The sequence below is a fragment of the Variovorax paradoxus EPS genome (assembly GCF_000184745.1).
GTDB lineage: Bacteria > Pseudomonadota > Gammaproteobacteria > Burkholderiales > Burkholderiaceae_C > Variovorax > Variovorax paradoxus_C.
In genome coordinates, this window is the sequence record NC_014931.1 from 4,222,627 (window position 1) to 4,280,297 (window position 57,671).

Below are 57,671 nucleotides of genomic sequence, written 5' to 3' on the forward strand. Positions count from 1 at the left end.
ATCGACATGGGCCCTTCATGCGAATACGTCACGTCTTTCAATGTGACCAGTACCTCGCTGAAAGCAGCGCGAAACCACGCTTCCATTCCGGACAGGAAATCCCCTGCCCCTTGCCATTTGGCATCGATCATCGGAATTCCTCGTTCGTTGCGCCAGAAGGCCGCGATCTCGGTACACGGAGGCAGTGCCGTGCGGCTGCGATACGTACAACGCGTCACGTTCAGCGAGCGCGAAAGCCCTGGCCCGATCGATCCGGCGAGCTGGCCGAGGCGGGACGCCAGATGATCCACCACATCCGCGATGACCGCGGGCTCATTGCTTCTCGCGACGAACGACACCAGCCAAACGATGCTCGCGTCCGAAGTGAGATGGGCCCATTCGCATCGTTGGGCGTTGTTGCCGAGCCATGCATCGTCATGGACTTCGCATGCGGGGAACAACGGAGCGCGCAGCAGCAGGAAATCGCCGAGCACTTCAAGCAATACAGGCTGAAGAATCGCCGGGGCGGGCGCCAGCGGCAGATCGACGGTGGCACAGTGAACGAGCGTGTTCCACACGGTGTCGAAGCGAAAAAGGCAACTCCCCTCCAACGCGGTCGTGCTTACCGGACCCGCTTCGCGCAGGGCTCGGCCCAACGAAAGACTGGTGCTCTCGCGGGCGTCGCAAGTGAGCCATTCCTCTTGCCGGTCGAACACAGACTTGCGTCCTGTCATCTTCACCCGCCGCAACAATGGATTGTCGGACAAGGCCGCATCGACTTTGCCGCGGATGCGAACAACGCCCAGTCGCGGCATGTGCAGGTCGTCGCGGTGGTGGGAAAGGGTAGTCGAGGCATCGCAAGCGAGCATGTCGGCGATCAGATCTGGCGGAGCCGGCAGTTGCAATGCGTCGTCCTTGGGCACCCCCTCCGGGTAGAAAGACACGACTGGCGCGGCCGCTGAAGCCGACGTGCCATCTGAGTCGTCCAAATCGTCAAGGTTGAGTTCGCCGAGTTTGTCGATCTCATCGCTCCGGCGTCCCAGATCCATTCGCATGTCGCTGCGGACCTTGGCCAGGATCACGCGATTGACTTGCGGCGCGTCCAAGGTGCCGTCCAAAAAAGGAAACTCCACCGTCAGACGCGGCCGGCCCTGCGTCGTCCAGTGCTCTTGCCTGCTGATTGCCAGTCGACGGCTGATCAGGCTGCCGAACCGGTCCACACGTCCGATCCGCTGCTCGAGGTCACCGGAGGTCCATGCGACTCCGTAGTGAATCACGTCGTCGCAGAACAAATGAAGATCGACGCCTTCTTTGAGTACGTCGGTGCATACCAGCACGTTGGGATGCACCGGAAACTTGAATTGGGGAACCGCATTTTGGTCGTCTAGCCGACCGGAACGACCGAACACGGGCTGCATCCGGTCGAAGGCACTGTTCGCGCGCTCATGGATCTGTTCCCACCCGGCCGAACTTCCGCCGCGCAGGCATTTGTCGATGATGGTGTCGAAGTGCAGCATCCAGTCGCGAAACTTGGCTCGCCAATTGCTCGCATAGTCGGTGAGTTGCTCGGGGAAAGCACCCTGCCCGAGGCCAGCGCCCGCGCCGAGCATCCACAGCAACTTTTGGGGCAACGTCCAGGCGCGGCCGTCAACTCCGAGGCTGCTCACATGGCGGTTCAGCACATACAGGTCGACGAGCAGATCGGTTTGTCGCATCGACTGCAGCAGGCAGCGCTGTAGTGTGGCGAGCTTCCAGAACGCCGGGCTGCCTGACTCTGGGCGATGCACCAGCCAATGCAGCAACTGGCCCGGGCCCGTGAGTGATGCATGAGTCTCGCCGAGGCAGACCTCGACAAGTTCATCCCACGCTTCGTCGGCGGCATCCCAAGCCTCGGCATCCGCCGCATTCAATTGCTCTTCGCGCGCCTGCAGGAAGGCTCCCAATGGGTTGCGCGTGAGGCGCCTGTCACGCAGGCGTGCCTGGAAGGAGTGCAGCTTGCCTCGTACCTCGCCCTTCAGGTAGCGCAGCGCGCGGAAATATTCGAGTTCATTTGCCTTTCCCGGTGTGTCGCCGGATTCATTTCCAGAGGGCTCGTCGGGCTGCGAGTCGTTCTCCGCGTCCTCGCTTGAATCGGCAGCCGAGTTCCAAAACCGTCCATCCACCCAATGCGGCTGGCGAAGCACCAGGGCCGAGCCCGGTGCGGCCAGCCAGTCATGCCAGATAGAGAGACGCCGATCGACTTCCTGCTGGAATTCAGTGCGCAGAAGATCCAATAGTTCGTCGACGGTGTCCAGCCGCCGAACGAATATGAGACTCTTGTGGCAGCTCGCATCGCGCAGACTATTCTCGAACACGCGCCGGGCCACATCGATCAGCTTGGCGTGCGGCAGCGAGTACCTTCGGGCCGTGGTTGGGTCGGAACGCCGATCCAGTAGCGAGGCGGCTTCATTGAACGACGTCGTGAGCGCGTCGATGGTTGCGCGGTCGATGCTCGGTTGCGCGTCTCTGGGCAGGCGATCAGTACCCCTCTCGAATTCGCCTTGATCGAGCTCCTCTGCGCCTGTCCCTGCCTTGATCATGGCTTTGGCTTTGGCTTTGGCGGCACGCTGCCTGTGCGATCGCACCGATGTCGCCAGGGATTCGAACGACGAGCACTCGCCTTGCGAAAAACGGTTGTTGTGTCCGTCAAGCGCCTGCACAAGTCGCTTTTGCACGAGCGCCATGGTGAGTGCCGTGAACGGGTCTTTTGTTCCTGAAATTTTCAAACGCTGATAGCGGCGGTATTGACTCTTCAGATAAGTATTGCCGTCGCCGTCCTGGTACGTCCGCACGCGCCGCACCGTGAACTCCCGCATGATGTCCACCACGTCCTGATAGGCAGTTGCTCCGGGCTTCATGCGCGCCGCAATCTGCGGAGAGCGCCCTTGGGGGGCGCATCTCGCGCAATGAGGAGCCTGGTTTTCGACGGAGGGCGGATCGCCCAGGTAAGCGTCAAGACTTCGCAAGTCGCCCGGACCGCTGTGAAGCGGGGTCGCACTGAGGAAAAGCCAGCGCCGGGCATGCGGGCGAAACACCTGCCGGATGTGACGGTTCTGGAGGTTGCCTATGTGACGCAGATACTGCGCCTCGTCGAACACCGCCAGCGAGATGCCACGCGCGCACAAGAGATGCCCCACCTGCGTCGCGTACCGGTCACTGAGCGCATGGATCAGCTCTTCGCGGGCCGCGAGAAGCACCGTGCCCGGCGTCAGTGCGTGTTGCAGTGCCTGCCTGTCTTTGGTTGAGGGCTCCGCGCTCAGCGGAATCAACGCCGCCGCATAGGTCGCGAAAACGGCGTTCAGGTCGATCTCGCCGTTGCGAGGCAACACCCCGAAGGAGAGCGGCCGGCTGAACGATGAATATCTCAACAAATGAATTCGGCGCTCGTTCAACTGCAGGGTATGCGCAAAATCGCTGAGTCTTTCGTGCATTGCAACGCGGCTCACGGGCAGCCCCGTGACGGCGCTGCGCAGGCGGTTGTCCACGAGCTTGTAGCAACTGCGAAGGAACGCATCCCATTCCCCCAGCCACTGCCTTTGCAGTGTTTGGCCGGGACAGACAATGACAACCTGAGCGTTCGGGTCTTCTAGCAACTGCAGGGCGATAACCGCCATCGCCTGCCGGGTTTTGCCCATGCCGACTTCGTCGGCCAGGTAGGCGAAGCCCTTGCTGCGCAGCAGGTGCCATAGTGCCGCCACGCCTTCGCTTTGCGCGCGTGATTGCTGCGTGCCCTCGACGTCGACGTGTTCGCCGCCGTCGAAGTTGATGAAGCTGCGGATCTGGCCGGCCGTCAGTTCTTTAGGTATCAGGTTTTCAGGCATCGCCCACCTGCAGTTCGCGACGGAACCATTCGATCAGCATCTGGCTGCGTTCGGTTGGCTGGCTCTTGGAGAAAACCCGTTGAAACAGTTCGGAGTGACTCGATCGCTCGAGCACCTCTGCTTCCAACGTTCGCACTTGCCCGGCGACCTGCGTGCGGAGTGCTTCGTATGCGGGTGGTGGCGCGTGGCGACGCAGCGAATCGAGAGTGGCCAGCAATTCGGCAAGCTGCACGTAGCGGGCAATCGTCGACTCGTCGTCCGGTGCTTCCTGGAGCACTACGGCACGGTGCAGTACCCCCAAGCCAAAAGGTAGTGTCGGATCGCAAGGGTCGAGTTCCGAGTGCTTCTGGAAGTAGCGGCGCAGCTGGAACGTGCCTTGGAAGAATGCGAACAGGTCGATCGAGCGCGCCGCCGACTCGTCATTGTCCGCTTCGTCGTCCTCGGCGCCTTCGCCACCTCGTGCGCGCTTGCTTGCCTTGCCTGGATCTTCGTTTGGGCGGAGGCTGCGCAGGAACTTGAGCACGTCATTCAGCTTGGGCTTGGGCCTGTAGCCCAGCACATCCTCGGGCGCATCGACCTGCAATACCAGGCCGGTGAACGTGAACGTGCGGCCGTCGGCAGTTGCGTAGGCCAAATCAAAGTTCGTGACCAGGCGCGCAGGAGGCGCTGGAAAATCGAAGCACTGCAAAGACGCCTTTCGAATATCCACTGGCGATGAATGCTCGGCGATCGACAGCGATGCACCTCGCAAATGCGCGTCCGCATGGATACGCACGCGGATCTTCAGGCGCGTTGCTCCCCAGTCGCAGACCGCCTCCGCTTCGAACGGGGGCAGCGGTGGCGCTTGTTCGCCGTCCGGGTCGCCGGGTTCCAAGGGTGGGGCCATGTCTTCCGGCGGCAACTCCTGGAACAATGAGCGCCAAGGCGATGCGCCGGTGACTGCGTATCGCAACACGGCCTCGACGTTCGACAGTTGCCCTGCGCCATGCATCCAGGCGGCCTGCGTGAAGTTGGCCGATCCAATGCACAGCACATGCTCGCGAGCGCGGCTCAGCAACACGCCCTTTGCATGCGAGGTGCGACCGCTGTCGCTTGAAAATCGTCCGTACTCGCAGCGATCGATGGGCGCGTCCGCGAGGCGGTGAAAACGCCCTTCCGACGACGGTGCCGGCACCAGCATGCACGTCTTCACGCCCAGCGCCGCCACGAGGTCTTCGACGCCCGACCAGAACGGTGACACGACGGCCGCATGCTCCCATCGACGGTTGCCCATCAGTGCAGGCAGGAGTGCCGTTGGCGGCGCGTCTGGCCGCGCGAGTCCCGGCGGCCACGCGAGGTGCAGTGTTGGCGACGTCGGACTTGCGGGCGCGAGCGATGCCGGGTCGAGAAGTCCGCGTAGCGCACCGTCCAGCACTTCGACGACCGATCCTTCCGCGTGTGCACCGCTGGCTTCGGCCATCGACAATCGCTGGCGTGCCTGATCGGCGAGCCATTCGATCATCGGCCGAAGCGAATCGCTGTGCTGCTGTGTCACAGCGGTCACGCCCACGACCTCACGTTGCAGTGCCCAGCCGGACAAGGACAGGTTGCCGCTGCCGACGGACATCCAGATGCCGTTCTTGCCAGAGCCCGACTTCAGGCGACCGCCAAGCAGCGTGATCTTAGGATGAAAACGTCCCCGCTCCAGCCCGACCGGCAGCAACCCGTAACGCAGTTCGCCCTTGGGTTGCGGCTCTGCTGAGCGGTCGCACGCTACGACGACGCGCACGCTCGCCAACGCGTCGTTCAGATCCGCGCGCAGAAGTTTGCTGCCTTTCAGGTCTTCGACCGCGATGCCACCGAGCAACGGCAACACATTCGCCTCGAAGAAGGTGGACACAAAAGTGAAAGTCGTGAACACGGCCCATTCGGGCTTCTCGTCTACGAACTGGTCCAGCATGTGCTCCAGCGCGTGCCGCATCACGGGCGCGCTCTTGTCGTCTTGCGTCATCAAGGCTTGCCGAAGAGTTGCGGGTACATGACTGCGACCGTGGGGAGGTAGTAGCCGTTGGTCCACGACGAATCGCTGGCGAGATGTTTCTCAACTGCATCGAAGGAGCGCTCTTCCCCGAGGGCCGAGACGATCTTTCGCTGCTCAGTCGACAACAGTGGATCGGATCCGCGCTCTGCCATGAGTGCTTGATGGTGGCGAATCAGGCCCTCGACAAAGTCCTCAGGCTCGCAGGCGAGGCGGTCCGCCAGCATCGCCATCTGCTGCCAGCGACCACCAGGGGCAGGGCCGGCCAGCTTACTGAACTCCACCGCAATTCGCCGATGCGCGCTCCGATGCTTCGCAAGGTGGTTGGCAGCTTGCGCCACCGTCCGGCCGCCCAGGCTTCGTGCCAGGTCGAAGCCGTCCTGGACGATTTCGAGGAATCGCTCGCATCGCTCGACATTTTCGAGGGCGGGATGCAGTCTGGTGGCCGGATCGTCGAGGCGGGCCAGGCGGATCTTCAGTTGCTGGACATAGAGCTTCGTGCTGCGTTGGTCCGCCTTGGTGTTGGTCCGGATCTCGGCGCAGTGACGAGCCAACGCCTCTTGGGCGGGGTCGCCCAGCAAACTGCGTCGTATCTCGGAGGTAACCATTGGCGAAGCGAAGAATGCCCGCAAGGCTTTGTGGATTTCGGGCGCACCGTCCAGCAGCGTCTGCGGCTCGAAGCCGCTTTGCGGGAGATCAAGCACACGTTCGATCGCGCAGCGCAACCTCTGGGTTGCTTCGGTCTGCCAGACCTTGGTGATGATGTTCGTGACGGGTTCGCTCAGCTCCCAGTTGGCATCCAGCAGGCCGGCGCGACGGCAGGTGCCGCTGTAGTACTGGTAGAGGCCATTCACTACGGTGCCAGCGTCGCTGCAGCGAACCCGAAAGGGCGGCGGCTGGGACAGCGCCCTTTTGCCGAAGCACTGGCCGTCGCGGGTCAGAGGATCCCAAAGGTAATACTCGACCAATCCTTCCATGAGACGGAAATACGGCCTGAACTTGCGTGTTGCCAGCATGGTCTGGAACGGCCCATTGGCAAGCCAATGGATCAGCAGGACGGCTTTGATACCGCTGAGCTGGGTTACGCCCGACGCAAGGTGGGGAACCAGTTCCCTGCCTACGGCACTCCAGATAGGCAGCAGCCCCATCGGGTCCCGCATCGAGGACACCCGAACGAGCGCTGCATCATGGGCCGTGAAGAACGGGAGGTCTGTGACCGGACTTTCCGCAACGGGTCGGTTGAGGTTCATGGGGGCGGCGCGCGCGCCGTTCGATGGCGCGAAATCAGGCCGCCGTAGCTTCGCCCGCCGGCGTCTCTTGCCCGATGAAGATGTTCCTGGCCGTGTTGCCAACAATGTTGGTGGCAACCGAATCGAAAGTCGCGCCCACGACGCCGCCGAGAACGGGCACCATCTTGCCCAAGTTGATGATGCCAGTGGTGCCAAACTTCGTCAGCAGACGGAATCCGACAGCCTGGTTGATCTTCGTGATCGTGGCGCCGCTGATCTTGTTGATGGCGCTCAATGCAACCTTCTTGCCCACCGCGATGCCGATGTCTTTGAGCACCTCCTTGGCCGAATCGCCGGTCAGGGTGGCGAACACCATGGTCTTGACTCTATCGTCAGATATGTCGTACCCGCCGAGGTGGGCGATGGCCGCAATCATCCGGATTTGCACGTAAAGCACGCTGGCGATGTTGGCTGGAATGGCAATGGGCAAGGTGATGAGTCCGCCAAGTCCGGTCAGGAATCCCGAGGTTCCAGCTTTGGCGTTTTGCCAGCGAATGAGCGAATTGGCCTGCTCGATAGGCGTTCCGCCTTGCTTGGCATAGTCGTTGGCGAGTTCTTTTGCCGAATCCAGGCCGGGTATGCCGTTCACGGCTTTTTCGTAGCCCCATTCCAGAACTTCCATGATCTTCTCTTGCGTCAATGAGCTCGCCATTTTTTCTTCCTGTGTTTACCAATCGAAGAGCGCAACGTGAAATCGGCCACAAATCCAACGCGTCAGTAAATGTAACTCGCGCTATCGCGATGGACCGTCAGCGTGAGCTGTATATGTGCGAAATCTCACGATCAGCGCGCCTCGCCACTTCGTCCATCATTGCTGTACTTGACCAGCTAGTTCAGATCCACGCCGTTCTTCCGCCAACTCTCGTCGCTCGGGACAAATCTGTAGCGCCGGACAGGTGCCGATGGGACACATCCTTGGGCGTCCATGCAATGAAGCCACCACCTAGCCCAATTCAAGCCGCCGGCGTACGGCCGAAAAGACGGAACGACTCGACAACACGGCCAAGCAGAATGCGGCCATAAGGTCCTCGACAAAGATCCCTCTGAGGCGCCTGCAGTCAAGGCTGCGGGTCGCATCTAGACATGAAGGAAACGGCAGGCGCCGCAGTCCCTCTTCATACGGAACCGCGCTTACCGAAGACCGGAGACAGGCTCACGGAGAGCCAGTCTTCAAGGTCGCACAGTGCCTCCTTCGAGAGCGAATCAGGATAGCGGGCCGCCTGCAGACGCATCTCGATGTCGGGCGCGTCCACCCAATAAGCCATGTTGAGTGAAGACGGGCCTACCGCGTACCCGAGGTGGTTGCGAATCCGAGTCCGTAGCGACTCGCTGCTGCCGATGTACAGCGTGCTGCTCTCGCCTCGTATGTCGTTCAATCGAGCGTATCGAAACTTCGCTGTCTTGCCGTCGCGCGCCTTCGAAAACGACTCGACCAACGCTTTCCGCTCGGCCTGAGTTGCCGTCGTATCGAAGACGTAGATCCAGCGCCTGCTGAGCTTGGTCCAATGCCGGAGCCGATCAGCAATCGCCGCCGGTTCAGCCCCAAGCTCAATTCCGCCGGTGCGAAACTTGATCGCGTGCACCTCCAGGGGCTTGACGCCTGTCAGCGCGACTGCTCGACGTGTCAGGGAGTCGTGTGTCTGTTGCGCGAGGTTTTTGAAGGGCATCAAGGCTCCAATCCGGGAGTATCAGGTCATTGTCGCGTCACTGAGTTCACAACCAAGTCCTCCGATGCCTTCGCTGCCACACCTTCTGCGTCTCCCGCCGCTGATCGTCTTTGCGTCGCTTCTTTACTGTCATTGCCTCCCTGGCTAGAAGCTTACGTTGAGGTTGAAGCCCAATGTGACCTTGGCCGTGCGATAGCCCTCGGGCTTGCGAATGGGAGCACCAACGAAAAAATCGTAGCTCAGCCTGCTCCACTGGCCTCGCACGCCGACGACGGCGCCTGCCAAACTGCGACCGAGAAGGTCGACCGTGGAGCGGCCACCGACATGGCCGTAGTCCATGCCTGCATACAGCTCCGCCCCGCTCTGCCCCATCGCCCAACCGATGTCGTTGCGGATCAGCATGCCGCGTTCGCCCAACAGGCTGGTCTCGCCATCGAAGCCACGCACCGTGTAGCGTCCGCCGATGGCGAAGCGGTCCTGTGGCGTGAGTGGCGTGCGGTTCCATTGAGCGCGGATCAGGCCGGAGTAGCGCAGCTTCTGCTCGCCGAGCTTGAACGGCGCGTTGAGGGTGACATCGGCCGTGTACAGCTTCAGGCGCGAGGTGCCCTCGCCGAACTCTTCTTCCGGCGCGACGCGCGAGCCGAAGCCGCCGGTGCCACGCTTGTAGGCCAGCGTGCCTTCGAGCGTCGCTTCGCCGATGAACTCCTTGTGGTTCAGGCTGAATTCCCAGCCGCCGACCACGCGGTGCTGCACCTCGACCTCGGTGTCGTCCACGAAGTTGCGCGACTCGCGACGCCAGCCCTTGACGGCCACCGTGGTCTTGCGGCTCTGGTCGCGGTAGAGCAGGCGCGAGAGCTTGACCTCGGCGTTGTTGGTCTTGCCGGCATAGACGATGTCGCCGTTCAGGCCGGCGACGCTCTGGTGGTACTGGCTGTTGGAGGCGGTGAAGCCGAGCATCCAGTAGCCGAACGGCAGCGAGTAGTGCGCCGTCTGGCCTTCGGTGCCATAGCTCGGCTCGGACAGGAAGTGGCTGTTGACGCTGTGGTTGGCGCTGACGTAGAACAGGTCGTTCAGGCCGAAAGGGTTGTCGAGCGAGACGGTGGCGCCAGCTTGGTTGCGGCCTGTGGCCTTGGTGCCGCTGTCGTCGAGGCTCAGCGTGACGCGCCATTTCTTGGACTGGACGTACTTGACGACCAGATCGCTGTCGCCGGGTTTTGCACCGACCGCAGTCGATGGCTCGATCTGGATGTCGGCTTCGGCTGTCGGAGCGCGCTTCAGGTTCTCGAGGCCTTGCTCGATATCGCGCAGGTTCAGTAGATCGCCAACACGCGCAGGAATTGCGGTGGTCAGCAAGGCGGAATTACCGAGCAGCGTGGACGAAGAGTCGGGCGTCAGGCGGATCGCGGCGATGCGGCCCGGGATCAGCGAAAGGGTCAGCGTGCCGGTCGAGAGATCCTGCGGCGCAGTCAGCACCCGCGTGGTGACGAACCCGCGCGCGATGGCCGCCTGCTGAGCGCGCGCGAGCACCACGTTGACGCCTGCGGTTCCGAGGCATCGACCCAGCGGTGAATCGTTGCCCTCGGGGCCGGAGAGATCAGCAACAGCCCACTGGAAGGCCTCGGCCTGCTCGCCAACCAGCAATACGCGGTCGATCCGAAAGCACGGCGACTCGGATTCAGGGATGCGCTGGGTAGGCGCAGGCAGCGCGGCTTGCAGGCGCTGATCAACCGTGCGCTCGTTCTGCTCGCGCAGGGCGCGTTCGCGTTCCTGCTGGCGTTGCTGTTCGACGAAGGGTTGGGGAGTGCTGGGAACCTGGGCCTGCGCCCACAACGGACCGCCCAACAGCACACCGGCCAACATGGCACGCGAGTTCGTTCTCAAGTTCTCTCCCTCAAATATCTTTGTTGTCTGCATCGTCGGCACTGACGCTCTGCAGCATTGGTCACTGGCGTGAAAAGTGCAGCGACCGCCTCGTCAGAACCGACCGGTGTCCTTGGGGTTGTGCACGATCTGGATCAGCACGTCAGGGGTGTAGGACTTGGTGCGGGAGATCTCGGCAATCTCGCCGCCGGCCGCGCCAGCAAAGACCAGCACGCCTTGACCCTTGTAAGCGAGGTAGTGACGCCATCGGTCCGTCCCGTTGTACGTGGGGATCCACGCCTTGCCAGTGTTGTTCACCGTTTCGGCATTCGGCTTGCCCATGATCTTGAGGGCCTCGGCGTAGGACATGCCGGTACGAAGCTGGGCAATCGCCGTGCCGGGCACGGGTTGGCCGACGATGGTGCGCTCTTCGTCCTCTTCTGCTGTTACCAATGCGCGGCGAGTGGGTTCGTACAGAGGCGCGGTTCTGCAGCCGGCCAATGTGGCGCAGACCAATGCAGCGGCGAAAATTGCTCGACATTTCATTTACTTAACCTCCCATCGGTTGCGTTACGGCAATCAAGTTCAGCACCAGCCAGCATCTTTCTTTGAAGAATCTGATTGCTGCGTTTTTGGATTTCACGAATTTGCCGCTTCCGCCTCGTGTTTTCTTTTGGCCTTTGTAAAGTCCCAGACCTCCGCCAATCCCAAAAGCACCCCAAAGAAAAGACCTGAAATAGCCCAAATAAAAAAACAAACCCATGCAGAAGAAGCGGAAAATCCGCGAAGAGCCGAAACCACGCCGAGCAGAATAAGACAGACCACCCCCATCTGCAAAGCCATTGAAAACGTGAAGAAGAGGAAGATTTTGGTGCGTCGATAAGGAATGTCTACCCCGACATCGAGAAGCTTCGGTTCGATCCACAGCGGAATAGAGCCGAGAACAAATGGAGCCAAACTGTAGTCAGATTTTTTCAAAGCTTATCTTCTCAGCATTTTCCAGAAACGTTGTTGCAATTAATTGGCGTATTCCACCAAGAGCGTTCATTGGTCAAGGCATCAGACGCTGCGCCTGTACCGATCCTGGTCGCTCTTCCCGCAACCTGCGAACCTGCAAACCAAGTTAAGAAATTCGCAGTTGTGGTCGGCACCCATTGATTTGCAAGTCCCAAATAAGCGTTAGCAGAAAGCTTAACGCCCCCTCCAACAGACCCACCGACCCCGGACCAAAACAAGCTCGAAGGAGTCATCGTGTCGTTGTGAAGTACGAACTCAAATCCGGCCCCCATCCCGAAGCCAACTCCGGCGGTGCCAAGCCACTTTCCGGCCGCAACACTCGCCACTCCGCCCGTCAAAGGGATAGTCTGAGCGGTTACACCGGCTCCCATCAAAACAGGCACGCCGTAAGCTGCCACCAGCGGCGCCCCCACGATTAGCCCGACCGCGCCCACCGCATTGCGTCCTTGCTCAGCCTGCGCCTGGTTGGTCGGATTGTTGGGATTCCAGTTCGCACCGTAGACCAGGCAAGTCGTACTGGCGCACGGGAAATACTGCGGATTGTCGGAGCTATTGGTTGGTCCATAGGTCATCCCCGTCGTATCGAAGACGTAAGGTGACCTTGCTCCGCCCGTGCCCTGGACAATGAAATTCATCAGTTCCCGGGTGGGGGCGCCGGGCGGGGTTTCCTGGAGGGCATACCCGTTTGCGACAACCCTCAGGCCCGGGTCATAGACCATGTCCCCGGCCACCGTCCGGGTCGGCGACTGCGAACTGTAGGCTTGCCCGGTCGCTGAATCATAGGACTGCCAACTGCCCGAGGGAGTGGCCACGTTGCCGGACGCGTCACGCACACCGGACCATCGAAGGGCTTGCGCGATTTCCTCCGCGCTGTACTTGCCGCCGGACTGGGCTGCAAGCATATGTGCGTTCACCGTATCGCTGGGATGCAAGATGCGGTTGTTTGCATCGGTGTTGTAGGCGCTCGCAGCGCCCGCGGCTCCTCCAGCAAGCGCGCCGATCACGGAAGCGAACCCGGCGCCCAGCGTGCTTGCCGCTCCTCTGGCAGCCGATGGACTCAGTCCCGCGCCTATCAGGCTATCCAGCATGCTGTTTTGCAGGTCGTTGAGCGATTGCGCTCCGGCAGCAACGGCGCCCGCGCCTGCAGCACCGCCCGCGCCACCCGCCAACCCACCAACGACAAGATGGGCTGCAACGCGGTAGACACCGCTTTCACCCCACTTTGTCGCCTCCGCCACCATCGCATCGCGCTCGGGCGAGGGCCCCATGGCATTGGCTTGACGCATCAGCGTTCGATACTGCTCCTCGGCGTAGTCTCCAACGGCGCGCGAAGCCTGCGATCCGAACTGCGACGTGATCAGAACCTGCGCCTGAATGTCGCGCATAGCGCGCTGACGATTGGTCATCTGCAGCGCGTTGGTGCCGTCCACGCCGGTCCGAATCGCCGTATTGCCCGCAATGCCCGAGATGCCGCTGCGGGTCGTGCTGGACCGGTCGACGTCGCTGTCGCCGATGCCGGCGCCCCCGCCGCCTGACGTGCTGATGTTGAAGCTATAGCCGCTGCCCTTGAAAGTATCCCGGTTCACGAGATCGGTCATCGTCAGGCTGGCGGTGTTGAAACTGTTCTTCCCTTCGTCCACGGCCGCATCCTTGCTGCTGATGGCGGCGCCGATGAGCGTCGTATTGCCCCGAACGCTGACACCAAAGCCCCCGTCGCCCGCAAAGAAACCGCTTTGTTGGGTCGCGCTGGCAAAGTCGCCATCGCCGCGCATGTTGTTTGCACTCACGCTGACGCTGCCTCCGTAGCACGCGTAGATGCAGAAGCTCCCGCTGAAGCCACCGCCGCTGTTTTCGCTATGGTAGGTGCTGGTGTCCTGCAGGGTCTCGATGCGCAGATTGCCACCTACATTCGCTTCGACGCGCTTGCCCGAGACAATGGCCCCTCGCACAGTGGTATCCCCACCGCTCTGGATGCTCACCTGCTGCCCAGCCTTGACGGTGGTGTTCGTCCACGCGCCGTCGGTTCCGCTGTCGCGTCCGCTCTGGCTGGCCGCCGCGACTTCGAGCGTGATGCCATTGGTCTCGCCGAAGGCCACGCCTACACCGATGCTCGCGTTGCTGCTGCGGCTGGTAGAGCTCTCCTTCTTGGTATTTGCGGCCGCTTCCAACGTGACGTTGTTGTCCGCCGCGAGGCTGACGTTCTTCCCGGCGTCGATCTGGCTGCCTCGCACGAGAATGTTGGAGTCTCGCCCACCACCGGTGGCGACGATGGAGACGTTGCCGCCGGCCTGCACGCGTGAGCGCGCCGATGTGTCGCTGCTCTCTTTGCGTGAGGATTCGCTTGAGCTGCTGCCGATGGTCAGCGTTGCACCCATCTTGACTGCTCCAGTGCCGTCCGGGCTTTGGGTCGCGGCCTGCTGTGCAATGTCTTGGTAGGCCGAAAAACCGCTCAGTCCGATGCTTGCTGCGCCCAGAGCCTTCATGCGGTCGTCCTTGGTATTGCCCATGGCTTCTGCCGTGTCCTCCATGCCCCGCAGCATGTCAATCAGCGGCGCCTTGAAGCCCAGCGTGATCCCGCTTTGTGAGAAGCTGTGCGTACTCTCGCTGCGGCTGCTTTCGCGCGCTTCCACGATCTGCACATCGCGCGCCTGTATGTCGATGTTGCCATCGGGGGCCGTCACATCGCTGCCCACCTGGCTGTAGCGGTTGCCGGCGGTGATGGTGACATTGCCCGAGATGGCGCCCACGGTGCTGCCCACGGCGGTGCTTTCGTCGTGCTTGCTGGTGCTTCGCATGTCCTGGCGACCCCAGGTCCAGCCTGATCCTCCATCGAAGATGCCGCTATTGGACTCCTCGCGGACGTACTGGCTGTCCCGGGACTGCGTCGCCGCCTCGATGGTGATGTTGTTGCCGGCCTGTAGTTCGGTTCCCTTGTCACTCACCACATTCGAGCCGCGAATGCGGATGTCGTTGCCGGCATCCAGCACCACGGTCTTGCCGCCCAAGCTGCTGCCGATGACGTCGGTCGAACCGAAGGTGCCCTGATCCTTGCGGCTTTCGCTTCCTCCGAAACCATGGTCACTTGTTTGAAGACCCGCGTTCAGTGCCGTACCGGATCGGCCCTCGACAATATTGATGTCGCGCTTAGCGATCACCTCCAACGCTCCATCCGTGCTGTCGATGGTGGCGGCACGTGCGTTGACATCCCGCTGGGCTCGCAACCGGATGTCGCCGCTGGCCTCGACGCGGGTGCCGACTTCCTGCGTGCTGGCCTCGGCGCGGTAGTTGCCCACATCCCGAACGGTGGCGTCCTGCCTGGCGGTCGTGACGGTGCCCAGGTTGATGTCGCGGCCCGCGCCGATCTCGGTCGTGCCTTCCTTGCCGCTGTTGGCGACGAGGGCACCGATCAGGTTGACGTCACGCCCAGCCGAAGCCACCAGCACGCCCTTGGAGCCGGTCACGTAGAGGCCGGCCACCCGGTCGACGATGGTGGCGCCGCGCAGGCTCACGGCCCCGGGGGTGAGGTCCAGGGCCAGCCCACTGCTGCTGGTCGTGGTGCGCACGTTGATGTCGCGCCCGGCCTCGATCTTGAGCTGGCTGGCCGCGTCGATCGTTCCGCCGATGTTGTTCAGATCGGTCCGGGCCTTGAGGTCGAGGCTGCTGCCGGAGATGCGGCCGTTCAGGTTCTGAATGTTCTCCGCGGTGATGCTGACGGTCCTGCGCCCGGCGACTGTGCCGCTGTTCACCAGGTCGCCATCGAGCTTAAGGTTGACCTCCTTGCCGGCCAGCAAGGCGCCCGAGCCGTCGACGTCGCCGTTTTTTACGCGCGCATAGACCTGCGGCACGAGCACGCGTTGAGTGCTGCCGTCCGGCAGCGTGACGGTCTGCTCCACCAACCAGACGATGTCGCTGGTCAATTGCGCCATCTGTGCTGGCGTGAGCGCGATCCCCGGGCGCAGTGCGTATTGGCGCGCAAAAGTGAGGCCCGCATCCATCAGCGCCGCGTACTGCTTGTCGTCGCTGTCGTAGCCGTCCAGGTAGCGGTAGCCCGTCAGTTGCGCCACCTGCTCGCGGATCAGGCGCTGCTCGTAGAAGCCGTCGCCCAAGCGCTTGAGCGTGTTGTTCGGGTCCTGCCCCAGGTTGTTCAGCAGGTAATCGCTGCTGAGCCAGTTGCGCTGGTTCGCAAAGCGCGGATCGGTCTCGATCAGGTAGTGGCTCGAAGCCTCCGCATGCGTGCGGAACAGGCTGGCCGAGGGGACGGTCAGGCTCGGCAAGGTGGCGCGCACGACCTGTGTGGAACCCGAACTCGCGGCCAGATGCACCTCGAAGATCGGATGGACGATGGGGCCCGTCGCGCCGCCGGAGACCGTACCTGACGCGTTCACCGGCGTGCCGGTCTCGCCGGCCACGCCCGTGGGCCCGCTGGCATTAACGTCACTCGGACCGGTGACGCCCTGGTTGGTGTGGCCCGGGGTCAGGGTGCCAGTGGATCCGCCGCTGCCCGCCACCGAGACTTTGCCCTCCTGCCGTGCCGCCGCCAGGGTCACGGTGATGGGCACGCTGGTGTTGTAGGGAGATATCTGCTCGCCGTTACCCAGACCCGCCTGGAACAGCTGCACTCCGGTGCGCGTCTGCGCCCCGGAGACCTCGACGTTCTTGTTCGTGATCGTCCCGGCGGTGACGGTCAACGCCCCCCCGGCCAGGATTTGGCTCATGTCGTTGGTGCCGCTGCCCACGGCGATGTTCATCTTGCCGCCGGCGATGATGCGGGCGGGCGACGACGTCTGCAGCACCGGGGTGGTGGTCGATTCGGTATAGGCCCAGGCGTAGTAGGAGCGCGCATAGTTGGCGTAGACGTCCCGGATGAAGGCCTCGGTCGAGGCGTCGAGGCGCTTGTGAGCCTCAAGGTAAGCCGCCAGTTGGGCGTCGTTTGTCGGCAAGTCGGTCGCCGGGGGCGTCACGCCGAAGGCAGCCCAGATCGGATCGGTGCGGGAGTACCAGGCACCAGGCTCCGTGAAATCCTCGCTGAAGTCGATGTTGATCTGGCGCGTGCCATGCAGATCGCTGCTGTTGCGCGGCGGATTCGCGTAGTAAGTGCCGTAGCGGGACAGCGGATAGCTGGCCGAGGGCACCAGGATCCCCGAGAACTGACCGGAGACGGGTCCCGCGGCGTAGCTAACGAAGCTGGGCCACAGATACCCCATCAGGTGCTCGAAGTCGACCGAGGGCCCCTGAACCGTCACGAAGACCAGTTGGCTCGGGTCATAGCGCGTCGAACTGCCAGGCAGCGCATATTCGGTGTGCTGCTTGCCATCGGAGGTGGTCTGGGTTGTCCAGGTCACGCCGCCGTTCGTGTTGTTCAGGACATTCGCCTTGATGTCCATGTCCTGCACGGCCTCGATGGTCGCAGCGTGGTTGTTCAATACGCTGGCGGCCCCGCTGGCCTTGCCGTCGACCAACTTGCCGCCGACGTAGAGATTTCCGGCACTGAGGATCAGAGCGCCGTCGCGGTTGTTGATAGTCCCAGCGCCGATGTCGAGGTGCTCGCGCGCGGCGATGGTGCCGGCCGATGCGACGCCATTGACCGTTTCGGCGCCGTTGTTCAGCGTGCCGGCACCGATCGCGACCCAGTCGCCATAGATGCGGCCGGTGCCCAGGTTGTCCAGTGTGGTGGCGTTGATGCGGGTGGTGCCGCCGTCGATCACGCCGCGATTGGTCAGCGTGCCGCTGGCATTCAGCGTGGTGGTTTTGCCTTGGATGTCGCCCGTGGCTTTGTTGTTGATGTCCCTCGCGGAGAGCGTCAGATCGTTGCCCGCGGCCAGCTTGCCGCTGTTGGTGATGTCACCCGTCGTCGAAATCGTCAGGTTGCGGTTCGCGACGGTCTCGCTGCCTACGGCGAAGGCGATGTCCCGGGTGACCATCAGCGTCATGTCCTGGAGCGACAGCAGCTTGCCGTCCCAGCTGACCGAGCCTGCATCGAGGACAACGTTCTCTCCGCCGACCAGGGTGCCGCCGGTGTTGAGCACCGACAGGGTCTTGGCCACAGCGGGGTCCTTGACGGTGAGCACCTTGCCGGCGGACACGAGGCCGGCGCTGTTGTCGATGGTCCCGTTGCTACTCAGCGTGGTGTTCTGGTCGGCGCGGATCGCGCCGGATTTGTTGAGGATGGACTGCGCGGCGATGTCGACGTTCTGGCCCTCGATGCCTTGTTCGGCCTCCCGGGTGTCGCTGTTGACGAGGCTCGCGGCACTGAGCGTCGTAGTGGCCGCTGAGCGGATCAGGCCCTTGGTATTGGTCAACGTTCCCGCGTTGACGCCGAGGTTGCCCACCGCCAGTGTCTCGCCGCCGGTGTTGTCGTAGGCAGCGCCATGGGTGTCGAGCGTGACGGTGGACTGCCCGAGCACCTGGCCGCCGCCCGTGTTCGTGAAGGCTCGGGTGCTGGCGTCCAGCGCGTTCTTCGCACCGATGAAGCCGGCCTTGTTGTCCAGCTCGCCCACATTCTTGAGCGTGAGCGTGTCGGCGCTGGTGATGCCGCCCTGCTTGGTGGTGTAGCTGGCCGCGTTGGTGTTGGTGAGCTTCTTGCCATCAGTGTCGATGGTCATCGCGCCGCCGGACTGGATGAGGCCGGCGTCGTTGTTCAGGGCGCCGGACTTCACATCCACGGTGCTGTTGGCCGCCAGCGTGCCGCCTTGGTTGTTGTCCAAGGCATTCTTTTGGGTGTCCACGCTCAGGCTGCCGCCGAAGACCTTACCGCCCGTGTTGACCAGGCCTGCGTTGACCAGCACGACCTTTGCACCGGCTTGCAACGTGCCCTGGGCATTAGTCGTCGTGCCGGTGGTAGTAACGCTCAGGTGGCCCTTCACCGCAGCGACGGTGCCCAGGCTGTTGTCCAGTGTCCCGGCCTTGAGCGTGGTGTTGCCGTTGGCGGCCAAAGTGCCGCCATCGTTGGTGGCGGCATCGCGGACATCGACCGTCAAATCGCCACTGGCAGTCAGGTTGCCTAGCTTGTCGTTGTTCAGGCCAAGGGCCTTGACGGTGGCGCTGCCGCCCGCGCCGATCACACCCTTGCTGCTGTTGTCCAGTTGGCCTTTGACATCGATGTCGAGGTTGGAAGTTTCCGCGGCGCGGACCGTGCCGCCCTGGTTGAGCAAGCTGCCCGCCGCGATATTCGTGTTGCCATTGCTGGCGAGGGTGCCAGCGGTGTTGTCGATGGCGCCCACGACCGTGATGCGCGTGGCATCGGCACCGGTTTGAACGATCTGACCGCCCCGGTTGCCGAGGGCGCCGGCATCGAGGGTGATGCGGTCGGCACTGACCCTGGCCTTTGCGCCGTCCTGGCCGAAGGCGCCCGACATGGCGACGGTCAGCGTCTTGTTGGTGGTGACCTGGCCGTCGATGGCGTTGTAGCTGCCGCCCGCGATTCCCAGCGTGCCGGCACCTGCATGCTCGATCCTGCCGCCCGTGTTGGTGATGACCGCGCCACGCAGGCTCAGGTCCTGGCCGTTGCTGGCGATGCGACCGCCGTCGTTGTTCAGCGTGCCGCTGGTGGCGATGGTGGAAGCGCCGGTGCCGGTCTGCACGATCTCGCCGCCGTTGGTGTTGGCGATGTTCGAGGCGTTCAGGTCCAGCAGACCGGCGTTGAGCGTGCCCGCATCGTTGACCAGGGTCTGGTCGCTTTGGCCGTCGGCGGTCACACTCAAAGTGCCGGGGGTGATGACCTTGGCTTTGCTGCCGGTGACCACATTGCCTTGGGTCGCAGTGATCGCGATGTTGGCTGCGTTGGTCTCGCTGGCCGACAGATCGACGCTCGCGCCTTGCAGCGCGACATTGCCGGCAGCGATGTTGTAGCCGCTGGCGACGAGCGTACCGGAGGTCGTTACGCGCAGATTGCCCGCGGCACCCAGCTTGCCGTCGTTCTGCACACCGGCACCGAGCACACCGGCGCTGCTGCTTTGCAGGCTTGCAGCCGTTATCGTGGTGTTGCGGCCTGCCGTGACGCTGCCGTCGTTTGTCATCGCACCGCCGACCGCTACGCCGAGGTCGTCCGCACCGCGCAAGCTGCCGCCGTTGGTGAGTTCGCCCGCCTGAACATTCAAGTCCGTGGCCGCGCCGATGGCGCCGCCGCTGCCGTTGACCAGTTGATTGGTCACCATGAGCTGTGCGCCGGCCTGTGCGGACTGGATGCTGCCCTTGGTGTTGTCCAGCGAGCCCCCATTGAGCGTCAGGCCCTGGTTGGAGACCAGAGTGCCACTGGTGTTGTTCGTCGCACCTGCCACCTTCGCGGTCAGCGCGCCCATCGCGGAAATCGTTCCGCGCGTGTTGTCGGCCTTGCCACCGACCGCGAGGCTGGCATCGCCCGCGCTCGAGAGCGTGCCGTCTGTGTTGACCAGGTCACCGCTGCTTGCGATGTTCAATGTGCCCGCGTTGAGCTTGCCGCCCGTGTTGTCGAAACTGCCGACATTGGCGCTGAAGCCATTGGAGATATTCAGCGTGCCACCACGGTTGTCGAAGGTGGGCTGGTTGACCGTGATGCTGGCGAGACTCAGGGTCCCGCCGTTGTTGCTGATGTTCGCGCTCTGCAGCGTGATCGGGCCGCCCGCGTAGATGCGGCCCCCGTCGTTGAGGATCGTGCCCGCTGCAGTGAGGGTGCCCGGGGAGGGGGGGACATACGGTGCAGGTGTGATGGTGCCGCCGGAACCGGTGCCGCTTCCTGCCGCAGGTGTGCCCGGTGTGGCGATGCCGCCGCCGGTGCCCGTACCGCTCGTGCCGCCGCCGGGCTGCGATGGTGTTTCCGGCACCGGCTCCAACCCGATCACGCCACCACCCGTGTTGCTCAAGGCCGGTGCGGAAATGGCGAGTGCCGCGCTGCTGGTCTGGCGGATCGTGCCGCCGTTGCGGTTGTCGATGTTGCCTGCCGTGCTCGCCAGTTCGACGCGTGCCCCTTCGAGCGTGCCGCCCGCACCGTTGAAAGAATTGCCCAGCGTTTCTTGCGTCGCAATCTTCAGGTTGCCGCCGGTGCTGATGCGGCCGCTGTTCGCAAGGTTCGACGCCGCGAGGTTCGCGTCGGCCATGGCCTGGATCGTTCCGATGTTCTCGAGACGACCCGCGCTGGTCACCACGAGTTGTCCGGCACCCGCAAGTGCAGGCGTGCCAGGCGCGGCCTGGATCGTGCCGGCGTTGCGCACGCCAAGGCCGGCCTCCGTACCGACGAGCACGATCTTGCCCGCGTACATGCCACCGAGTGCGGCCACGTCCAGGGCGAAGGTGGGCGCGGCGCCAGTGCCTGCCGTCGGGCTGATCTGGCTGTGATCCGCCGAGACCTGGTTGGCCCCGGTAACCACCTTCAGCTCGCTCGCCCAGATCCCCGCATTGGCTTCCACGGCCCGCGCGAGGATCGCCGCATAGTCGGTCTTGCTCGCATCGAGCCCCGCACCGTTGATGGTGACGGTGCCGCCGCGCACGAGGAAACTGTCCAGGCCGCCAAAGGCATTGAGCTGCGGCGTGCCCGTGGTCAGCGTGGCACGGCTCGCGTTGATGAAGCCCGCGCCGTCCACGTTGATGCCGGCCGGGTTTGCGATGATGATTTCCGCGCGCTGCCCCGCAACTTCCATGTAGCCGCGAAGCTGGCTCACGTTGCCGCCGTTGACTTCGTTCAAGATGATGCGCGCCGGCCCGGTCGCCAGGAACGGGTTGCCTTGCACGATGCCACCGAGTTGCGTCTGCACATTGGTGCGGCTGTTGTTGAAAATCGCGCCGTTGGGTCCGACGTTGAGCTGGTTGTAGATGTTCCGTGAGACGCCCGCCGCGGACGGGCTCTGGATATTGATCAGCGGCACGCCATTGGGGGCAACAAGCACGGTCGGACGCAAGTTGCCGGGGACGTTGGGAGCGCCAACGATCTGGGCCTGCCCCGGCAATGCAGCCAACAGGCCAAAGAGCGCCACCACAGCAGCTGACGCTGCACCGCTGGAGCCACCCGTCGCCTTGGATTTCCCTTTACCGGTGCTGGTGGCCGTCTCTTGAACCACCATCCGCATGCCTCTCGCGGCATTGAAAACGATGCGGTGCAAATGGCGGTTCATGTTTTGACGCTCCCTGAGGTTTGGCTGCTCGCGCCGGTCTTTGTGACAAGATGCTTCAGCGAGGCGCGCGATTATGCGGGGCGACCGATTGAGGCGCGCGGCATTTCTTCACGGATTCCGACAGCGCGTAGAGCCTCTTTCTCGGGTGTAAGTCGTACGAATTACATTGATCCAGGCCAAGTGGATTCCCGTACGACAGATCAGCTCAACAACGACCACAAGCGCACGCCGCGCTTCTAGACTGAAATGAGCCCCTCTGTTCGCCATGTGACGGCGGGGCGCCGCGCAGCACCTTGCGCGTGCTGACGCGAGAGACGCTCCCCGCCTTCAACCCTTCTTTTTATCTCGCATCCCGCGAGCCACAGTGCATGATTCAGGCATGAGATTCCATGCTCTCGCACTGCCTGTTTTTTCAGCGCCACCGACGGCACCGCCTTCGGTTGGCTGACGGGCGCAGCCTGCCAGAGCTGTCTGATTCGTCCGCCCCACATCCAGCGCTGCGCGCACCGCGCGCGCCATGCATTCACAGGAGGACGTTTTTTTTCATGCGCCGAACCTCACCATGATGCGGCCTGACACGCCGCGTGGGCCGCTCTTGCCCTCTTCCGCAGCAACCTCGCGCTGGTACTTCGTGCGCCTCGTGTGCAGCTCGTTGAGGGGGATGTACTTCAGGCGGCGGCCGTTGATTTCGTATTCGGCTGTTGCACTGGTGGCCCGGCCTTCGAGCACCGCCTCGATGGCTTCAAGGGCGCGCCGCGCGTGGGAGCGGACATCGCCTGCGGCACCAAACGATGGCGCGACGGTCAGGCGCCCGGTGGCGACCGTGTAGACCTCTTCCGCATTGGTGACCCGCGCCCGCCAGTCGTAGGAGCCAAGCGCATCGCCCTGCGTGGTCTGCGCGGAGACAACCACGCGAAACGCCTTGCTGTCAGCGGTCGCGTGGATCTCGTAGCGATGCATCGCGTTGAGCAGTTCGTAGCTCAACGCCCAACCGGCCGAGGCCGGATAGTCCGCAAGCGTGCGCGTCCATTTGACGGTGTCGCCGGGAATGATAGAGATGGGTTCGGTATTGGAAGTGTCGATAGCCACGGCCAAGCCTTTGGTCAGTGTTGACCGGACTATCGAAAGGGGATGCTGACATCGACAAGGCGAAGGATGTCACCTCACATGAGACGGCTGCTCAAACAGCTACAGTCGGCCGGAAGCCGACGCTCTCCGTTGCCTTCAGATGCCCAATGCGTCCAATGAATTCGCGCCTCGAGAAAATTGCCCCGGAAACATGGCCACCACGACAGATGTCCCAGATGAAGATGTGCCGCGACCGCCGTTAGAAACAGCCTTCGATTTCACGCTTCATCCCCTGCGCCCGCTTCCCCGCTTTGGGCAGAGACAGGTAGTGGAGTTGTCGACCGCGGTGTCATTCGATCCAAACACCATCGTCATGGCGGCTACCGGGCACGGCCTGAATCACGCCCTCCAGCGCATGGACTACGAGAGCTATCTGGCGGCACAGGCATGGGTGCGCTCGCTGACGCGCGGCACGACCATGCAGCGGGGAACCCGCGAATCGCTCGCAAAGCTTCTTCCACCACCCGAAGACCTCAACCGTCTGCCCACAGACGAAGAGATGGTGACGCTTCCAAATTCCATGACGGGATACTGGCGGATACTGTTTCGAACCATGCGCAGAGGCAGTGGGCCAACGTGGCGCGGGCTACTGGTTCGCCTGGCCTGGCGAGACCGGCAGCTCCACGTGGCGAAGCGGCTGGGCGGCAAGGAGCAATCAGCGCTGCGCGCAGAACTGTTCAACTCCGGCATTCGCTACTGGGCCTCGTCCGGCCTCTTCGGCGGCTCATTTCGTCCGGTACTGGTTCTCGACGCGACTTTGCAGCACTTGGCTTGGGCGGACGCACACCTCGGCCGCTCCCAGGATGCCGAGCTGCGCTCGGACCTCATCGTTGGCCTCGTCCGCCCGGGCAAAGTCCCAATGCGACATTGGTTCGACCGCATCCTCAGGCTCACGGGAGCAAAAAACTTGGCGGGCTTGTGTGACTTGCTTGCCGAACGAGCCGACAAAAGCAGTCAACGCGCCTTTACCCATCTGGAGCTCAAGCAGTGGGCAACCAGCCAGAAGCTCATTCCAGCAGGTGCGGCGCAACAAATGCTCGCCGCCTGCGCACCCGAGGTCGATTTTGAACGCGCACGCACGCAGCTATGGACAGCAAGATTGCTGACATTTTTCGTCAGCTTTGTGCAGGGTTTCTCGATTGAGCCCGTCACGCAAACTGTCGCGCAAGAGGCCATCCATAAAAGGCTTGCCCTCTTGCGCGACGAGTGCCTTGCGGCCGATGCAACGAGGTCGGCTTAGTCCTTAGCTTCGGCTTGATCGACCTGGTCGCCTTGGTAGCGCTCGTTATTCGGGTTCAGTTGGTTCGAGCGGTTGTCGTTGGCATCGTCATATGCGTCGTTGTTGGGGTTCATCGAGTCAGAGCGGTCATCGTTCGGGGTGCGTCCCATGTGTATCTCCAATGCTGGTTTTTCCCGGGGCATCACATCAGCAGTCAAGCCCGGTTGCCGCGAAATGCGACGTGAGAAGTTTCCAGCGAGACACCGCTCCACGAGGTTCCTTTTTTTGAATAAAGCCACCGAACGGCCATCGGAAACTCCCGGCAGACACAGGTCAACCGTACACCGGCGTTGGGGACGCGCTCGCCAGCCGTAGGGAGACGGGCACATAGCTCGTAGTGGTCTGGGCGGAGACAGTGACGCGAAATGCTTTTCCGTCAGCGGTCGCTTCTGCAAAATGCAGAAGGTGACGCGTGGCATTCTGTCCAGAATATTCGCCGCAACGGGTGGCCTTCAGGCAACAAGTTGGCAGTGCTGACGGCATCTCCCGCCCTTGCCTTATCGGTCACCTACTATTGGCCGACCTGTCCTCTATCTAAGGAAGGACAGACGCCTATTTGTTTGCTGTACACCCGATCACTTCTCAGGCGCTTTAATGATTCGATGCACAATCGATCGGCGCGCTTTGTCATAGGGGCAGGCCGCGAACAGCTATTGAATCGCCCCGGCTTTCATGGAGGCCGATTGGTTTAAGTCAAGCCGCCATCTTGGCGGTCTGACTGGCGAGTTGCCGGTAATAGTTTGCCTCAGCTTCTGCAGGCGGGATGTAGCCGATGGGTTCGAGCAGGCGATGGTGGTTGAACCAGGCCACCCACTCGAGCGTCGCGAACTCCACCGCCTCCTTGGTCTTCCACGGTGCTCGGCGATGGATCAACTCGGCCTTATAGAGGCCGTTGATCGTCTCGGCCAGGGCGTTGTCATAGGAGTCGCCTTTGCTTCCCACTGATGGCTCGATGCCAGCCTCTGCAAGCCGTTCGGTGTATCGGATGCTGACGTATTGCGACCCGCGATCGGAGTGACAAATCAAGCTGCCGTCGCGTTCGGGTTGACGGTCGTACAGCGCTTGCTCCAAAGCATCGAGCACGAAGTCCGTGCGCATCGAGTTGCTGACCCGCCAGCCCACGATGCGTCGGGCGAACACATCGATCACGAAGGCGACGTACAGCCAGCCCTGCCATGTCGACACGTACGTGAAATCCGAGACCCATAGCTGGTTCGGGCGCTGTGCTCGGAACTGCCGGTTGACACGATCCAGCGGGCATGGTGCTCTGGCATCGCTGATCGTGGTCTTCACCACCTTGCCGCGCATTACGCCTCTCAGCCCCAGGCGCCGCATCAGACGCTCGACTGTGCAGCGGGCCACAGCCGTGCCTTCGCGTGCCAGTTGCCTCCAGACCTTGTCGGCGCCATAGACCTGCATGTTGGCCTGCCAGACGCGCTGTATCGCCGGCATGAGGACATCGTCGCGGTGTGCTCTGGCGCAGCGCTTGTGCGGCTCACGCAGCAGCGCCGCGTGCCGCCGGTAGCCCGACGGGGCGACCTGCAAGACCTTGCAGATCGGCTCGACCCCGAAGGTGCCGCGATGCTTGTCGATGAAATCCCTCAGGACTTCAGCCGGCGGTCGAGCTCCGCCTGGGCGAAAAACGCGCTCGCCAGCTTCAGGATCTCGTTGGCTCGGCGCAGCTCCTTGACCTCGCGTTCGAGCTCCTTCATCCGCTGGGCCTCGCTGGTCGTCACGCCTTCTCGAACGCCGTTGTCGACCTCGTCGCGCTTGACCCATTCGTTCAGCGTCTGCGGCACACAGCCGATCTTCGGTGCGATCGACTCGACTGCCGCCCACAGCGACGGGTACTCCCCGCGGTGCTCCTGCACCATCCTCACCGCGCGCTCACGCACCTCGGGTGAAAACTTGTTCGACTTCTTCATGGCTCAATCCTCTCAGAGTGTTGAGCCTCCACAAAAGCCGGGGCGATTCACAGCGCCGGCTGAGATGTGGGGGGAGAATCAGAAATCAGGTCATCATGATTGATGAGATTGACCTGCCCTTGAGAGCTCTCTAGACAGAGTCAATTGCAAATCAATAACATTAATAACCTAAATCCCTGACCCTGAGTCTCTCGGCATCAAGGAAATGCCGATGTCGGCGCCAACGGCAAAAGAAGCAATTCCGTGCGAGTGACGAGGTACAGAGTAATGCGCCCAGTCGAGCCAAAGGCTTGACTGGGCCCCCAATAGATGGAAGCAGGAGCTTTCGTCCTAGGGCGTCCAATGAACGACTAATCACCTAGGTTGAGCCAGATTCACTGAACTTGTAATTCAGTTCACCTAACTTGTGCCCCTTACTTCCGCTCGCAGGTCGTCTCTGTTCGGTCCTCTTGCGAATACTTAATGATTCAAGCTCAAGGGACGGGCAGCCATGGTCGCCTCGACGAAAGCATCGATTTCGTGCGATACCCAGTAGACACGGCGACCGATCCGGATGGGCTGGGGCATCAGCGGCTGGAAGTAGCGGCTTTTCGAGTTGATCATTTCGTAGATGCTCGCCCGGCTACGGGAGATTTTCTTGGACAGCTGCTTGATCGACAGCAGAAAGATCAGAGGCTTCTGTTCCTGAGCGTGAGCGAAGCTGACCCCGTGGGTCGAAGAACTGTCGGCTTTGCTTGAAACTGAGGGAGATTGATCACACAAGGCTTGGCCATCCAAGCAGGATTCTTTATTTAACATTGGATTTTGAGAACGAGCTTTTGAACCGGAATCTGAAAACTCCGGGCCTACCAAGCATCAATGAGCAGCGCCACAATTCATGCCGCGGCGAAATTCGTGCCGCGCCACAATTCATGCCTCATCTAGGCCGTTCTCTCTCAACCATCTAAGTTGAGCGATCCTATTAGTCAGATGGCCTGACCAATGATCCTTTTTTGATGTCCAACGCCGCTGGTAGAGCGCCGCATCCCGTGCGAAGGGGACTCGATCGAAGATCAGTATCATCCTCGATGACTTCCCCATTTCCATGGACCGGATTGCCGGATCCATCGAGATTGGAATTATACCTGGGACGTCCGATTTTTCAATCGGTCTTGAATGGAGATGCGTCCGTCGAGTACTGACGGCCTCCTGCAAACGAAAACAATCGCCACATTGCTCCTGGCGGATGAGGCTCATCGGGGAGGCGGCATAAATGCGGCCTCAGCCGCCCGATGGATAACACGAAGCACAGCGAACGCAGCGTCGACCGCGATACATTTTGAGCGCCCGACTCTGCCTCGCTGACGCTGCGTATACAGTTGGGTCCTTTGGCAGCGTTCTCCGCGCCACCCGGAGAACCCTCGGCTCGCAACGTTCACGCGATCGCCTCGCAAGTCGTGAATAAGTATGCCCGATGGGGCCGTAGGCCGACATCAAGAGGTTGACACGCAGGGTGTTTTGTCCGGAAAGACCATGTTTGTACTCTCCGCGACAGTTGCCTGAACGGAGATCTTGATCTACCGCCCATCGTCGTTCGTTGGCTGATCGGTGCCTTCCGAATCGTTCGACGGCTCATGCTGCTTGCTATGCGCTCGACGTGTGGCAAGCCAGCGCGGAGCTGTGGAAGCTGGAATTTTTCCCGACGCCGAGATCCCGGCGACCGCTTCCGCAAATAGCAGGGCGTTGGTTTCGCTTCCTTGCTGGTCAGCCTTTACTTGAATGAGGTTTGTTGGCGCATCACTCAATGGCGCGCCCGCCGCAGCGGCCAACCTTGCAGCCTCGGCCCTCATCCAACGCGGCTCGATAGGTCTGCCAGCCGCCTGGGTAGCTTCGCGGTGGGCTCGAACCTCAGTCAGCTGTGCAATCATCTCTTTGCCGTCCTGCGGCTTTTTTGCCCCGGCAAGGGGTGGCATCCCCTTCCGAGGGCCATCTGGCAAAAAGGGAAGACCGCTGCTTTGGGACGTTAACTCACGCGATCCGTCTAGTGATTCAGGTGCTGTATTGGCTTGACCCATGACGGCAGCAAGTTTGCCCAGGTCTGCTTTAGCATCCTGAACGTGCGGTTGACGCTGTTCGATCGATCGATTTGCTGCTCTCAAGCCATCAAGGTAGTCCGCCCACCGCTGCATCATGAGAGTGCGCTGTTTGAGGTACTGCGTGCGGTTGTACGCACGTCCATTGGCGTCCTTAACGGCATGCGCCAGTTGGGCCTCGATCACGAGGGGATCGACCTCCAAGACTTCGGCCAGCAGCGTTCGGGCAGTAGCCCGGAATCCGTGCACGGTTTGCACGGTGGGTCCGTAACCGAGCGTCAGGAGCGCGGCACGCAGAGTGTTATCCGAGATGGGGCGATCATGGCTACGCTCGCCCGGGAAGACCAGCGTGCTATGGCCCGTGAAGGGATGCAGTTTGCGCAGCAACTCCACGGCTTGTGTCGGGAGCGGGACGAGGTGGGGATCGCCGTTTTCCTTGCCCTCGATGCGCCGCTTCATCCGTGCCGCAGGCACCGTCCATAGTGCGTTGTCCAGATCGATTTCCGCCCAGGCTGCACCCCGCAGTTCGTTGGGGCGCTGGAAGAGCATGGGGGCCAACTGCAAGGCGGTACGCACGATGTGACCACCTTGGTACGCCCGCATGACGCGGATCAGTTCGCCGAGCTTGGCAGGCTCTGTGATCGCTGCAAAGTGCCGCTTCTTGTGGGGCGTCAGCGCGCCCTTGAGGTCAGCGGTGATGTCACGCGGCGCTCGCGCAGTAGCCACAGCGTAGCGCCATACCGCACGCGACGTCATAAGCACCCGGCCGGCCACATCGAGGGCTCCACGCTCCTCAACGCGACGCAGCGCGGCCAACAACTCGATGGGTTCGATCTCGCTGATGCGACGACCGGCGAAGTGCGGAAACAGATCTTTTTCCAGATTGCGCTTCTCGCGGATGGCGTAGTGGCTGCTCCAGCGCGTATGGTGCTTCTCGTACCACTCAAGCGCCGTCTCCCGGAAGGTGTCGCCGTTGTTCACGGCGGCCTTGAGCTTGACGACCTGCCGAGCTTGTATCGGATTGATGCCTGACGCTTTCTGCGCCTTGGCAGCATCGCGAGCCTTGCGGGCTGCGGCAAGCGTCACGCCGGGGTAAGTTCCAAGCGCAAACTTCTTCTCGACGCCCTCGATCCTGAACTTCCAGAACCAACGGCGAGAGCCTGATGCAGAAACTTCCAGGTAGAGGCCGCCTGAATCGGCGTACCGAGCCTGTTTTCGCCCAGATGGGCAGGTGGCATTGCGACACGCGGCATCGGTCAATGGCATAGGCTACGTCGAGGAGAGTTGGGGGTACAAACCTGCCGCCGCGGGGGTTCGGGGGGTTTGAACCCCCACTTGTACCCCCGATTGGTGCTGGCAGTACCTCGGACGATGTGAGTCCGGCTCTCCAATGACAAAGGGCGTCCGGTGGATGAAACCGGACGCCCTTGGACGTTTTGTTGGTCGGTGTGAAAGGATTCGAACCTTCGACCCCTTGCACCCCATGCAAGTGCGCTACCAGGCTGCGCCACACACCGAAGCCTGCAATTATAGCCGGCTGAAATCAGCGTCCGACGGTCAGGAGCTCACGAATTTCAAAAAGCTCGCGACGAAGGTGCAACAACTGCGACAGGTCGACGGTGCGCGGCGCGGTCTGGTCGGGGCTGTCCTGCACCACGGCGGCGTCGAATTCTTCCTGGTCGATCTCGATCGCTTCCATGCCTTCGAGCGGCACCTCACCGGCCTTGCGGCGATCGCGTTCGCCTTGCACAAGCTCTTGCAGCTTGTTGCGTGCGCCGCTGATCGTGAAGCCCTGGTCGTAGAGCAGGTCGCGGATGCGGCGGATCATGAGCACCTCGTGGTGCTGGTAGTAGCGACGGTTGCCGCGGCGCTTCATGGGACGCAGTTGCGTGAACTCTTGTTCCCAGTAGCGCAGCACGTGCGGCTTGACGCCGCAGAGTTCGCCGACTTCACCGATGGTGAAGTAGCGTTTGACAGGAATCGGCGGGAGTGTTTTCTCCATTGAAATCAAGACGGTGCGCGGGAAACCTGAGAGATTACTCTACGCCGCCGCCGAGCACCAAGCACTATTCGGTGCCCAGGCTCCACTCGACTTCGGACGAGCCGCTCTGCTCGATGCTTCCGTGAATCTGTTCCTTGAGCTTGGCGCTCGCATGGAACGTGGCGACGCGACGTTCGCCGATCGGAATGGCTTCGCCGGTGCGCGGATTGCGACCGGGCCGCGGCGCCTTCACGCGGATCTGGAAATTGCCGAAGCCCGAGATCTTCACGTCCGTGCCTTCGATCAGGCTGCTGGCCACGAGCTCGAAGAACGCCTCGACCATGTCCTTGGACTCGCGCTTGTTCAAGCCGATCTGCTCGAACAGCAGGTCAGCCAGGTGCGCCTTGGTGAGCGCCGGCGTTTCGAGGGCCTCGAGCGTGAATTCGGCAGCGTTCATCTTCATCCTCTCAAGCGGCCACCGACCTTGGCGCCCAGTTGTTCGACGATGGCACGGACAGCGGGCTCGACCTGCTCGTCCGTCAAGGTGGCGCTGTCGCTCTGGAAGCTCAGGCGCACCGCCATGCTCTTCTCGCCCTGCGCCAGCGCGCCGGGTGCTGCAACGGCTCCGCCATGCAGCGGCTGCGGACGATAGATGTCGAACAGCGTCGCATCGCGCAGCAGGCCCTGCGCAGCGGTGGTAGTGCGGATTGCTTGCATCAGGGCGTCGTGCGTGACGGCCTCGGCGACCACGACCGCGATATCGCGCTCGACGGCCTGGTGCTTGGGCACCGGCTGCGCCACCGGCACGGGGCGCGCAGTGACGGCATCGAGGTCGAGTTCGAACAGCACGGGCGCCTGCGCAAAGTCCCACTTCTGGCGCCAGCGCGGATGCAGTTCGCCGACGAAGCCGATGGCCTTGCCGTCGATCGACACACGGGCCGAACGGCCGGGGTGCAAGGCTGGATGCTCAGCCGGCTCGAAGGTCGGAACCAGCGGCGCGAGCAGTGCTTCGACGTCGCCCTTGACGTCGTAGAAGTCGATGCGCTGCGGCTTGCCGTCCCAACGCGATTCGTCTGCATCGCCCCATGCAAGTCCCGCCACGCGCATCGGCTGGTTCACGCCGCGCACGGTGCTGTCGGTCGTGACGACACTGTCGTCACGCATGAACACGCGGCCCAGTTCGAACACGCGCACGCGCGGTGCCTTGCGGTCGAGATTGAACTTCAGCACCTGCAGCAGCGAACCCATCAGCGAGGAGCGCATCACGCTCATCTGGCTGGCAATGGGGTTCAGCAGCTTGACGGGATTGGCATTGCCGGCGAGGTCTTGCTCCCAATACGCTTCGACAAAGCTGAAGTTGATGGTTTCCTGGAAACCGAGCGCTGCGATGCTGCGGCGCACGGCAAAACGACTGCGCTGCGCCTCGGGCCGCACACGGGCGGTGATGGGCGCGAGCGGTGCGGTGGTCGGCAGGTTGTTGAAGCCGATCAGGCGCGCGACTTCTTCGATCAGGTCCTCCTCGATCAGCAGGTCGAAGCGGTACGGCGGCGGGGTCACGGTCAACGTGCCTTCGCCTTCCGTGATGGCGAAGCCGAGGCGATTCAGCGCATCGGCGCACTGCGCCTGCGTGAGCGGCATGCCGATCACGCGTGCTGCGCGCGCCACGCGCAGCGTGACGGGCACGGCGGCGGGCACGTTCAGCGTCTGGTCGTCCATCTTGCCGGCTTCGCCGCCGCAGATCTCGATGATCAGTTGCGTGATGCGCTCGATGATCTCGACGCTGCGGCTCGGGTCCACGCCGCGTTCATAGCGATGACCCGCGTCGGTCGAGAAGTTGAAGCGGCGCGAACGGCCCTGCACGGCCTCTGGCCACCAGAACGCGGCCTCGACGTAGATGTTGCGCGTGTCGTCCGAGACCGAGGTCGCGTCGCCGCCCATGATGCCGGCGAGCGATTCGACCTCGCGGTCGTCGGCGATCACGCCGACCTTGTCGTCGACGGTGATCGTCGTGCCGTTCAGCAGCTTGAGCTGTTCGCCCGCCTTGCCCCAGCGCACCGTGAGGCCGCCGTGGATCTTGTCGAGGTCGAAGATGTGGCTCGGTTGGCCGTACTCGAACATCACGTAGTTCGAGATGTCCACTAGCGGCGTCACGCTGCGCTGGCCGCAGCGTGCGAGGCGCTCGACCATCCAGGCGGGCGTGGCGACGGTGGTGTTCACGCCGCGCACGATGCGGCCGGAGAAGCGGCCGCAGAGTTCGGGCGCCTCGACCTTGACGGGCAGCACGTCGTTGAACGAAGTGGCCACGGGCGCGATCGCCGGTGTCTTGAGCGGTGCGCCGGTGAGCGCTGCGAGTTCGCGCGCGACACCGTAGACGCTGAGGCCGTGCGCGAGATTGGGCGTGAGCTTGAGGGTCAGCAGCGCGTCGTCGAGCTTGAGCACGTCGCGCACGTCGGCGCCGATGGGCGCATCGGCGTCGAGCTCGAGCAGGCCGCCGTGGTCTTCGCTCAGTTTCAGTTCGCGCGCCGAGCACAGCATGCCCTGGCTCTCGACACCGCGCAGCTTGCCCAGCTTGATGAGGAAAGGCTTGCCGTCTTCACCCGGCGGCAGCTCGGCGCCGACTAGCGCGCAAGGCACCTTGATGCCGACGCGCGCATTGGGCGCGCCGCACACGATATTGAGCAAAGCGCCCTGCCCCACATCGACTTGGCACACACGCAGGCGATCGGCATTCGGGTGCTGCTCGGCTTCCTTGATTTCGCCGACCACGATGCGCGTGAAAGGCGGCGCCACCGGTCGGCGCTCTTCGACCTCGAAGCCGCCCATGGTGAGCGTTTCGGCCAATGTGGCGCTGTCGAGGGGCGGGTTGCAGAACTCGCGCAGCCAGGATTCCGGGAATTGCATCTCTTCGATCTCGATCTGATTTTCTGGGGATGGGTGCTTACTGGAACTGCGAGAGAAAACGCAGGTCGCCGTCGAAGAAGAGGCGCAGGTCGTTCACGCCGTAGCGCAGCATCGTGAGCCGGTCGGGGCCCATGCCGAAGGCGAAGCCGATGTAGCGCTCGGGGTCGAGCCCCATGTTGCGAACCACGTTCGGATGCACCTGGCCGGAGCCCGACACCTCGAGCCAGCGGCCGGCCAGCGGTCCGCTCGCGAACTGGATGTCGATTTCTGCACTGGGCTCGGTGAACGGAAAGAAGCTCGGGCGGAAGCGCAGCACGAGGTCGTCGCGCTCGAAGAAGGTGCGGCAGAAGTCGGTGAAGATGACCTTCAAGTCCTTGAAGCTCACGTTCTCGCCGAGCCAGAGGCCCTCGCACTGGTGGAACATGGGCGAGTGGGTGGCGTCGCTGTCGACACGGTAGGTGCGGCCGGGGGCGATCACGCGGATCTCGGGCGCCTTCACGGTGCCGGTGGTGTCGGCTGCAGCAGCGGCAAATTCGGCCGCGTACTTCTTGATGTGCTGATGCGCATAGCGCACCTGCATCGGGCTGGTGTGCGGACGCAGGTTGTAGGGGATGCCGTCATCGCCGTTGAGATCGACGTAGAAGGTGTCCTGCATCGAGCGCGCAGGATGATTCGGCGGGTTGTTGAGCGAGGTGAAGCTGTGCCAGTCGCTCTCGATCTCGGGGCCGTCGGCCACGTCGAAGCCCATGCTCGAGAAGATCTCCTCGATGCGCTCCAGGGTGCGGCTCACGGGGTGCAGGCTGCCGGGGATGCGGCGGCGGCCGGGCAGGCTCACATCGAGCGCTTCGGCACGCAGTTGCAGGGAGAGTTCTTCGTCGGCCAGTTGCTGGCGGCGGTCGGTCAGCGCGGCCTCGATGGCCTGCTTGGCGACATTGATCGCGGCACCGCGGGACTTCTTCTCTTCGACACTCAGCGCGGCCATGCCCTTCATCAACTCGGTGATGCGGCCCGACTTGCCAAGGAACTGGGCCTTGGCGTTTTCGAGCTCGGCGGGCGTTTTCGCTTCGGCGAAGGCGGCGCGGGCGGTGGCTGCAAGGGAGTCCAACTCGTTCATGGCAAGAAAAATCTTCGAGGGGAAATAAAAAAGAGCTGGAGCCTTTTCAAGCGCCAGCCCTTGAGCCGTGGGCGCAGGAAGCTGCCCGGAGGCAGCATCCCTGCTGTGCAGAATCAAGCAGCCAGCTTGGCCTTGACCTGCTCCACGATGCCGGCAAAAGCGGCCTTGTCGTGCACGGCGATGTCCGCAAGCATCTTGCGGTCGATCTCGATACCGGCCTTGCGGATGCCGTTGGCGAACTGGCTGTAGGTCAGGCCCAGTTCACGCGAGGCGGCGTTGATACGCGCAATCCACAACTGACGGAACACGCGCTTCTTGGTACGGCGGTCACGGTAGGCGTATTGGCCTGCCTTCATCACCGCCTGTTTGGCGACGCGGAAGACATTGCCGCGGCGACCGCGGAAACCCTTGGCGAGTGCGAGAACTTTCTTGTGGCGGGCGCGAGCCGTTACACCACGTTTGACGCGAGGCATGTGTGTACTCCTTGTTCGTCTGAGTTAAATGCCACGGCCGGGCAGCATGGCGGCGACAGAAACCATGTTGGTCTCATGCACTGCGACTGCACCACGGAGGTGACGCTTGTTCTTGGTGGTCTTCTTCGTCAAGATGTGACGCTTGAAGGCTTGACCGCGCTTGACGGTGCCACCGGGACGAACGCGGAAACGTTTTTTCGCGCTGCTCTTGGTCTTCATTTTGGGCATGTGAATGCTCCTTTAGTTTGTGCTCGTGAGGCGCCATGGATGCTCCATGAACTTGTTGGCCCCGAGACACTTCTTTATCTCGCCCTTGCCTGCGCTTCTTTCAAAGCGCCGGCAGCGGCGAAATCCCTTCAAAACCTCGTCTGCTGCAAACGCCTCAGGCGGTTGCCGTGGGCGCCGGTGCCGGCGCAGCGTCTGCTGCCGGCTTGGGAGCAGCGCCACCGGCCTTCTTGCGGCCCGGCGCGATCATCATGATCATCTGCCGGCCTTCCAGCTTCGGGAACTGCTCGACCATGATCGTGTCGCCCAGTTCATCGCGAATGCGCTGCAGGAGCGCCAGACCGAGTTCCTGGTGCGTGATCTCGCGACCGCGGAAGCGCAGCGTGATCTTGCATTTGTCGCCCTCTTCAAGAAAGCGCTTGATGTTGCGCATCTTGATGTTGTAGTCGCCATCGTCGGTACCGGGCCGGAACTTGATTTCCTTGACCTCGATGACCTTCTGCTTCGACTTCGCCTCGGCCGCTTTCTTCTGCTCGTGGTACTTGAACTTGCCGTACTCGATCAGGCGGCATACCGGTGGGTTGGCCGCCGCGACGACCTCCACCAGATCCACATCGGCCTCGCCAGCAAGGCGCAGGGCCTCGGAGAGACTCATAACACCCATTGGCTCGTTTTCCGGGCCTACAAGGCGGACTTCCGGGGCCATGATTTCCCGGTTCAGGCGGTGTTGGCGTTCCTCGCGGTGGCGGCGGTCGCGAAATGCAGTAGCGATGGTCAGGATCCTTCAAAATTTGCTACAAAATCTGTAGCGAACGCCGGTCAGTCCTCGCGGACAAGCGGCACGATTTGGCTGGGAAACATATGGGGTGTTTCAGAGGCAAATCAACGCTTGTCGGCAACATCCTGAACGAGCCTTTGCACGAACGATTCGAGGGACATTGCTCCGAGGTCTTGATTGCCCCGGGCGCGCACTGCGACGGCACCTGCTTCCTTTTCCTTGTCGCCCACGACGAGGATGTAAGGGAGCTTTTGCAACGAATGCTTCCGTATTTTATACGTAATCTTCTCGTTGTGCAGATCAAGCTGAACCCTAAGCCCTTGATTTTGCAGCGTTTTCGCAACTTGCGCAGCGTAGTCGGCCTGTCCTTCGCTGATATTGAGCACCGCCACCTGCACCGGAGCGAGCCATGCGGGCAGCGCGCCGGAGTGGTGTTCGATCAGCATGCCGATGAAGCGCTCCAGGCTGCCCACGATGGCGCGATGCAGCATCACGGGGTGCGCGCGGCCGCTCGATTCCGTCACGTATTCGCCGCCCAGGCGCTCGGCCGTGTTGAAGTCGACCTGCATCGTGCCGCACTGCCACTGGCGGCCGATGGCATCGCGCAGCGTGTATTCGATCTTCGGACCGTAGAAGGCGCCATCGCCCGGCGAGATGATGAAGTCGACGCCCGAGCGCCGCAGCGACTCCATCACCGCGTGCTCGGCCTTGTCCCACAGCTCGTCGGAACCGACACGGTTCTCCGGCCGCGTGGCGACCTTGTAGAGGATGTCCGTGAAGCCGAAGTCGGCGTAGACCTTCTGCAACTGCTCCGTGTAAGCGATGCATTCGTCGAGGATCTGGTCTTCCGTACAGAAGATGTGCCCGTCGTCCTGCGTGAAGCCGCGCACGCGCATGATCCCGTGCAGCGCGCCGCTGGGTTCATTGCGATGGCACTGGCCGAACTCGCCGTAGCGCAGCGGCAGGTCGCGATAGCTGCGCAGGTCGCTCTTGAAGATCAGCACGTGGCCCGGGCAGTTCATCGGCTTCAGCGCGTACTCGCGCTTTTCCGACTCCGTCGTGAACATGTTGTCGCGGTAGTTCTGCCAGTGGCCCGTTTTCTCCCACAGGCTCTTGTCGAGGATCTGCGGGCCCTTCACTTCCCAGTAGCCCGTGTCGCGGTAGATGCCGCGCATGTACTGCTCGACCGCCTGCCAGACCGCCCATCCCTTGGGATGCCAGAACACCACGCCCGGCGCCACTTCGTCGATATGGAACAGGTCGAGTTCCTTGCCGAGCTTGCGGTGGTCGCGCTTTTCGGCTTCCTCGATGCGCTGGATGTACTGGTCGAGCTGCTTCTTGTCGGCCCAGGCCGTGCCGTAGATGCGCTGCAGCTGCTCGTTCTTGGCATCGCCCCGCCAATAAGCGCCAGCCAGCTTCGTGAGCTTGAAGACCTTCAGGAAGCGCGTGTTCGGCACGTGCGGGCCGCGGCACATGTCCACGTATTCCTGGTGGTAGTAGAGACCCATCGCCTGCTCGTCGGGCATGTCCTCGACGAGGCGCAGCTTGTAGTCTTCGCCGCGCGACTTGAAGACCTCGATCACCTCGGCACGAGGCGTCATCTTCTTCACGACGTCGTAGTCCTGCGCGATCAGCTCGCGCATGCGCGCCTCGATGGCGGCCATGTCCTCGGGCGTGAAAGGGCGCTCGTAGGAAATGTCGTAATAGAAGCCCTCGTCGATCACTGGCCCAATCACCATCTTGGCCGTCGGATAGAGCTGCTTGACCGCATGCCCGACCAAATGGGCCGTCGAGTGGCGAATGATCTCCAGGCCCTCGTCGTCCTTGGGCGTGATGATCTGCAGTTTGGCGTCGTGGTCGATGACGTCGCTGGCATCGACGAGCCGGCCATCGACCTTGCCGGCCACCGTCATCTTGGCGAGACCGGGGCCGATGGACTGGGCCACTTCGGCCACCGAAACCGGGCCTGGGAACTCGCGGCGCGAGTTGTCTGGGAGCGTGATCTGGATCATGTGAAACCTCGGGAGAAAACAAAAAAGCGCGGTGGATGCCGCGCTTTGCTTGGTTGGGAGCTGGAAGAAAAACCAGCGAGCGCGGGCTACCGGCCCTTTCCTTCGATCGCTTCGAAGAAGAAAAAGCCGCTCGATCCTTGCGGAGTAGTTCGCGGTGTCATAACCAAGGTGCCTTTCTCGCTCTTGTTGAGTGCAGAGGCGGCGATTCTAACTTCTGGCCGCTCGAACTGTCGCAGCAGCCTCCTCCGGCCCCGCCGATGAAACGCCACAAAAAAAAGCCCGGCACACGGCCGGGCTTGAGAGTGACAGCGAAAAACTGCGTCGGCAGATCAGTGGAACTGCTCTTCCTCGGTCGAACCCGACAGAGCCTTCACGCTTGACGAACCGCCCTGGATCACGGTGGTCACGTCGTCGAAGTAGCCCGCGCCGACTTCCTGCTGGTGCGACACGAAGGTGTAGCCCTTGTCGCGTGCGGCGAACTCGGGTTCCTGCACCATGTTGACGTAGTGCTTCATGCCTTCGCCGTTAGCGTACGCATGGGCGAACTGGAAGGTGTTGTACCAGTTGATGTGGATGCCGGCCAGCGTGATGAACTGGTACTTGTAGCCCAGCTCCGAGAGGTCTTCCTGGAACGAAGCGATCTGCTTGTCGTCAAGGTTCTTCTTCCAGTTGAACGACGGCGAGCAGTTGTACGAGAGCAGCTTGCCGGGGCAGGCGGCGTGCACGGCTTGCGCGAATTCGCGGGCGAAGCCGATATCGGGCACACCGGTTTCGCACCACACGAGGTCCGCGTAGGGCGCGTAAGCCACGCCGCGGCTGATGGCCTGCTCCAGGCCGTTCTTGACCCGGTAGAAGCCTTCCTGCGTGCGCTCGCCGGTCAGGAAAGGCTTGTCGTTCGCGTCGTGATCGGACGTGATCAGGTTGGCGGCTTCCGCGTCGGTGCGGGCCAGAACAATGGTCGGCACGCCCATAACGTCGGCGGCGAAACGCGCGGAAATCAGCTTCTCGCACGCTTCGTGCGTCGGCACGAGCACCTTGCCGCCCATGTGGCCGCACTTCTTCACGGCAGCCAGTTGGTCTTCGAAGTGCACGCCGGCGGCGCCGGAAGCAATCATGTTCTTCATGAGTTCGAAGGCGTTCAGCACGCCGCCGAAACCGGCTTCGGCATCGGCCACGATCGGCAGGAAGTAGTCGATGAATTCCTTGTCGCCCGGGTTGATGCCGCGGCCCCACTGGATTTCATCGGCGCGCTTGAAGGTGTTGTTGATGCGGCGGACCATCGTCGGCACCGAATCGTAGGCGTACAGCGACTGGTCGGGGTACATCGTCTCGGACGTGTTGCCATCGGCGGCGACCTGCCAGCCCGACAGGTACACGGCTTCCAAGCCTGCCTTGGCCTGCTGCATGGCCTGGCCGGCGGAGATGGCGCCGAATGCGTTCACGTAGCCCTTCTTCGCGCCGCCGTTGATCTTGTCCCAGAGCTTCTCGGCACCGCGGCGGGCCAGCGTCTGCTCGATGGGAAAAGAGCCGCGAAGGCGAACCACGTCGGCCGCGCTGTAGCCGCGCTTGACGCCCTTCCAGCGCGGATTGGTGGCCCAGTCTTTTTCGAGGGCGGCAATTTGTTGTTCGCGGCTCAGTTGTTCTGTGAGGGTCTGGGGCATGGTCACTCCGTGAGGTTGATTGAAGGTTGAAAGCGGTTGGGCGCTGCGGCCTTGGCATCAACTGTACTTCGATCGCAGACTCTTATGTCTTATAGAAGACATATTTTTCAATCAATAAAATCAACGACTTATGGATATATCTCTCAATGCGAAATTATTTTTCTCATATTGAGAAAAAATATTGCGCCGCAACAGTCACCTCTTCCACGATGTGCAATCACTCTTTCTGTGGTGAAAACGCCGGCGATTTCTGCGCGGCATGTGCAATCCAATCGCCGCCGCCGCCGATCACCGCACGCCCTTCGATCCGCGAAGGATGGATCTCATAGACCAAGCAATCGAGCCACTGCGCGCCGACCGCCACACGAACCCTGCGCTTGATGTATTCACCCGAATCGTCCTCGGCCACTTCTTCCAGCAGATCGAGCGCCGCCTCGACTTCGGGCTCTACGCGATAGACCTCGCCCTTCACGCGCCCCACGCCGCCGAGCACGACGCCTGGATAAGCGCCAAGGTCGTACAGCGTCCCGTCAATGCTCGCCTCGCCGACGAACACAGGCGAAGGCCGATAGCGCGCGATGTCGTTGCGCCCATGCCGGCGCAGCGTGCCGTAGACAAAAACGTGGGGCATCATCGAATCCGCTTTCTTCCGCAACAACAAAACTTCAGTCTATTGAACTCCGCTGCCCCCGCGTCCGGCCGTCTCGTGGCCTACGGCTGCCTCGCCCTGAGCATGTCGCTCGTTGGCGCCTACGTTGCCCTTTCGAAACCTCTCGTTGCTGCCTTTCCGGTGTTGCTGCTTGCATGGCTGCGCTTCGGCATCGCCGCGCTGGCGATGCCCCACTGGCTCAAGCGCGGCGCGGACGAAGCACCGATGACAGCGCGCACCCGCGGACTCGTCTTCCTCGAATCATTTCTCGGCAACTTCCTGTTCTCCATCTGCATGCTGTTCGGCGTGAGCATCACGAGCGCGGTCTCGGCGGGCGTGATCATGGCGTCGATCCCCGCGATGGTTGCGTTGGCGAGCTGGCTCTTTCTGCGCGAGCGCATCACGGTGCGCATCGGTCTGGCCATCGCGTGCGCTGCATTCGGCATCGGCCTGCTGGCGCTCAGCCCCGCGCATGCGCCGGCTTCGCCCGACGCAGCCAAGTCGTCGACGCCGTGGCTCGGCAACTTGCTGGTGTTCTGCGCGGTGCTCTGCGAGGCCGCGTATGTGGTGATCGGCAAGTCGCTCACCGGGCGAGTCGGACCCAAGCGCATCGCGTCGCTCATCAACCTCTGGGGCTTCGTGCTCTCGACGCCCCTGGGCATCTGGTTCGCGCTGTCGTTCGATTTCGGCGCGGTGCGCGGCGGCATGTGGGTGCTCCTCGTGGCCTACGCGCTCGCCGCGAGCATCTGGACGGTGTGGCTCTGGATGACGGGCCTGCGCCATGTTCCCGCTGCACAGGCTGGAGTTTTCGCAGTGCTGCTGCCCGTCAGTGCGGCCCTCGTGGGCGTGCTCGTGCTCGGCGAAAACCTCTCCGGGCCGCAGCTGATCGCGTTCGCGCTTGCACTCGCAGGCGTGGTGCTCGCGACCTGGCCTGGGCGTCGAAGGTGAAAAGCGACGCTTCTCTCCTCTGAAAAAACAACAACTCCCAATGAAAAAACCGTTTTTTCCCTTGGAAACGCGTTTTTTCTCCTTTAGCATCCGCATTGCCACTGGAGACGCAAGTTTTTCATTGGTGAATGTTCAACCAAAAAAGGAAATCAACCATGGCAACTGCAAAGAAGGCTCCGGCCAAGAAAGCTCCGGCAAAGAAGGCCGCTCCCGCAAAGAAGGCTGCTGCTCCTGCGAAGAAGGCTGCACCGGCGAAGAAGGCAGCTCCCGCAAAGAAGGCTGCTGCTCCTGCGAAGAAGGCCGCACCGGCGAAGAAGGCAGCTCCTGCAAAGAAGGCAGCTCCCGCCAAGAAGCGCACGCCCAACGCTGCGTTCATGAAGGCACTGACCCCCAGCCCGGCACTCGCTGCCGTGGTCGGCTCGACGCCTCTGCCGCGCACCGCTGTCGTGAGCAAGCTGTGGGACTACATCAAGAAGAACAACCTTCAAGACAAGGCCAACAAGCGCAACATCAACGCCGACGCCAAGCTGAAGGAAATCTTCGGCAAGTCGCAAGTGTCGATGTTCGAACTGGCTGCCCTGATCGGCAAGCACGTCAAGTAAGCGCTCAGGGGCCTCGCGCTCCTGAATCAAGAAGCCGGCTCATGCCGGCTTTTTTTTCGCCTGCGGCAAGGCCATCCCTCCCTCGAAAAAACGCGCAGGCGTGCAGCCGAAGTTCTTGCGGAAGGTCTCGATGAACGCGCTCACCGAGCTGTAGCCCACCGTCAACGCGACAGCCGTGACGGACTCGCCAAGGCTCAGCAGTTCGACGGCCTTCAGCAAGCGCGATTGCTGCCGCCATTGCGCGAAGCTCAATCCGGTTTCGACCGCAAAGCGACGCGTGAGCGTGCGGCGCGCCATGCCGATGCGATCGACCCACTGGTCGATCGTGTCGGGCATCGCGGGATCGTTCGCCAGCGCAGCGGCCATCGCTGCCAGGCGTTTGTCCTGCGGCATCGGCAGATGCAGCGACGGCTTTGCACTCGCTGCGAGTTCATCGAGCAGCACACCGACAAGCCGCTCACGACGCTCTTCGACAACCGCCGACGATGCACCATCGAGCGCCGTCAGTTGGTCGATCAGCGCCCGCATCAACGTCGTCGTCGCAAACACATGCGGCCCGTCGGGCAGGCCTGCCGCCATCGCCGGATCGATGTGCAGGCTCCAGCCCGCCGTGGCGCCGAAGCTCTGCGCCGCATGCGCGCAGCGCGGCGCAATCCAGCCGATCCATCCCGGCGGCTGCACCCAGCGTCCCGAGGGCGTCTCGATGACCTGCAGCCCCTCGCGCAAGGCGAACAATTGGCCGGTCTCGTGCGCGTGATGGCCCGTGACGCGCGGCGCCTCGTACGTGTTGATCCAGAGCCTGACGGGCGCCTCAGCCGCCATGCCTGGCCCGCCGGAGGTATCGATTGGCCCCGCGCCGCAAGCCGCGAAGTGGCCCGCTGCCTAGCATCGAACTCATCTTCACAACGCCTTCAAAGGAACACACATGCAAGCCCAAGACGTATTGCCCGACGGCCAAGACTTCGTCCTCAGGAATGGACTCCAGTTGCGCAAAGGATCGGTCGCCGCCTTCCTCGCCAACGCGCAGCTGCTGCAGGACCCCAACGCAACCGCCGAAGCGACGCAAGCCGCCGAGCGCGACCTGATCGCGCTGCTGCCCGCGCTCGAAGCGCTCGGCCTGTTCGATGTGTTCGAGTTGCGCTCGCCCGCGCTGCGCGACGAGGTGGCCCGTCACCGCGCGGCGCTCATCAGTTCCGCGCCTGCTGCTGCGCCGCGCGCCTGATCGAGCCCAGCGTCCCGCGCGTGGTGATCACCTCGGGGTCCAGCGGAATCTCGATCAGCGTGCCCGTGTCGGCCGCCAGCGCGCGCAGCAGCGCTGCTTCGAACTGCGCGGTCTCCGTTACGCGCTCGGCCGCATAGCCGTAGGCGCGAGCGAGACCGCAGAAGTCGGGGTTGCGCAGCGCGGTGCCGCTGGTGCGCTCCGGGTACTCGCGCTCCTGGTGCATTCGGATCGTGCCGAACATGCCGTTGTTGAGCAGCACGACGATGCTCTTCCCGCCGTGCTGCGCGGCCGTCGCCAGCTCCTGGCCCGTCATCAGGAAATCGCCGTCGCCCGCGATCGTGAAGGCCACGCGCCCCGTCGCCAGGTTCGCGGCAATGCCGGCCGGCACGCCATAGCCCATCGCACCGCTGGTCGGCGCCAGCTGCGTCTTGCGCCCCTTGGCGAGCCCGTGATAGCGAAAGTAGCGATGCACCCAGCTCGCGAAATTGCCGGCGCCGTTGGTGATGGCCGCATCCGGCGGCAGGTGCTTTTGCAGCAGCGCGACGACCGCGGCCATGTCGACCGGGCCGCGCGGCGTCTCGGCCGGCATGCCGGCCAGCGCCTGGGGCACGAGGTTGGCTTCGTAGTCCGCATGCGCCTGTTCGGTCCATTCCTCCCACGGCAAGGTCGGCGGCGCGCTCAGCACCTCGAGGCTGCGCGCCGCGGCACTCATGCCTGCGTTGATCGCCAGGTCGGCCCGGTAGACGCGGTTCAGCTCCTCGGCGCTCGCATGGATGTGCACCAGCACCTGCTTCGCCTTCGGCGCTTCGAGCAGCGTGTAGCCGCCCGTCGTCATCTCGCCGAGACGCGGGCCGATCGCGAGGATCAGGTCCGCATCCTTCACACGCTGCGCTAGCTTCGGATTGATCGCGATGCCGACATCGCCCGCGTACAGCGGATGGTGGTTGTCGAAAGTGTCCTGGTAGCGGAAGGCGTTCGCCACAGGCAGGCGCCAGTTTTCGGCAAAGCGCTGCAGCGCCTGCGCGGCCTGCGTCGTCCAGCCACCGCCGCCGGCAATCACCAGCGGCCGCTCGGACTTCAACAACAGTTGGCGCAAGGTCCGCAGCGCACCCGGATCGCTCCACGGCTGCACCGTCTCCACGCGCGGCAACGGCCGCGCCGAAGTCTCCGAACGCAGCATGTCCTCGGGCAGCACCAGCACGACCGGCCCCGGCCGCCCGTTCATCGCCGTGGCAAAGGCGCGCGCCACGTATTCGGGAATGCGGTCCGCATCGTCGATGCGCTCCACGCGCTTGGCGAAGCCCTTCGTGCTCGGCCCGAAGAAGCTGCCGTAGTCGACTTCCTGGAAAGCCTCGCGGTCGCGGAAGTCGCTGCCGACGTCGCCCACGAACAGCACCATCGGCGTCGAGTCCTGAAACGCGTTGTGCACGCCGATCGATGCGTTGGTGGCGCCCGGCCCGCGGGTGACGAAGCACACGCCCGGCCGCCCCGTCAGCTTGCCGTGCGCCTCGGCCATGAAGGCCGCGCCGCCCTCCTGCCGGTTCACGATGAAGCGCGCGCGGTCGCCATACGCATGAAAGCCGTCGAGCACGGCGAGGAAGCTTTCCCCCGGCACGCCGAACGCGATCTCCATGCCCTGCGCGATCAGGCACTCGACGATCAGGCGGCCTGCGGGTTGTGATGTACTCATGAGAAGTCGAACCTCAGCTGCAATGTCTCCGGCAATTATGTGCGTCTGCTCCTCACGCCTTGCGTTAATTCCCCAAATGGTTAAATTCGCGCCATGAAGGCACCGAAGGATTCCCCGATCGAGACGCTAGAGCCGCGCTCGCGCGATGCCGACCGCTCGCAGCTCGCCATCCTCGCCGCGGCCCGCGAGGAGTTCTCGCAGCTGGGCCTGGCGGGCGCGCGCATGGACAGCATCGCGACGCGCGCGGGCCTGAACAAGCGCCTCATCTACTACTACTTCGGCAGCAAGGACGACCTGTTCCTCGCGGTGCTCGAACGCACCTATGCCGACATCCGCGAAGCCGAGCAGCGGCTGCACCTGGACGAGATCGAGCCGGTCGAGGCGATCCGCCAGCTCGTGTCGTTCACCTGGCACTACTACCTCGAACACCCCGAGTTCATCACGCTGCTCAACAGCGAGAACCTGCATCGCGCCGCGCACCTGAAGCGCTCCGAGCGCATCCAGGAAATGAACTCGCCACTCGTGCAACTGCTCGACACAGTGCTCGAGCGCGGCCGGCGCGAGAACCTGTTCCACGCGGGCGTGGACCCGGTGCAGCTCTACATCTCGATCGCGTCGCTCTGCTACTTCTACCTCTCGAACAACCACACGCTCTCGGCCATCTTCGGCCGTGACCTGCGTGCGCCCAAGGCGATGGCGCAACGCCTCTCGCACATGACCGACCTGGTCCTGGGCTACGTCCTGCGCTGAGCGCGGACGCTCCAAAACCTCCTCCGGGTATTCACTAGGCGGCGTCGGTTGACGCTGCGGCGCAGCCGTTCCTAAAATCGCTAATTCACTTATTGGTGAATTGAACCGATTCAAGACAGCGGCCCGACCGCGCGGAGACAAAGAACCATGAAGCGACTCGCACGCAACACCGCCACCCTCACCGCATTCGCTGCGCTCACCGGCCTGGCCGCACTGATGCCAGGCGTTGCATCCGCGCAGAACGGCTACCCGACCAAGCCGATCCGCGTGATCGTTCCCTTTGCGGCCGGCAGCACCACGGACATCATTGCCCGCGCCATCGCCGACAAGATGAGCCAGAGCATGGGCCAGACGCTGGTCATCGACAACCGCGGCGGCGCGAGCGGCACCATCGGCCAGCAGGCCGTGGCCACGGCCGCGCCGGACGGCTACACGGTCATGATCCATTCGTCGTCGCACACGGTGAGCCCGTCGACCTTCGCCAAGCTGCCGTTCGACACGGTGGGCGACTTCGCCGGCATCACGCCGATCTCCTCGCTGCCCAACGCGCTGGTCATCTCGCCCTCGAAGAACATCAAGACGCTGCCGCAACTGCTGGCCGCGGCACGCGCCAAGCCGGGCAGCATGAACTTCGCTTCGGCCGGCCAGGGCAGCGCCACGCACCTGAACGCCGAGAAGTTCAAGATGGCCGCGAAGATCGATGCGACCAACATCCCCTTCAAGGGATCGGGCGAGGCCGTGACCGAAGTGCTCTCGGGCCGCGTCGACTACTACTTCTCGCCCATCGCCCCGGTGATCGGCCAGATCAAGGAAGGCCAACTGCTCGCACTCGCCGTCGGTTCGCCCAAGCGCGCGGCGGCTCTCCCCGACGTGCCCACCACCACCGAGGCCGGCGTGCCCGGCTCCGAGTTCAACTTCTGGATCGGGATGATGGCGCCCGCCAAGACGCCGCGCGACATCGTCAACCGCTTGCACGACGAAGTGGCCAAGGCCCTCGCCACGCCCGAGGTGAAGGAGCGCTTCCTCAAGCTCGGCGCCGACGCGTGGACGCTCAAGCCCGAGCAGTTCGACGCCTACATCAAGGAAGAGATCGCGAGCAATGCGCAGCTCGTGAAGGCCGCGGGCCTGCAGGTCCAGCAGTAAAAAAAGCCCGCCCGCGCCGAGAAAGATCCGAGTCGTCTCCATGCTCCGCAAGCTCCTGCTCTCCCCGGCCCTGCGGCCGTTCCTGCTGATCCTGTTGCTGCTGGTGCTGTGGGACCTCGTGATCCGGCTCTTCAAGATCCCGGCCTACCTGATCCCGCCGCCGTGGGAGGTGGTCAAGCAACTCGTCGCCGAATGGCCGCGCCTGCTCAGCGAAAGCTGGAAGACGACGCTCGCCACGCTCGGCGGCTTCGGCCTCACGATCCTCATCGGCATTCCGATCGCGATGGTCATCGCCTACTCGCGGCTGGTCGAGTCGTACGTGTATCCGCTGCTGGTGTTCTCGCAGAGCATTCCGAAGGTGGCGATCGCGCCGCTGTTCGTGGTGTGGTTCGGCTTCGGCATCCTGCCCAAGGTGATCAGCGCCTTCCTGCTGGGTTTCTTCCCGGTGGTGGTGTCCACGGTGATGGGCTTCAAGTCGGTCGAGCCCGACATGCTCGACCTCGCCCGCTCGATGGGCGCGAGCCGCCTGCAGACCTTCTTCAAGATCAGCCTGCCGCAGGCGCTGCCCGCGATCTTCAGTGGCCTGAAGGTGTCGGTCACGCTGGCCGTCGTGGGTGCCGTGGTCGGCGAATTCGTCGGGTCCAACTCGGGCATCGGCTACGTGCTGCAAGTGGCCAACGGCAACTTCGACCTGCCCTTGATGTTCGCCGCGCTGGTGGTTTTGTCGAGCATCGGCGTGGTCCTTTTCGTCGCGGTCGACCTGGTCGAGCGTTTGATGATCCCGTGGCACGCCTCGCAGCGCCACGTGCAATGAGTTCCTTCGTCATATCCAAAAAACTCCCGGAGACAACCGCCATGAAGAAACTGCTTCCCTCGATGCTCGCCGTCGCCGTCACGGCCCTTGCGACCTTCGCCATCGCACCCGCCCATGCCCAGGCCGAGAAGCCCAAGGACAAGGTCACGCTGATGCTCAACTGGTATCTCTACAGCGAGCACGCACCCTTCTTCCTCGGCAAGGAAAAGGGCTTCTACGCCGAGGAAGGCATCGACCTCGACATCCAGGAAGGCCGCGGCTCCGCCGTCACCGCGCAGGCGGTGGCCGCCAAGTCGGCGACCTTCGGCTACATCGACGTCACCACGATGATCAAGGCCGCCGCGAAGGGCGCGCCGCTCAAGTCGACCGGCGTGCTGTTCCAGGTGAGCCCGATGTCGGTCATGGGCTTCAGCGAGAAGAACATCAAGACGCCCAAGGACATCATCGGCAAGACCGTGGCCGTGACGCCGGGCGATTCGATGTCGCAGATGTGGCCGCTCTTCCTCAAGGTGAACGACATCAAGCCCGACCAGGTGAAGATCGTCTCGGGCGACGGCCAGACCAAGCTCAATGCGGTGACGAACGGCCAGGCCGACCTGCTGCTGGGCTACGTGATGGACCAGGCCATCAAGCTGCAGGACGCCACCGGCAAGCCCGTGACGCCGATCCGCTTTGCCGACTCGGGCGTGAACCAGATCAGCTCCGGAATCATCACCAACAAGAACCTCCTGACCGAGAACCCCGACCTCGTGAAGCGCTTCATGCGCGCCTCGACCAAGGCCGCAGAAGCCGCCGAGAAGAGCCCCGAGTCTGCGGTCGACGCGATGCTCAAGGCCAACCCGAAGGCCGGCGTGCGCGACACGCTGATCGTGGGCATGAAGCAGAGCGTGGCGCTTTATCACACGAAGGACACGGCGAACCAGCGCCCGTTCCGTGTGGCGATGAAGAACGTGAACGACTCGCTCGACCTGCTGGTGCAGTACGGCGGCATGGACGCATCCACGCGCGGCAAGCCCGAGGACTACGTGACCCTCGACTTCCTGCCGAACTGATCTCTACTCCGCGCGCTCGCTCACCTGCTGCTGTCACCTCTCACGCACTCCATGTCCCAAGTCAACCTGATCGAAGCGCGCGGCGTCTCGAAGACCTATCAAAGCAAGGACGGCCCGGTCGAATCGCTCAAGCCGCTGGACTTCGCCATCGAGGAAGGCGAGTTCGTCTCCGTCGTCGGCCCGTCGGGCTGCGGCAAGAGCACGCTGCTGAAAATGGTGGCGGGCCTGCTGCCCATCAGCGGCGGTGAACTCACCCTGGCCGGCAAGCCGATCAGCGGGCCGCAGAAGGACGTGGGCATCGTGTTCCAGAGCGCCGTGCTGCTGCCCTGGCGCAGCGTGGAAGACAACATCCTGCTGCAGGCCGAAATGCGCCACCTGCCCAAGGCGGCCTCGCAGGCCCGGGCGCGCGAGCTGATGGAGATGGCCGGCCTCAAGGGCTTCGAGGGCAAGTACCCGTGGCAGCTCTCGGGTGGCATGCAGCAACGCGCGTCGATCTGCCGTGCGCTGCTGCACGACCCCTCGGTGCTGTTGATGGACGAGCCCTTCGGCGCACTCGATGCAATGACGCGCGAGAAGATGAACCTCGAACTGCAGCGCATCTGGATGGCTTCGAAGAAGACCGTGATGCTCATCACCCACAGCATCCCCGAGGCGATCTTCCTGTCGGACCGCGTGATCGTGATGAGCGAGCGCCCCGGCTCGATCGCGGCCGTGTACGACATCGACCTGCCGCGCCCCCGCACGCTCGACATGATGGCCTCGCCCGAGTTCGGCCAGTACACGAAGCTGGTGCGCGCGCATTTCTTCTCGCAGGGCATCCTGGACCACTGAACGCGAGCCATGGACGCGCCCCGTTTCCACATCGAAGAGATCCGCTTCGCCGAGCGCGACGTGGCGCTCCGGCTGCCGTTCCGCTTCGGTGCCGCCACCGTCACCGCCTGCCCGCAGGTGTATGTGCGGGCGCGCATCCGCTTCGAGAACGGCGGCACGGCCGAAGGCTGCGCGGCCGAGATGATGGTGCCCAAGTGGTTCGACAAGAACCCGGCCCTCAACAACGAACAGAACTTCGAGCAGCTGCGCTTTGCGCTGCGCGATGCGCGTGACGCGTATGTCGGCGAAGACGATGCGCAGACCGCGTGGACGCACTTCGCCTCGAACTACGCTGGACTGCAGGCCCGCGCAAAAGCCAAGGGCCTGCAGGCACTCGTGGCCAGCTACGGCCCGGCGCTGATAGACCGTGCGGTGATGGATGCGCTGTGCCTGCACACCGGCACGAGCTTCGCTGCGGCGATGATCGCCAACCTCTGCGGCATCGACATCGCGGGCAGCGGGCTCGCCGACGATCTCGCAAGCTTCGACATGCCCGCCTTCCTGGCCAGCCAGTCGCCGCGCGCGAGCATCGCGGCACGCCACACCGTTGGCCTGGCCGATGCCATCGACGACAGCGACGCCCTCCCCGATGCGCCCACCGACGGCCTGCCCACCACGCTCGCCGCGGCGGTGAAGCGCTACGGCCTCACCCACTTCAAGCTCAAGCTCTGCGGCAATACCGCGCAGGACATCGACCGGCTCCAGCGCATCGCCCGCGTGATCGATGGTCACGCGCAGCTCGTGACGCTCGACGGCAACGAGCAGTACACCGATGCCGACGACTTCGCCGTCTTCCTCGACCGCATGCTCTCGACGCCCGTGCTGTGGAAGCTCGCCCAGAAGACCGTCTTCGTCGAACAGCCGATCCGCCGCGATGCCGCGCTGGAGCGCAGCGTCTCGGCACTGGGCAAGCGAATCCCACTGCTCATCGACGAATCCGACGCTACGCTCGATGCCTTCGTGCAGGCTCGCGCGCTCGGCTACACCGGTGTCTCGAGCAAGAGCTGCAAGGGCTTCTACAAGTCGGTCGTCAATGCGGCGCGCTGCGCGCACTGGAACGCAACCGAAGGCGAATCGCGCTATTTCCTCTCCGGCGAAGACCTCACCATGCAGGCCGGCGTCGGCGTGCAGCAGGACCTCGCGCTCGTCGGCTGGCTCGGCCTCTCGCACGTCGAGCGCAACGGCCACCACTACGTCAACGGCCTCGCGGCCGTGCCCGAGACGGAGCAGCAAGCCCTGCTGAAGCTGCACCCCGGCCTCTACGAAACCAGCGACGGCGCCACGCGCCTCGCCATCCGCGGCGGACAGCTCGACCTGTCCTCGCTCGCCACCGCGCCCGGCTTTGCCACCGGCAAGCCCGGCGCCGGCATCTCGTGGGACGCCATGCGTTCCGTCTACTGAAGCACCCCTCTCGCACCCCTCTCGAATCTCAAGGAAGAAAACGATGGCCACCCAACGTCTCGGAATCATCATGCACGGCGTCACCGGCCGCATGGGCATGAACCAGCACCTGATCCGCTCGATCTGCGCGATCCGCGCGCAAGGCGGCGTCACGCTGTCGAATGGCGACAAGGTGATGCCCGACCCCATACTCATCGGCCGCAATGCCGAGAAGATGGAAGCGCTCGCCAAGGCCCACAACATCGCACGCTGGGGCACCGACCTCGACAAGGCGCTGGAGAACAAGGACGACACCATCTTCTTCGACGCCGGCACCACGCAGATGCGCCCCACCCTGCTGGCCAAGGCGATCCGCGCCGGCAAGCACGTCTACTGCGAGAAGCCGATCGCAACCAACCTGAACGAAGCCGTCGAAATCGCACGCCTCGCCGAAGGCTCGGGCCTCAAGCACGGCGCGGTGCAGGACAAGCTGTTCCTGCCGGGTCTCCGCAAGCTCGACATGCTGCGACGCGCCGGCTTCTTCGGCCGCATGCTCAGCGTGCGCCTGGAGTTCGGCTACTGGGTGTTCGAAGGCGATCTGCAGCCCATCCAGCGCCCGAGCTGGAACTACCGCAAGGAAGACGGCGGCGGGATGATCCTGGACATGATGTGCCACTGGCGCTACGTGCTGGACAACCTGTTCGGCGAGGTGAAGTCGGTGTCGTGCATCGGCGCGACGCACATCCCCAAGCGTTGGGACGAAGCCGGCAAGCCGTATGAAGCCACCGCCGACGACGCGGCCTACGCCACCTGCGAACTCACGGGCCATAACGGCGAGCCGGTGATCGTGCAGATCAACATGAGCTGGGTCACGCGCGTGCGCCGCGACGACCTCGTGACCTTCCACGTCGACGGCACCGACGGCTCGGCTGTGGCTGGCTTGTCGAGCTGCCGCGCCCAGTCGCGCGTCGCCACGCCGCGCCCGGTGTGGAACCCCGACGAGAAGCAGATGATGAATTTCTTCGACCAGTGGCAGGAGATTCCGGACTCGCAGGTCTACGACAACGGCTTCAAGATCCAGTGGGAGCACTTCATTCGCCACGTGGTGGAGAACGAGCCCTACAAGTGGACGCTGCCCGAAGGCGCCAAGGGCGTGCAGCTGGTCGAGGCCGCGCTCGAATCGTGGAAAGACCGCCGCTGGGTCGACGTGCCCGCGCTGAAGGTCTGAGGAAGAAGCTGCCATGGCACTTTCGCTGACCCTTCCCACCGCGAGCGGATCGCTCGCGCCGTATGACCTGCGCGGCACCGCGCCGGTCAAGCCCGATGCGGGCGTGAAGTTCAACCGCATCGCCTATTCGGCCGCGCACGTCGTGGCCGACCCGCTCGCGGCCGTCGACCCGTGGCTGCAAGCGGCGGTCGATTGGGACACCACCATCGCCTACCGCCGCCACTTGTTCTCGCTGGGCCTGGGCGTGGCCGAGGCGATGGACACCGCGCAGCGCGGCATGGGCCTCGATTGGCCCACGTCGCTCGAACTGATCCGCCGCTCGCTCGATGCGGCGAAAGACGTGGCCGGTGCGCTCGTCGCCTCGGGTTGTGGCACCGACCACCTGAACATCGACGAGGTGAAGAGCGTCGACGACGTGATCCGCGGCTACGAGGAGCAGATGGCCGCCATCGAGGCGCTCGGCGGCAAGCTGATCGTGATGGCGAGCCGCGCGCTCGCCCGCGTGGCGAAGAGCCCCGCCGATTACGAACGCGTGTACGACCGCATCCTGAGCCAGGCGAAGCAACCCGTCGTGCTGCATTGGCTGGGCGACATGTTCGACCCGGCGCTCGCAGGCTACTGGGGCACGAAGGATGTCGATGCGGCGATGGACACCGCCGTGGGCATCATCGCGGCGCATCCGGAGAAGGTCGACGGCATCAAGATCTCACTGCTCGACAAGGACAAGGAAATCGCGATGCGCCGCCGCCTGCCCAAGGGCGTGCGCATGTACACGGGTGACGACTTCAACTACGCCGAGCTGATCGCCGGCGACGGCTTCGGCGATGAGCCGACGCACGGCAAGAGCGATGCGCTGCTCGGCATCTTCGACGCCATCGCGCCTGCAGCCAGCGCTGCATTGGGCGCACTGGCCCAAGGCAACACCGAGAAGTTCCACGCGATCCTCGGCCCCACGGTGCCGCTTTCGCGCCACATCTTCGCGGCGCCCACGCGCTTCTACAAGACCGGCGTGGTGTTCATGGCCTGGCTCAACGGCCACCAGAAGCACTTCACGATGGTGGGCGGCCAGCAAAGCACGCGCTCGCTGCAGCACTTCACGGAACTGTTCCGCCTGGCCGATGCAGCGAACCTGCTGGAGCAGCCCGAACTCGCGGTTCGGCGCATGAAGACGCTGCTGGCCCTGCACGGCGTGGAAGGCTGAGCGAGCCCATGCGCGATTTCTCGCAGAACCACGACTGGCTCTCGATCAACACCGCGACCGTGCGGAAGCAATCGGGCGCCGAGGTGCCGCTGGACCGCATCATCGACCAGTGCGCCGAACGCGGCATCCGCGCGATCAGCCCCTGGCGCGACCAGGTCGCGGCCGTCGGGCTCGACAAGGTGGCGAAGCAGTTGAAGGCGCATGGCATCGGCCTCTCGGGCTACTGCCGCGGCGGCTTCTTCCCGGCGCCCGACGCGGCAGGCCTGGAGGCCGCGCTCGGTGACAACCGCCGCGCCATCGACGAGGCGAAAACGCTCGACGCGCCCTGTCTCGTGCTGGTCGTCGGTGCCCTCCCCGGCGCGCTCGACGGCAAGGCCGCATACACCGACATCGCACGCGCACGCAACGAGGTGCGCGACGGCATCGCCGCATCGCTGGAGTACGCACGCGAGGTCGGCATGCCCCTCGCCATCGAGCCGCTGCATCCGATGCAGGCGGCCGACCGCGCCTGCATCAACACGCTCGAACACGCGCTCGACCTCTGCGACGAACTCGACGCGGGCAAGAGCGGCATGCTCGGCGTGGCGCTGGACATCTATCACGTCTGGTGGGACCCGAAGCTGCAGCAGCAGATCGCCCGTGCCGGCCGCGAACGCCTGCTGGCGTACCACGTCTGCGACTGGCTCACGCCCACGCGCGACCTGCTCTCCGACCGCGGGATGATGGGCGACGGCGTGGTCGAGCTCAAGAAGATCCGCGGCTGGGTCGAAGAGGCCGGCTTCGCGGGCTTCAGCGAAGTCGAGATCTTCTCGAACCTCGACTGGTGGCAGCGGCCCGGGGCCGAGACGCTCGACGTTTGCATCGAGCGGCACCGCAGCGCGGTCTGACGCTTTGCGCCGAAGCGAAAAGCAGCCGCCTGTGCTGCAATTCGCTTCATGGCTGATCCGACCCTCGACGACCTGCGCCGCTACGCGGTCGCGCGCACCCTCTTCAGACCGACCACTTTGCCGAGCGCGATCCGCCAGCTCGGCTTCGTGCAGGCCGATCCGATCCGCGCCCCTGCGCGCGCGCAAGACCTCACGCTGCGCCACCGCGTGAAGGACTACCGCGCGGGCGATCTCGAAAGCCGCTACACGCGCCTCGCGATCGAGGAAGACTGCCTCGTGAACTACGGGTTCCTGCCGCGCGAGCACCTGGCGCTGATGCATCCGCGCGAAGCCAAGCAAGCCTGGGACGCCGACACGCGGCGCAAGGCCGCCGACGTGCTCGCCTATGTGCGCGAGCACGGCCCGGTGCATCCGCGCCAGGTCGAGCAGCACTTCGCGCACGGCCGCGTCAAGAACTACTGGGGTGGCTCGAGCAACGCGACCACGCACCTGCTCGACGGCATGCACTACCGCGGCATGCTGCGCGTGGTGCGGCGCGACAGCGGCACCCGCGTCTACGAAGCCGTGAGGCACATGCCCGCCGACGACAGCCCCGCCGGCCGCGCGCAACGCGCCGCCGCGCTCATCGAACTGATCGTGCGCAAATACGCGCCGCTGCCCGCCGCAAGCCTCACTTACCTCGTGCGCCTGCTCGGCTACGGCGCGCCGCATCTTTCTGCGCAGACACAGGCGGCGCTGCGCCTGGCACGCGAAGAGCTCGCGAGCTGCCACATCGACGGCACGACCTGGTACTGGCCCGCCGACGAGAACCCGGCCTCGAAGCGCCACGCGCCCGACGAAGCGGTGCGCCTGCTCGCGCCTTTCGATCCGGTCGTGTGGGACCGCCGCCGCTTCGAACTGCTGTGGGGCTGGACGTACAAGTTCGAGGCCTACACGCCCGCACCGAAGCGCCAGTTCGGCTACTACGCGCTGCCGCTCTTGTGGCACGACCGCGTGATCGGCTGGGCCAACGTGACCGCGCCCGGCGGGCAACTGCAACCCAGCTTCGGCTATGCCGGCAAGAAGCCGCGCGATGCGGCCTTTCGCGCGGCACTCGATGAAGAGTTGCACCGCATGACGCAGTTCCTCGCGGGGCGTGCGTCGCCGATGAAATAAATCCCCGCGCGGCCCAAGGTCTGGCGCGCGGGCGACAACCCTCTGCTGCAGAGGGCTTCTAGAATCGCGGCCGTCGTCCGGTTCGCCGGGCGGCAAGCGTTCTCAGGGCGGGGTGCAATTCCCCACCGGCGGTGATGGCAGCTGAAAAGTTGCACAAGCCCGCGAGCGCCCAAGGCCTGCGCAAGCAGGCCGAGGGGTCAGCAGATTTCGGTGCGATTCCGAAGCCGACGGTCACAGTCCGGATGAAAGAGAGCGCGAAATGCGGGCACGCCCGCGCGCTCTGCCATGCATGAGCGCGCGGCTGGCTTTGCGGTTTCGTGCGCCCTGATTCAGGAAACCTGCTTTTCAGAGGCACACCATGAGTCAGATCAACGACCTTCCCCTCTCCGCCATCACCGCGTCGAATTCGTCGCGCGGCGAGCGCATCGCATTCGTCGAAGCGCAGTGGCATTCCGACATCGTCCACCAGGCACGCGACGCCTTCCTCGAAGAGATGGCGCGCCTGGGCGTGGCGCGCGAGCTCATCGACGTCTTCGATGTGCCCGGCGCCTTCGAGATCCCGCTGCACGCCAAGCGCCTGGCCAACTCGGGCAAGTACGCAGCCATCATCGGCTGCGCGCTCGTGGTCGATGGCGGCATCTACCGCCACGAGTTCGTCGCGAACACGGTGGTCAGCACGCTGATGTCGCTTCAGCTCGAGACCGACGTGCCGATCTTCTCGGCTGTGCTCACGCCGCACCATTTCCACGAGCATGTGGAGCACCGCAAGTACTTCCATCGCCATTTCGCGATCAAGGGCACCGAAGTGGCCGAGGCCTGCTTCAAGACGCTCGAAGCACTGAAGAAGGTGGACGCGGCGCTGGCTGCGTGACAACCGGGGGCCGTCCGCAGTAATCTGTGCGGATGGCTTCTTCTTCACCTGCCTCCGAAGACCGCTACATCCTCTACGGCGCGCCCGGCTCGGGCGCCACGCCGGTCCATGCGGCGCTGACGCTGATCGGCGCACAGGTCGAGACCGTCGACGTCGCCACGTGGGAGAGCGATGCCGAGCGCGAGCGCGTGTCCAAGGTCAATCCGATGCGGCAAGTGCCCGCGCTCGTGCTGCCCTCGGGCGAAGTGATGACCGAGAGCGCGGCCATCCTCCTCTGGCTCGGCGACCGCTATCCCGAAGCGGGGCTCTGCCCCGCACCCGGCGATCCGCTGCGTGCGCGCTACCTGCGCTGGATGGTCTACCTGCCCGCGGCCATCTATTCGCTCTTCTGGGTGCGCGACGAGCCCACGCGCTTCACGCCCGATCCTGCGGCGCAGGCCGTGATGCTCGAGCGCACGGCCGAACGCATCGCGCAATGCTGGCACCTCATGGACACGCAGATCGACGAACCCGCGCCCTACCTGCTCGGCGAGAAGATCAGCATGCTTGATTTGTACGTGACGGTGCTGTCGCGCTGGGCGCCGCGGCGCCGGCGCTTCTACCGCGTGGCGCCGCGCATGGCGCACGTGGTGCGGCGCGTGGATGCCGACCCCAGGTTGGCCGAATTCTGGGCCGCGCGCTTTCCGTTCTCGATGGACGAGGAAGCCAAGAAGGACTGACGCCCGCGCTTCCGATAATCGACGCCATGACCGCACGCACCCCCACCACCGACTACCCGATGACGATCTATCACAAGCCCAACTGCAGCACGTCGCGCAACGTGCTGGGCTTGATCCGCGAAAGCGGCGTGGAACCGACGATCGTCCTGTACCTGGAAACGCCGCCTTCGAAGACGAAGCTGCGCGAACTCACGAAGGCCATGGGCATGACCGCGCGCGATCTGCTGCGCACGAAGGAAGCGCCGTACGAAGAACTGAAGCTGGCCGATCCGAAGTGGAGTGACGACCGACTGTTCGATGCGATCGTGGAGAACCCGATCCTTTTGCAGCGCCCGATCGTGGTCTCGCCGCGCGGCACGCTGATGTGCCGGCCGTGGGAGCGCGTGCGCGAGATCCTGCCTGCTTGAAAAAAATCCGAAGAAGCGTTCTGGCCCTATCGCGCCGATGACATGCGCCATGCAAGCGCGACTCCTGAGCGCCTGCGATCGATCCTGCGTGACATCTGGCTCAAATGCCTGTCTCGCAAAAGGCAAAAGCAAGCGGCCATTCATCACCCATCACCCAAGCCACGACGCCTATCTCGTGGAATATTTCACAGATGATGCAACGCTGGCGCAGTGGAAAACCCGCGATCTGATTCAGTTCACCCGTACCTGACAGTGTTAACGCTCATCTCTTCCTAGACTCCGGCCGCTCGGAAGTTTCAACAAAGGGAGATAGCTCATGAAGTCATGGAAGATCGCGTCGACGTTGTGCACGGCGTCGGTAATTGCCGCTTGCGGTGGCGGTGGCGGTGGGAATGGAAATGGAGGAGGTTTCGCGCCGCTCCCCGTTTCTTCCGAATCGAGTCTGGCGATGGTGGATGGCGGGGCGCAACTGACCGTCAACCAGACGGACGGTGCAACGCCACCGGCGCCTAACGGCAGAGGTTCATTGATAGTCAGCCCACCCGCACTCCTGCACAAGCTCTCGGCCGATGAGTTCAGTCTTCGTCTCGAAGAACATCCGGCACTCAAGCAAGCACTCAGTGCCATTCCGCTGGCAACCGGAAAATCAGCCGTTGCATGCGGCATCGATCTGCACGAACTGGAATACCGCACGGGCGATGAAAAAGGTGCAATCACCAACGCCAACGGTGTCATCATGATTCCCACCGGTGCCAGCCCCATG

General features: G+C 63.5%; 45 protein-coding genes, 1 tRNA gene, 1 riboswitch and 1 other annotated feature (2 of these 48 only partly in view). Of the genes, 19 read left to right on the top strand and 27 right to left on the bottom strand.

Annotation, left to right across the window (positions count from 1 at the left end):
- The 10 genes from VARPA_RS19580 to VARPA_RS19620 all read right to left on the bottom strand — a co-directional run.
- A protein-coding gene (locus VARPA_RS19580; RefSeq protein WP_013542319.1) for a helicase-related protein crosses the window boundary here: on the bottom strand, window positions 1-3,839 show its 5' portion. Its footprint begins 418 nt before the window's first position; the window shows 3,839 of its 4,257 coding nt (coding positions 1-3,839); the start codon lies at window positions 3,837-3,839; the stop codon falls past the left edge of the window.
- Window positions 3,832-5,829, bottom strand: coding sequence for a hypothetical protein (locus tag VARPA_RS19585; RefSeq protein WP_013542320.1), 1,998 nt, complete (start codon window positions 5,827-5,829; stop codon window positions 3,832-3,834). Before VARPA_RS19585 ends, VARPA_RS19580 begins: the two co-directional genes overlap by 8 nt.
- The gene (locus tag VARPA_RS19590; RefSeq protein WP_013542321.1) at window positions 5,829-7,106 is read right to left on the bottom strand and encodes a hypothetical protein; all 1,278 of its coding nucleotides are present in this window, start codon (window positions 7,104-7,106) and stop codon (window positions 5,829-5,831) included. The genes VARPA_RS19585 and VARPA_RS19590 overlap by 1 nt, the downstream gene beginning before the upstream one ends.
- Window positions 7,107-7,140: 34 nt before the next feature.
- A complete protein-coding gene (locus VARPA_RS19595; RefSeq protein WP_234974793.1) occupies window positions 7,141-7,767 on the bottom strand; it encodes an EcsC family protein in 627 nt (208 codons plus the stop codon).
- A gap of 493 nt (window positions 7,768-8,260) precedes the next feature.
- On the bottom strand, window positions 8,261-8,812 hold the full coding sequence (locus VARPA_RS19600; protein WP_013542323.1) for a hypothetical protein: 552 nt from the start codon (window positions 8,810-8,812) through the stop codon (window positions 8,261-8,263).
- Window positions 8,813-8,956: 144 nt separating this feature from the next.
- A complete protein-coding gene (locus VARPA_RS19605; protein WP_013542324.1) occupies window positions 8,957-10,672 on the bottom strand; it encodes a ShlB/FhaC/HecB family hemolysin secretion/activation protein in 1,716 nt (571 codons plus the stop codon).
- 114 nt (window positions 10,673-10,786) lie between these two features.
- Window positions 10,787-11,218 carry a hypothetical protein gene (locus VARPA_RS19610; protein ID WP_013542325.1) on the bottom strand — a complete coding sequence of 144 codons (432 nt, stop codon included), beginning with the start codon at window positions 11,216-11,218 and terminating at the stop codon, window positions 10,787-10,789.
- Window positions 11,219-11,311: 93 nt separating this feature from the next.
- On the bottom strand, window positions 11,312-11,650 hold the full coding sequence (locus VARPA_RS31145; RefSeq protein ID WP_144299016.1) for a hypothetical protein: 339 nt from the start codon (window positions 11,648-11,650) through the stop codon (window positions 11,312-11,314).
- An 11-nt stretch (window positions 11,651-11,661) separates the two neighbouring features.
- Window positions 11,662-21,771, bottom strand: a complete 10,110-nt coding sequence (locus tag VARPA_RS30275; protein ID WP_013542326.1) for a hemagglutinin repeat-containing protein — start codon at window positions 21,769-21,771, stop codon at window positions 11,662-11,664.
- Between the two features lie 543 nt (window positions 21,772-22,314).
- On the bottom strand, window positions 22,315-22,860 hold the full coding sequence (locus VARPA_RS19620; protein ID WP_013542327.1) for a hypothetical protein: 546 nt from the start codon (window positions 22,858-22,860) through the stop codon (window positions 22,315-22,317).
- Between the two features lie 190 nt (window positions 22,861-23,050).
- Between VARPA_RS19620 and VARPA_RS19625 the strand changes: the two genes are divergently transcribed.
- Window positions 23,051-24,139 (top strand): hypothetical protein, encoded by a 1,089-nt coding sequence (locus VARPA_RS19625; protein ID WP_013542328.1) that lies wholly within the window; start codon window positions 23,051-23,053, stop codon window positions 24,137-24,139.
- Here VARPA_RS19625 and VARPA_RS31400 read toward each other — a convergent pair.
- From VARPA_RS31400 to VARPA_RS19700, 15 genes are all read right to left on the bottom strand, one after another.
- On the bottom strand, window positions 24,136-24,288 hold the full coding sequence (locus VARPA_RS31400) for a hypothetical protein (protein WP_013542329.1): 153 nt from the start codon (window positions 24,286-24,288) through the stop codon (window positions 24,136-24,138). The two genes, VARPA_RS19625 and VARPA_RS31400, sit on opposite strands and share 4 nt — an antisense overlap.
- Before the next feature lie 583 nt (window positions 24,289-24,871).
- Window positions 24,872-26,103 (bottom strand): IS3 family transposase gene (locus VARPA_RS19630; protein WP_416367497.1). Its coding sequence is split into 2 segments (ribosomal slippage): window positions 24,872-25,812 and window positions 25,812-26,103, totalling 1,233 coding nucleotides; the frame shifts between segments, so codons are not numbered across the junction.
- Window positions 25,709-25,825, bottom strand: a sequence feature (AL1L pseudoknot). It overlaps the preceding gene by 117 nt.
- A gap of 459 nt (window positions 26,104-26,562) precedes the next feature.
- Window positions 26,563-26,880, bottom strand: a complete 318-nt coding sequence (locus VARPA_RS19640; protein WP_049794444.1) for a helix-turn-helix transcriptional regulator — start codon at window positions 26,878-26,880, stop codon at window positions 26,563-26,565.
- A gap of 779 nt (window positions 26,881-27,659) precedes the next feature.
- Entirely contained in the window at window positions 27,660-29,441 is a 1,782-nt protein-coding gene (locus VARPA_RS19645) for a tyrosine-type recombinase/integrase (protein ID WP_013542331.1), read from the bottom strand.
- A 174-nt stretch (window positions 29,442-29,615) separates the two neighbouring features.
- A tRNA-Pro gene (locus VARPA_RS19650) sits at window positions 29,616-29,692 on the bottom strand.
- 26 nt (window positions 29,693-29,718) lie between these two features.
- On the bottom strand, window positions 29,719-30,177 hold the full coding sequence (locus VARPA_RS19655) for a MerR family transcriptional regulator (protein WP_013542332.1): 459 nt from the start codon (window positions 30,175-30,177) through the stop codon (window positions 29,719-29,721).
- Window positions 30,178-30,241: 64 nt separating this feature from the next.
- Window positions 30,242-30,613, bottom strand: coding sequence for an integration host factor subunit alpha (locus VARPA_RS19660; protein WP_013542333.1), 372 nt, complete (start codon window positions 30,611-30,613; stop codon window positions 30,242-30,244).
- A gap of 2 nt (window positions 30,614-30,615) precedes the next feature.
- On the bottom strand, window positions 30,616-33,057 hold the full coding sequence (gene pheT / locus VARPA_RS19665) for a phenylalanine--tRNA ligase subunit beta (protein WP_013542334.1): 2,442 nt from the start codon (window positions 33,055-33,057) through the stop codon (window positions 30,616-30,618).
- A gap of 37 nt (window positions 33,058-33,094) precedes the next feature.
- Window positions 33,095-34,171, bottom strand: coding sequence for a phenylalanine--tRNA ligase subunit alpha (gene pheS / locus VARPA_RS19670; RefSeq protein ID WP_013542335.1), 1,077 nt, complete (start codon window positions 34,169-34,171; stop codon window positions 33,095-33,097).
- Window positions 34,172-34,284: 113 nt separating this feature from the next.
- Window positions 34,285-34,644 carry a 50S ribosomal protein L20 gene (gene rplT / locus VARPA_RS19675; protein WP_007832499.1) on the bottom strand — a complete coding sequence of 120 codons (360 nt, stop codon included), beginning with the start codon at window positions 34,642-34,644 and terminating at the stop codon, window positions 34,285-34,287.
- A gap of 24 nt (window positions 34,645-34,668) precedes the next feature.
- Complete coding sequence (rpmI, locus tag VARPA_RS19680) at window positions 34,669-34,872, bottom strand: 50S ribosomal protein L35 (protein ID WP_007832497.1); 204 nt, start codon at window positions 34,870-34,872, stop codon at window positions 34,669-34,671.
- A 154-nt stretch (window positions 34,873-35,026) separates the two neighbouring features.
- On the bottom strand, window positions 35,027-35,650 hold the full coding sequence (gene infC / locus VARPA_RS19685; RefSeq protein ID WP_080559403.1) for a translation initiation factor IF-3: 624 nt from the start codon (window positions 35,648-35,650) through the stop codon (window positions 35,027-35,029).
- 101 nt (window positions 35,651-35,751) lie between these two features.
- Window positions 35,752-37,659, bottom strand: a complete 1,908-nt coding sequence (gene thrS, locus VARPA_RS19690; protein ID WP_013542337.1) for a threonine--tRNA ligase — start codon at window positions 37,657-37,659, stop codon at window positions 35,752-35,754.
- 329 nt (window positions 37,660-37,988) lie between these two features.
- The gene (gene aceA / locus VARPA_RS19695) at window positions 37,989-39,320 is read right to left on the bottom strand and encodes an isocitrate lyase (RefSeq protein ID WP_013542338.1); all 1,332 of its coding nucleotides are present in this window, start codon (window positions 39,318-39,320) and stop codon (window positions 37,989-37,991) included.
- A 217-nt stretch (window positions 39,321-39,537) separates the two neighbouring features.
- Complete coding sequence (locus VARPA_RS19700; protein ID WP_041942965.1) at window positions 39,538-39,954, bottom strand: gamma-glutamylcyclotransferase family protein; 417 nt, start codon at window positions 39,952-39,954, stop codon at window positions 39,538-39,540.
- Window positions 39,955-39,993: 39 nt separating this feature from the next.
- Between VARPA_RS19700 and VARPA_RS19705 the strand changes: the two genes are divergently transcribed.
- Both VARPA_RS19705 and VARPA_RS19710 read left to right on the top strand, forming a co-directional pair.
- Complete coding sequence (locus VARPA_RS19705; RefSeq protein ID WP_013542340.1) at window positions 39,994-40,917, top strand: DMT family transporter; 924 nt, start codon at window positions 39,994-39,996, stop codon at window positions 40,915-40,917.
- A gap of 155 nt (window positions 40,918-41,072) precedes the next feature.
- Entirely contained in the window at window positions 41,073-41,519 is a 447-nt protein-coding gene (locus VARPA_RS19710) for an SWIB/MDM2 domain-containing protein (protein WP_013542341.1), read from the top strand.
- Window positions 41,520-41,558: 39 nt separating this feature from the next.
- Here the strand turns inward: VARPA_RS19710 and VARPA_RS19715 are convergent, their stop codons facing one another.
- Window positions 41,559-42,341: a helix-turn-helix transcriptional regulator gene (locus VARPA_RS19715; protein ID WP_013542342.1), complete on the bottom strand. Its 783-nt coding sequence runs from the start codon at window positions 42,339-42,341 to the stop codon at window positions 41,559-41,561.
- A gap of 103 nt (window positions 42,342-42,444) precedes the next feature.
- Between VARPA_RS19715 and VARPA_RS19720 the strand changes: the two genes are divergently transcribed.
- Window positions 42,445-42,741: a hypothetical protein gene (locus tag VARPA_RS19720; protein WP_013542343.1), complete on the top strand. Its 297-nt coding sequence runs from the start codon at window positions 42,445-42,447 to the stop codon at window positions 42,739-42,741.
- Here the strand turns inward: VARPA_RS19720 and VARPA_RS19725 are convergent.
- Window positions 42,707-44,431, bottom strand: coding sequence for a thiamine pyrophosphate-binding protein (locus VARPA_RS19725; protein WP_013542344.1), 1,725 nt, complete (start codon window positions 44,429-44,431; stop codon window positions 42,707-42,709). The genes VARPA_RS19720 and VARPA_RS19725 overlap by 35 nt on opposite strands.
- A 93-nt stretch (window positions 44,432-44,524) precedes the next feature.
- On the opposite strand from VARPA_RS19725, the gene VARPA_RS19730 reads away from it, so the two are divergent.
- From VARPA_RS19730 to VARPA_RS30280, 15 genes are all read left to right on the top strand, one after another.
- The gene (locus VARPA_RS19730) at window positions 44,525-45,181 is read left to right on the top strand and encodes a TetR/AcrR family transcriptional regulator (RefSeq protein WP_013542345.1); all 657 of its coding nucleotides are present in this window, start codon (window positions 44,525-44,527) and stop codon (window positions 45,179-45,181) included.
- Between the two features lie 147 nt (window positions 45,182-45,328).
- On the top strand, window positions 45,329-46,324 hold the full coding sequence (locus VARPA_RS19735; RefSeq protein WP_013542346.1) for a tripartite tricarboxylate transporter substrate binding protein: 996 nt from the start codon (window positions 45,329-45,331) through the stop codon (window positions 46,322-46,324).
- A gap of 40 nt (window positions 46,325-46,364) precedes the next feature.
- A complete protein-coding gene (locus VARPA_RS19740; RefSeq protein WP_013542347.1) occupies window positions 46,365-47,138 on the top strand; it encodes an ABC transporter permease in 774 nt (257 codons plus the stop codon).
- A gap of 41 nt (window positions 47,139-47,179) precedes the next feature.
- Window positions 47,180-48,190: an ABC transporter substrate-binding protein gene (locus tag VARPA_RS19745; RefSeq protein WP_013542348.1), complete on the top strand. Its 1,011-nt coding sequence runs from the start codon at window positions 47,180-47,182 to the stop codon at window positions 48,188-48,190.
- 51 nt (window positions 48,191-48,241) lie between these two features.
- Entirely contained in the window at window positions 48,242-49,021 is a 780-nt protein-coding gene (locus tag VARPA_RS19750; protein WP_013542349.1) for an ABC transporter ATP-binding protein, read from the top strand.
- 9 nt (window positions 49,022-49,030) lie between these two features.
- Complete coding sequence (locus VARPA_RS19755; protein WP_013542350.1) at window positions 49,031-50,461, top strand: enolase C-terminal domain-like protein; 1,431 nt, start codon at window positions 49,031-49,033, stop codon at window positions 50,459-50,461.
- 43 nt (window positions 50,462-50,504) lie between these two features.
- Complete coding sequence (locus VARPA_RS19760; RefSeq protein WP_013542351.1) at window positions 50,505-51,668, top strand: Gfo/Idh/MocA family protein; 1,164 nt, start codon at window positions 50,505-50,507, stop codon at window positions 51,666-51,668.
- Window positions 51,669-51,681: 13 nt separating this feature from the next.
- Entirely contained in the window at window positions 51,682-52,869 is a 1,188-nt protein-coding gene (locus VARPA_RS19765; protein WP_013542352.1) for a dihydrodipicolinate synthase family protein, read from the top strand.
- Window positions 52,870-52,877: 8 nt separating this feature from the next.
- Window positions 52,878-53,756 carry a sugar phosphate isomerase/epimerase family protein gene (locus VARPA_RS19770; RefSeq protein ID WP_013542353.1) on the top strand — a complete coding sequence of 293 codons (879 nt, stop codon included), beginning with the start codon at window positions 52,878-52,880 and terminating at the stop codon, window positions 53,754-53,756.
- Between the two features lie 48 nt (window positions 53,757-53,804).
- Window positions 53,805-54,911, top strand: a complete 1,107-nt coding sequence (locus tag VARPA_RS19775; protein ID WP_013542354.1) for a DNA glycosylase AlkZ-like family protein — start codon at window positions 53,805-53,807, stop codon at window positions 54,909-54,911.
- Between the two features lie 94 nt (window positions 54,912-55,005).
- Window positions 55,006-55,169, top strand: a riboswitch (FMN riboswitch).
- Between the two features lie 100 nt (window positions 55,170-55,269).
- The gene (locus VARPA_RS19780) at window positions 55,270-55,782 is read left to right on the top strand and encodes a 6,7-dimethyl-8-ribityllumazine synthase (protein ID WP_013542355.1); all 513 of its coding nucleotides are present in this window, start codon (window positions 55,270-55,272) and stop codon (window positions 55,780-55,782) included.
- Window positions 55,783-55,814: 32 nt separating this feature from the next.
- The gene (locus tag VARPA_RS19785; RefSeq protein ID WP_013542356.1) at window positions 55,815-56,501 is read left to right on the top strand and encodes a glutathione S-transferase family protein; all 687 of its coding nucleotides are present in this window, start codon (window positions 55,815-55,817) and stop codon (window positions 56,499-56,501) included.
- Window positions 56,502-56,527: 26 nt separating this feature from the next.
- Window positions 56,528-56,908 (top strand): arsenate reductase (glutaredoxin), encoded by a 381-nt coding sequence (gene arsC, locus VARPA_RS19790; protein WP_013542357.1) that lies wholly within the window; start codon window positions 56,528-56,530, stop codon window positions 56,906-56,908.
- A 49-nt stretch (window positions 56,909-56,957) separates the two neighbouring features.
- The gene (locus VARPA_RS31150) at window positions 56,958-57,158 is read left to right on the top strand and encodes a hypothetical protein (protein ID WP_144299017.1); all 201 of its coding nucleotides are present in this window, start codon (window positions 56,958-56,960) and stop codon (window positions 57,156-57,158) included.
- Between the two features lie 66 nt (window positions 57,159-57,224).
- Window positions 57,225-57,671, top strand: partial view of an alpha/beta hydrolase family protein gene (locus VARPA_RS30280; RefSeq protein WP_080559404.1) — the beginning only. 1,485 nt of this gene lie beyond the right edge of the window; the window shows 447 of its 1,932 coding nt (coding positions 1-447); its start codon is at window positions 57,225-57,227; its stop codon lies beyond the right edge, outside the window.

Excerpts from the sequence above, each read along its gene's own strand:
- VARPA_RS19585 (WP_013542320.1), bottom strand. The coding sequence starts at position 5,829 with ATGACGCAAGACGACAAGAGCGCGCCCGTGATGCGGCACGCGCTGGAG.
- VARPA_RS19590 (WP_013542321.1), bottom strand. The coding sequence starts at position 7,106 with ATGAACCTCAACCGACCCGTTGCGGAAAGTCCGGTCACAGACCTCCCG.
- VARPA_RS19595 (WP_234974793.1), bottom strand. The coding sequence starts at position 7,767 with ATGGAAGTTCTGGAATGGGGCTACGAAAAAGCCGTGAACGGCATACCC.
- VARPA_RS19600 (WP_013542323.1), bottom strand. The coding sequence starts at position 8,812 with ATGCCCTTCAAAAACCTCGCGCAACAGACACACGACTCCCTGACACGT.
- VARPA_RS19605 (WP_013542324.1), bottom strand. The coding sequence starts at position 10,672 with ATGTTGGCCGGTGTGCTGTTGGGCGGTCCGTTGTGGGCGCAGGCCCAG.
- VARPA_RS19610 (WP_013542325.1), bottom strand. The coding sequence starts at position 11,218 with ATGAAATGTCGAGCAATTTTCGCCGCTGCATTGGTCTGCGCCACATTG.
- VARPA_RS30275 (WP_013542326.1), bottom strand. The coding sequence starts at position 21,771 with ATGAACCGCCATTTGCACCGCATCGTTTTCAATGCCGCGAGAGGCATG.
- VARPA_RS19625 (WP_013542328.1), top strand. The coding sequence starts at position 23,051 with ATGGCCACCACGACAGATGTCCCAGATGAAGATGTGCCGCGACCGCCG.
- VARPA_RS31400 (WP_013542329.1), bottom strand. The coding sequence starts at position 24,288 with ATGGGACGCACCCCGAACGATGACCGCTCTGACTCGATGAACCCCAAC.
- VARPA_RS19645 (WP_013542331.1), bottom strand. The coding sequence starts at position 29,441 with ATGCCATTGACCGATGCCGCGTGTCGCAATGCCACCTGCCCATCTGGG.
- VARPA_RS19655 (WP_013542332.1), bottom strand. The coding sequence starts at position 30,177 with ATGGAGAAAACACTCCCGCCGATTCCTGTCAAACGCTACTTCACCATC.
- VARPA_RS19660 (WP_013542333.1), bottom strand. The coding sequence starts at position 30,613 with ATGAACGCTGCCGAATTCACGCTCGAGGCCCTCGAAACGCCGGCGCTC.
- pheT (WP_013542334.1), bottom strand. The coding sequence starts at position 33,057 with ATGCAATTCCCGGAATCCTGGCTGCGCGAGTTCTGCAACCCGCCCCTC.
- pheS (WP_013542335.1), bottom strand. The coding sequence starts at position 34,171 with ATGAACGAGTTGGACTCCCTTGCAGCCACCGCCCGCGCCGCCTTCGCC.
- rplT (WP_007832499.1), bottom strand. The coding sequence starts at position 34,644 with ATGCCTCGCGTCAAACGTGGTGTAACGGCTCGCGCCCGCCACAAGAAA.
- rpmI (WP_007832497.1), bottom strand. The coding sequence starts at position 34,872 with ATGCCCAAAATGAAGACCAAGAGCAGCGCGAAAAAACGTTTCCGCGTT.
- thrS (WP_013542337.1), bottom strand. The coding sequence starts at position 37,659 with ATGATCCAGATCACGCTCCCAGACAACTCGCGCCGCGAGTTCCCAGGC.
- aceA (WP_013542338.1), bottom strand. The coding sequence starts at position 39,320 with ATGCCCCAGACCCTCACAGAACAACTGAGCCGCGAACAACAAATTGCC.
- VARPA_RS19700 (WP_041942965.1), bottom strand. The coding sequence starts at position 39,954 with ATGATGCCCCACGTTTTTGTCTACGGCACGCTGCGCCGGCATGGGCGC.
- VARPA_RS19710 (WP_013542341.1), top strand. The coding sequence starts at position 41,073 with ATGGCAACTGCAAAGAAGGCTCCGGCCAAGAAAGCTCCGGCAAAGAAG.
- VARPA_RS19715 (WP_013542342.1), bottom strand. The coding sequence starts at position 42,341 with ATGGCGGCTGAGGCGCCCGTCAGGCTCTGGATCAACACGTACGAGGCG.
- VARPA_RS19720 (WP_013542343.1), top strand. The coding sequence starts at position 42,445 with ATGCAAGCCCAAGACGTATTGCCCGACGGCCAAGACTTCGTCCTCAGG.
- VARPA_RS19725 (WP_013542344.1), bottom strand. The coding sequence starts at position 44,431 with ATGAGTACATCACAACCCGCAGGCCGCCTGATCGTCGAGTGCCTGATC.
- VARPA_RS19730 (WP_013542345.1), top strand. The coding sequence starts at position 44,525 with ATGAAGGCACCGAAGGATTCCCCGATCGAGACGCTAGAGCCGCGCTCG.
- VARPA_RS19735 (WP_013542346.1), top strand. The coding sequence starts at position 45,329 with ATGAAGCGACTCGCACGCAACACCGCCACCCTCACCGCATTCGCTGCG.
- VARPA_RS19740 (WP_013542347.1), top strand. The coding sequence starts at position 46,365 with ATGCTCCGCAAGCTCCTGCTCTCCCCGGCCCTGCGGCCGTTCCTGCTG.
- VARPA_RS19745 (WP_013542348.1), top strand. The coding sequence starts at position 47,180 with ATGAAGAAACTGCTTCCCTCGATGCTCGCCGTCGCCGTCACGGCCCTT.
- VARPA_RS19750 (WP_013542349.1), top strand. The coding sequence starts at position 48,242 with ATGTCCCAAGTCAACCTGATCGAAGCGCGCGGCGTCTCGAAGACCTAT.
- VARPA_RS19755 (WP_013542350.1), top strand. The coding sequence starts at position 49,031 with ATGGACGCGCCCCGTTTCCACATCGAAGAGATCCGCTTCGCCGAGCGC.
- VARPA_RS19760 (WP_013542351.1), top strand. The coding sequence starts at position 50,505 with ATGGCCACCCAACGTCTCGGAATCATCATGCACGGCGTCACCGGCCGC.
- VARPA_RS19765 (WP_013542352.1), top strand. The coding sequence starts at position 51,682 with ATGGCACTTTCGCTGACCCTTCCCACCGCGAGCGGATCGCTCGCGCCG.
- VARPA_RS19770 (WP_013542353.1), top strand. The coding sequence starts at position 52,878 with ATGCGCGATTTCTCGCAGAACCACGACTGGCTCTCGATCAACACCGCG.
- VARPA_RS19775 (WP_013542354.1), top strand. The coding sequence starts at position 53,805 with ATGGCTGATCCGACCCTCGACGACCTGCGCCGCTACGCGGTCGCGCGC.
- VARPA_RS19780 (WP_013542355.1), top strand. The coding sequence starts at position 55,270 with ATGAGTCAGATCAACGACCTTCCCCTCTCCGCCATCACCGCGTCGAAT.
- VARPA_RS19785 (WP_013542356.1), top strand. The coding sequence starts at position 55,815 with ATGGCTTCTTCTTCACCTGCCTCCGAAGACCGCTACATCCTCTACGGC.
- arsC (WP_013542357.1), top strand. The coding sequence starts at position 56,528 with ATGACCGCACGCACCCCCACCACCGACTACCCGATGACGATCTATCAC.
- VARPA_RS31150 (WP_144299017.1), top strand. The coding sequence starts at position 56,958 with ATGCAAGCGCGACTCCTGAGCGCCTGCGATCGATCCTGCGTGACATCT.